The following is a 57,671-nucleotide window of genomic DNA, read 5'->3' as shown; positions in this document are numbered from 1 at the left end:
ATGAATTTGAAGCACATTCGAAAATAACAAACCTTTTGCCGAAGATTTTGGACCATTAAGCTCATTCGAAGAGCTAGAATTAAACTATCAAGAGAGACAAAGGGGAGAGAAACTTATGGCCCATATCGTTCGACAGGTCCGCAGATACGGTATTATGTATGCGCTCCTGCTGCCCGGTTTGCTGTATTTTGCGTTATTCAAGTACGTTCCCATGGTGTACATAACCGCTGCTTTCAAAAATTACAATGTGCTCAAAGGGTTATGGGAAAGTCCGTGGACAGGGTGGCAGAACTTCAAGCTCTTTTTCGAAGGTGTATACTTCTACCAAATCATTGGGAATACGATACTCATTTCGTTATACAAGCTGGTGTTTTCTTTTCCGGCACCGATCATTTTGGCTTTAATGCTAAATGCAGTCACTTCCAAAGGATTCAAACGTACCATTCAGACCTTGACGTATTTGCCCCACTTTTTGTCATGGGTGATCATCTACGGCTTACTGATCGCCTTCCTGGCGCCGGGGACCGGACTGGTCAACCAACTGCTGACAGCCTTCGATCTGGAGCGTATCTCGTTCCTCACAGAGCCGAATTTGATCAGATCGATCATTGTGGGAACGGATATTTGGCAGTCGGTCGGTTGGGGAGCGATCATTTATTTGGCCGCATTAACGGGAATCGATCCCTCCCTTTACGAGGCAGCCACCGTCGACGGGGCTTCCCGCTGGAGGCAGCTTTGGAGCATCACCCTTCCGGGGATCAGCAACGTCATTATTTTGATGCTGATCCTGCGCCTGAGTGCGATTCTAGATGTAGGCTTCGATCAAATCTATATTATGATGAACCCGCTGAATCAGGAGAAGTCGGACGTCATTGAAACCTGGGTATACCGGGTCGGACTGCAGGAAGGGCGTATCGGGCTCGCGACAGCGGTAGGACTGTTCAAGTCCGTCATCGGCTTCGTACTGGTGCTCGGCGCTAACCGCTTGGCGAAAAGGTTCGACGGACAAATCTGGTAGGAGGAAGCTCTATGAATTACATGACAAGAAGCGAACGTATTACTCAATTCCTAAACTATATGCTGCTTTCCCTGCTGGCCTCTACATGTGTGGTCCCTTTCATCTACGTCATCAGCGTGTCAGTCACCCCAATATCCGAGGTCATCAAAAATGACGGCCTCGTGCTCATTCCTACTAAGGTGACCTGGACCGCCTATCAGGAAATTATGCAAGGCGGGCGTTTGGCCGATGCTTATCAGGCTACACTGTTCCGGGTTGGGGTTGGTACAGTCGTCAATCTCTTCTTCACCATCCTTATGGCCCTGCCTTTATCTCGCAAATCGCTACCAGGGCGCAGCGCGATCCTGTTGTTTATCGTATTTACGATGCTGTTCAACGGAGGCATCATTCCTAGCTATTTGCTCGTAAAGGAGATTGGCCTTCTGGATTCGTCTTGGGCTCTCGTTATCCCCGGGCTCATTAACGCCTTCTATCTGATGATTGTCAAAAGCTTCTTCGAACAGCTTCCTGAGGCTATCGATGAGGCGGCGCGGATCGATGGTGCCGGTGAAATAGCCATTTTGTTCCGGATCGTTCTTCCGCTATCCATCCCGATTATTGCTACGATCGGCTTATTTTACGCGGTATGGCACTGGAACAGCTATTTCGACGCTATGTTGTATATCAACGATACATCGAAGCAACCTCTGCAGCTGTTTTTAAGACAAATTTTGCTTGCTTCCGTAGCGATCAGCGGGGATGCCGCCGAAGCTGCCAATTCGGTCAACCCGATATCAGTGCAGATGGCATCGGTTGTGGTGACGACGCTGCCGATTCTGGTCGTGTATCCGTTCATCCAGAGGCATTTCACCAAAGGCGTACTGCTCGGCTCGGTAAAGGGTTAGCGGAGAAGGGCTGCCAACGTTATCATGGGGAAACTCTTGATATAAACAGGTATAATAATATATTAAGGGAGAGGTTTATCGATGAAAAAGAGACAAACACAAGCTATGCTTGCCCTCGCTGTAGTACTGGGTATGACTGCGGCCGGCTGCAGCAAGACCGATCCAAATCCGGGGGCGGACAGCAAGGCGGCAACCAGTACCCCAACAGAGGCGCAGAAGAAGCTGAAGCTGAACTTCTTCAACTCGATCGGCTACAGATTGACGACGCCGATGCCATCGAGGGAGAACGACCCGATCCGCCAAATGATCGAAAAGGACAACAACATCGAACTGGAGATGACGCTGGGCGGTGAGAATTGGAAGGACAAGCTGAACCTGCTTATCTCGTCCTCTCAAATTCCGGACATTCTCACGTTCCCGGACCGCGCTAGCGCCATTAAATATTACGACCAAGGGCTTGTCGCAGAGCTGGACGATGCGATCAAGGAAGTGCCTGAGCTAACCAAGGCCTTCGATCCCTCCCGGCTGGAGCCTATGAAATATAAAGGCCATATGATTGGGATTCCGGGATCCGAAGCGGTCGGAGGTGTGAACGGCTGGTGGATCAATTCGACCTGGCTGAAGAAGCTGAATCTTCAAGCGCCGACCAATCCGCAAGAGCTTATGAACGTTATGAAGGCATTCACATTCAACGATCCGGACGGGAACGGGAAGAACGACACTTACGGATTCCTCGCCATGCTGCCGAAGGACGGTTCGCTCGGATACGGTACTGGCGGCGCTCAGGGCTTCCAGCAAATCTTCTGGATGTTTGGGGTACAGCCCAATTTCGTCGACGTGAAGGACGGTAAGGTCGTCGTGTACAACACGGACCCGAAAACCAAAGAAGCGCTGCAGTTCATTAATGAAATGATTCAAGCCAAAGTCGTCGACCCTGACTGGGTGACGATCGATGACAATCTGAAGCGGGATAATAAGATGTATCAGGGCAAGGTTGGCATTATGATTGTAGACTGGCGCCGTATGGAGCCGGCTGAGCAGAAGAAAATGCAGGATGCCGGCGGAAGCATACCGGAGTGGAAGCAGGTCGCGCCGCCGAAAGGGCCGTACGGCGATCAGATTCTTGATCTGAAGCCATTTCAGCAGTCCATGATCGGGCTCTCTAAGGAAGCGCTTAAGGATCCCGCCAAGACCAAGCGCGCCATGCAGTTCATTCAATATTTGTACACGAACAAAGAAGCTTATCCTTACCTGGCTTACGGAATTAAAGACAAGACGTTCAAGGTCACGAATAACCAGCCTGCCTTGATCGACAGGTCGACCTACAACGAGAAGGAAGTGGAGTGGCGCTATAACTACGCCTTTGTCCGCAAAGCCAATGACGGCGTGTACTTCGACTTCAAGAATCCGGATGTCACTAACGCCAATCAAAAAATCAATACCAGCTATCTGAAAGACAACAACGTCAATCCTCGGGTATTCGACGATCCGAACGACCCTCTGGCGCAGGATCGTATCAAATACGTGAATGAGATGATGCTCAAATTCATCACCGGTAAAGAGCTTCTCAGCAATTGGGATTCTTATGTGAAGACCCTGCAAGACAAATTTAAACTGAACGACGCCATCGCGAATTATACCAAACAGCTCCAAAGCGACGGCGTGATTAAATAATCGTTCCAATGACGAGGAGATACCGTTCTCTTCTTCTTCCATTTGAGGCAAGACGACATTCATTATGCAGGAGTGGACCGTATGCAAGGTAGGGTTCTTAAGCTGTTTCACAATATTTCGTTCCGATTATTCCTTGTTTGTTTCATCTTTGTGCTGAGCTCGGAAGTGATTGTGAGCGCCATGTCCTACCGGTACATTAAGAACGAGATCTCGACCAGCCAAATGGAAAGGGCTAAGCAGCTACTTATTAAGGAGCAGCAGTATATGGACTTATATGTTGCCCTTGTCCAAAATACGATTGCATTGCTGTCCTCGTCTGCCGAAACGTGGCAGAGCGATATGAGCGCAGCCCAAGCGGGACTCGAGGGGGTATATCGCACTCACTCGGAGACGCTGACGGATGTGTATTTTATCCGGAAGGACCTTTCCATTCTCGGAGGCAATCCCGTTACCAAGGTATTGAACGATCCGATGCCAACCCGCGATGAGCTGTACCGGTTCGCTTACAGCAATGCATACGGCAGTATTTCGGTCAGCAGGCCGTATCAATCTTTCTTCTCCGGGTGGACGGTTACGTTCACCAAAGCGTTAACTTTTGCCGGGGAACCGATGGTCATTGCGGTGGACCTCAATTTAACGGCCTTACAAGAGCGGATGGACCAGATCAGTCACGGCAGCAACCTGCAGCTTGCCATTCTTGACGATCAGGGGAGTCTCATTCTCGAACCTTCTGCGGACGGGCCTTTCCGGGCGAAAGACCATCGCCTTCTGTTCGACAATCAGGACAGCATGGAGCTGATCCATCATAAGGACGATGTGTTCCAGGAGCACATGAACGGCATTCCCGTCACCGTGATGAAAGGCTTTATTTCTAGAACGAAGTGGATTGTTTTTGCTTTTTCCGACAGTACACCGCTGCAGAACTCCCTGCAGCGGATGGAATCCTTTTTCTTCGGAGTGCTGGCAGTGGGTCTCCTCCTTAGCATTGTGACGGCCGCATTCGTTGCCCGGATGATTCGGATACCTGTCTATTATTTGATCCGAAAGATGAGCCAGGTCAGGCAGGGCGATCTGAATGTAACGATTCCGAAGATCCGCAACGACGAATTCGGAGATCTGACCGATACGTTCAATACGATGCTGGAGCGGATTCGTACGCTTCTCGAGCATGTCAACATCAGCGAACGCAGGAAGAAGGAACTGGAAATCCAGGTGCTGCAATCGCAAATCAATCCGCATTTTCTCTATAATACGTTAGGCTCGATCAGCAATGTGGTGGACGCCGGCAAGTATAATGAAGTGGACGATTTGATCGGAGCGCTGATCGCCATTCTGGAATATGGCATTACGGACTTCTCCGACAGGGTCAGCCTGAACCAGGAGCTTCGGAACGTAAGGGATTACTTGCACATCCAGAATGTCCGGTATGACAGCGTGTTCGAGCTCATAGAAGAGATCGATCCCGATGTGTTGACGCATCCTGTACTCCGAATGGCGCTTCAGCCGATTGTGGAGAACAGTATTTTTCATGGCTATTGCGGTGGAAGACTCGCAGGATTTATCCACATTACAGCTTTACGTTCGGAGGGTCAACTCGTGATTGATGTAACGGACGAAGGGGTGGGGATGTCTCCCGAGAAAGTATCGCTACTCCTCCTCCCTCATCAGGAGAATGCCACTCTAGCGGAAAGGCGCAAACGAATTGGCTTGTACAACATTCATCAGCGGATTCAGTTGAATTACGGCGAATCCTACGGCCTCAGCGTTTGGAGCGAGGAAGGCAAGGGAACCCGGGTCACGCTGCGGTTTCCCGACCTGAGAGCGGACGAACGGAACATCTTGGCAGACTAAGGGGGGATGAGGACATGAGGGAAGTGATCACATGCCTGATCGTCGACGACGAGCCGCCAATGGTACGGCGGCTGCAGCGTATGTTCGAACGTTGGGCGGAACAGCGTTTGCCTTATCAGCTGATAGGTACGGCGTATTCAGTCGATGAGGGGCTCGAGCAGGCGGCGCGCCTGAAGCCGAATTTGATTTTGACGGATGTGGTCATGCCGGGCAAGACCGGCTTGGAGATGATCAGAGAGCTGAGGGAAAGCCATCCCCGTATTGAATTTATCATTTTGAGCTCATACTCCGATTTTACTTACGCCAAGCAGGCAATCGCCATGGGAGTCTTCGAATATTTGGTCAAGGTTCCGCTGAGGGAGCAGGAGGTGTTGGCGGCTCTGGCGAAGGCGAGGGACAATGTGCTGGCTTGGGAGGAGAAGGACCGAAAGCTGCACAGCCTCAGCGGATCGGTGAAAGGTGATTCCCACCGGATGCGCAAGCAGCTTCTCGAGGAGCTGATACGAGGAGAAATGAGCCCCGCAGCGATGGAGCGAAGAAGCCTCGAGTATGCCTCGGGCTTCCAACCTCACCAGTATGCCTGCCTGGTGGTTCGTTTGGATGACTATGCAGCCTTCTGCGCCGAGTATTCGCCTGCTGACCGCAATTCGCTCAAGTACGGCATACTGAATATTATGGAGGAGGTCCTACAAGCTTCGGGCGGATGCTTCGTATGTGAGATGTCCCCTGACACGGTGGTCGGATTTTCCATGATTCAAGCAGCGGGGGAACAAGGTTTCGACAGTAAAGGGCTTGAGTTGGCCGAAGAGATTCTTACCCATGTGAAAACATATATGCGTCTATCCGTTTCGGTAGGATTGAGCAGACGGCATCGTGGATGGGAGAAGGCCACCGACGCTTATCGGGAAGCTTCCGCTGCTTTAGCGGACTCCTTCTATTACAGCTTCGGCATGGTCGTAACGCCGAACCGCCGCTTGGTCTACAACGAAGCCGATGCGAGCGTCGTGTTCGAACGGTTTGAAAACCTACTAGATCGAGTATCCACGACTTCCGATAGAGACGAGCTGGCGCCGCTTCTGAAGCTGCTGCACACATATCGGATCCCTTCCGACGTGCTGCTCCCCTATGTCGAAAGGTGGTTAGTCCGACTCCAACGAAAGTTGTCCCCGGCCGGCAATGAACTGAAAGACTTGCCTCCGCTCCAGTTGGACGTCTGTACGCATTTGCATCAATTGATGGAACGGCTCCGTATGGAATGGGAACGTATCTTGTCCAAAGCGGAGCTTGTGTATCTTAGACCAGATATGGCAAAAGCGGTCTTGTACGTCGAGGAGCACCTGCACGAGCCGCTTTCGCTGAGCCATGTTGCAGACCATATTCACTTGAATCTGTCCTATGTCAGCGAGCTTTTCAAGAAAGAGCTGGGTATCAACTTTACTGACTATGTCGCCAAGCGCAGGATCGAGCGGGCTATCGAGCTCATGCGCAAGCGATCCTTTACGAATCAAGAGCTTGCAGAAGCTGTAGGCATACCGAATGAGAAATATTTTTGTACGCTCTTCAAAAAAATTACCGGATCTACTCCGCAGAAATATGAGACTAGCGGCAGAAGAAACTAACGGAAAGCGAGAGGATAGGCAGTGGCAATATCTCGATTTCAGCGTCGCAGGTCCCAAGAATGGGAATGGGGCGCGGATACGGGCATCATTTGGCATCCTTCAGAAGTGGAAACTCATTATGAGCACCCTGTTCAGTCCTATTGTTATTTCCGCAAAAGCTTTGCGCTCTCTACGGACGGTGCGGCTTCCGGAACGCTAAGAATATTTGCCGATTCCAGGTATATCGTTTATGTGAACGGTATGTATGCGGGCCGGGGACCTTGCAGGAGTGACCCCAGATGGCAGTATGTCGACGAGCTTCCGGTTTCAAAATTGCTTCGTCCGGGCCGAAATTGCATCGCCGTCATGGTGCTGTATTACGGCTACGGAACTGGACAATCGATCGATCGGATTCCTGCACTGCTGGCGGAGCTGAGAGTGTCCGTACCGGGTGGCGAGACGATCCTTATGGGGACGGACTCCACATGGTTATGCCGCAAAGCGGACGCCTACGATTCCCGATCCCCCCGAGTGAACGGCTGCCAAGGGCCTATCGAAATTTACGACGCCCGGTTGGAACTGGAGGGCTGGCATCTGCCAGACATTGTGGTGGAAGGCTGGGAGAGTGCTAAACAGCGAGGCTTCCGGCTGTCGCCCTTCTGGAACTTACTGCGGAGGCCAATTCCGCTGATGGAGGAGAAGGAACTGGATGTGCTGCGGCTTGTGAGCCGCGGAGTCGTTCCGAAGCTTGCGGCGCCTTCCGGACGAATGCATCTGGATATTATTGAGGAAACGAAAAGAATCCGCTTGATCGAGGCAAGCCCCTCGGATTCTTCGCGTAACGTATGGTGCACACCGTCTTCGCCTGACGAAGCCGAAGTGCTGACCTACGATTTCGGCAGGATCGAGCCGGGCTATCTGCAGCTGGAGATTACTGGAACCGCCGGGACGGTCGTCGATGTGGTGTATGCCGAAGAACTGTGGGAAGGCAAGGCGCTGCTTAACGGGAATAACAACCGTTCCCTGGATAGGTTCATCCTCTCGGAGGGACGGCGACGGTTGGAGGTGGGCTTCGGCTGGAAGGCATGCCGCTACGTTCAGCTGCGGGTTCGTCATGCCGATTCCCGTCCGGTTTGCTTGCACAGGGTCGGGCTGCGAACCCGCCGTTACCCGGTGGAGCAGCCGGCGACCTTCAAGTGCAGTGATCGTACATTACAGCAGATCTGGGAAATCTCAGAGCATACGATGCGCATCTGTATGCAGGATGCTTTCGTCGATTCACCTAGTCGCGAGCAGCAGCAGTGGATGGGGGATGGACGCTGGCAGGCGCTTTACCAGACGTATTATTCAGGGGACGGAAGGCTGCACCGCAAGCTTCTGGAGCAGGTCGGCCAATCTCAGGATTGGCAGGGCATGACGGCCCAGCGGTATCCGGACGGACATCACAATTACCCACCGATCCCGTCGTTCTGCCTGCATTGGGTCAATTCCTTCGGCGAGTATCTGGACGCTTACGGGGATGACGGGCTTCTGTCCGAATGGTGGCCGAACATCGTTCAGGCACTTCGCTGGTTCTCCGGCTTCGAGAACGAAGAAGGATTGCTTGTGGACGTACCGTATTGGGCTTATGTGGATGCGGGCGAGGCGCCTCTCGGCAGATGGCCGGACGTAGAACGCGGTGGGATCGTAACGGCGCTCAACCTGCTTTATCTGGAAGCCATGCGCCGGGCGATAACCTATGCCAGACTTGTCGGGGATCATGAAGCCGAGGCTTATTTCGCGTTGGCAAGTGACCGGCTAGCGGACAGCATCAAGCGAACCTTATGGCTGCCGGAAGTCGGGGCTTATACGGAGTGTTTGGTCAAAGACGTCCCTAGTGCATGTTACAGCGAATCGGCGAACGCGCTGGCTTTGGTCGTTCTACATGCAGCTGAAGACGAGCGGAGCCAGGAGATTTACCATGCGGTATTCTCGCCTGAAGCGGCAGGGAGAGCAATTCAAGCCAGCCCTTTCTTCATGCTGGTTGTTTACAGGGCGCTCGGCAAGCTTGGCCGTGAAGACCGGATGCTGGAACTGGTGTTTAAGCGGTACGGTCCTATGGTTGAAACCGGTGCTACAACATTATGGGAATGGTGGGGGTTGTTCTATCAAGATAAGCAGTCGGGAGAAATGCATTTCAGCTCAGCGTGCCACGCATGGGGAAGTATGCCCGTATACATGTTCTTACATTCGGTTCTGGGCGTCCGCCTACTTACTCCCGGACACAAGATAGTGGAGGTTGTCCCGCGGCTCCTTGGCGGACTTACTTGGGCCGAAGGTTCTATTCCGACGGAATGCGGTGTTCTGTCTGTTCGGGTGGAACGCGAGACCGAGCACTCCGAGGGAATGCGTCTGAACCTGACAGTGCCCGAAGGTGTAACGGTCTTGTCACACGGGGCTTCTTACAGCGCGGGAGAGCATGAAGTGTGGATACTACGATAACAAGACTCATTCGGGAGCAGATGAGGTAACCTGGTTTAGTCAAGGAGGCTGTCCCATAAGCTATGAAAATGGCTACGGGACAGCCTCTTTTCTATTGTAGTGATCGTGTGCCTATGTCCATTCTTACAGATGAACCTCTTTCGCCCGCTGTGAAATCTGCATTAAGGCTGCGTTCGTGGTATGAACTGTCCCCATCCTTTTGCCTGATCATCAGCTTTACCTTGCTCTGCGACTACTTTGCCGCGCACGATCGTATGGGTCGGGAGTCCTTGAAGCTTCAAACCTTCATAGAGCAAAGCCGTTTCTCTGGCAACGGTATAAAGCTCATGAATATTGACGGTTCGTTGTGCGCGCATATCGACTATCGTAATGTCTGCATCGGTGCCGATTCCAAGAGTGCCTTTATTCGGGAACATCCCGAACGTTTTGGCCGGATTCACAGACATGAGCTCAACCAGCTTATGCAAGGAAAGCTTTCCTTTACTTACCTGATCAAGCATGAGCGGCAGCGTTAGCTCTGTACCGGGGAAGCCAGCAGGGGATTTCAAAATATTCGCATACCCAAGCTCCTTGAGAGCCTTCGGAAAAGGGGAATGATCACTCGAAATATAATCGATGGTTCCGTCCTCAATATAGCTCCACAACGCTTCAATCTGCTGGGGACTGCGAAGAGGCGGATTACATTTGCCATAAGGGCCGATCTTCTCCAGATAGCTTTCATCAAATATTAAATAATGCGGGCACATTTCGGCATAAATATGAATTCCGTCCTGCTTGGCACGCTTAATGATTTTTAACGCTTCAGGACTTGACACGTGACAGCAGATGACCGGAACCTGCAGCTGTTCAGCAAAAAATACAACCCGGTTAATAGCGCTGGTCTCCACTAGCGTATTCCTGGCTAACAAATGCTTGTTATAATCTCCCTCAACAAACGTGTGTTCTGCAAATTCCGAGAAATAGCTTAACAGCTCTTCATGTTCGGCATGCAGGGCGAGCGGAAGCCCGGTTTGCGAAATTTGCTTAAAGCCCTCATACAAATCACGGTCGCGGGTCATGGTAAAACCTTCGAATTCTTGCTCTCTACCTGCTGGAGCTTTGTGCATAAACGTTTTGTATGCGGATATCCCCTCATCTGCGAGCGGTATGATATCATCCAGATGGTCACTGCCGGCAGCACCGTATAAGCCGTAATCGATTAATGCCTCCGTTTTCAATATTTCCTTACGATTGATCAATAGCTCTGTGTTATACGTACATGGAAAAGAGTTCGGCATTTCGATGATACTGGTAATTCCACCAGCTGCCGCAGCACGAGTTCCGGTAAAGAAAGTTTCCGTAGAAGACGGATCTTTGGCAGGTTCCCTGAAATGAACATGTGCGTCAATCATACCGGGCAATACATATAAACCCTCAGCATCAATGACACGTTCAGCCTCAAACTGGATATGGGACTCGGAAATAATATGAATCTTGCCATCCTTAATTCCGATATTGGCTAACTGGAAATCCTCTTCTGTTCGGTATACAAGCCCGTTTTTAATCCATAGATCAAGCTTCATGTTTATGCCTCCAAATGATAGTACTTGAGATGGAATTTTTGAATATTATCAAATAGTGATAAATAATTATTATTAATTGGTAATAATCATATATGATTCTTTTAATAATTTCAATATCGAAATTGTACTGCGCACAAAAAAAGTCGTATCCCCGGATAGAAGATACGACTCTGTGCTCTGCGTACTGCTATATATTTTGCTCGATTTGCTTGGCGGCCTTTTTTAGGCTTGTGATCAATTGCTCTTTATCCTTTTGAATCATTCGTTCCCTTGGACCAGCGACACTGAGCGAACCGATGACTGTATTGGTTGCAAAGATCGGTACTGCATACGTATACACGCCTTCGTCGAGCTCATTGTCAGATTCGGCATAACCAAGCGTTCTTACAGCTTTCAAATTGTCCAGCAGCGCTCGCTTGTCGGTGATTGTGTTTTCTGTATGCTTTTGAACAATCCCGTGCTTGAACAATTTGTTAACGGCGTCATTGCCCATGTAAGCTAGAATGGCTTTGGAAGAAGCGCCTGCATACAGCGGGATAAATTTGCCGGGTTCTGAAGAGACTTTCACCATGTGAAAGGAGGATGATATATTTTCAATACAAATCGTTTGAAAGCCGGATAAAATAACCAATACCGTCGTTTCCTGAGTTTCGTTCATCAATTGTGTCATAACCGGCGTAGCTGCGAGTGAGAGCTCGTTATTTAAATTAATCATGTTATTCATTTCCAAAAAACGAAGCCCCAAACGGTAAGTCCCTCTGTTTGTCTCCAGCAAATATTTTTTCTCTTTCAAAATGCGGATGTAACGGTACACGGAGCTTTGAGGTATATCCATGATTTCAGAAATCTGCGGAACACTAAGCTCCCTTGTTTCCAACGTATACAAATCCAAAATTTCTAATGTTTTTCGTGTACTCACTTTGTTCATCCTTCCGACAAATATTTTCTAAATGAAATTCTTATGTTGAAAATTGAGGGTAGACGAAATATAATGTTGTTAATTCGAATTAATTATCAACTATCAGTATATTATTATCAATAATTGATAATTACAATGATAATTAATAAAATTCTTCGTACAGGAGGGACAAACACCCGGTTCCACGCTGTTCTATTTATTAGATCACAAAAGGGAAAAAAGATAAAGATCGAATGTCCCAAACCGTTTAAAAATGATAACGCTTTACTTATGTTACATTTTATTACATGTTTAATTTTATTATTCTAATTTCACTATTTATCGATTTTAATGTTAGTTAATATAACATAAAATTATTGACAACTATTTTTAGCTGTTGTAAAGTTAGACCCACGTTATATTTTATTACATTAAAATACAAAATTCGACAAAACCTTTCAAAAGTATTGGTATGTGTCTAAAACGTTTTGTCGGGCCAAATGGAGGTTGGGATAACTGTAAAACGGGGGTCGAAGCACGGTTTCATTTTCGGTTCAGGTTTATGCCATTGTTCATGCTTACGCGATAACAAACCATTTTAGGAGGGCTAATCCATATGAAAAAACAAACTTCCCTGGTACTCGTTCTTATTCTTTCCCTGGTATTGCTAATCAGTGCTTGTTCCAGTTCTGCTCCGGCAGCTAACGGAACAGCGGATGTGGGTAACGCAAAAGGTCTTTTGGCTGATATCAAGAAACGAGGTACGATCGTCATCGCAACAAGCGGCAACAACGCACCGACTATTTTTCCAAATGAAAAGAATGAGCTGGTAGGTATTGACGCCGATTGGGCAAAAATTATTGCGGACCATCTCGGTGTGAAAATTGAATGGAAACGGATGGATTTTAGTGGAATCATTCCTGGCTTGATGACAGGTAACTTCGACATTGGTTTGTCCGGTATCGGTGTAACGGAAGAAAGACTAAAAACACTGGATTTCTCCGAGCATGTTGCGTATGACGAGGTTGTTGCCGTATATAACAAGAAAACAACGGGAATCAACAGTCCGGAAGATATTAAAGGACGTATTACGGGTGTTGTAACGGGTTCCTCCAACGGTGATGCTCCAGCACGTAAAATCGGTGGATATAAAGAATTGAAGACCTATCCGGGGCAAGCTGAAGCCTTCCACGATTTGCAAAACGGCCGCATTGAGGTCATGGTTACCGGTAAAATGCTGGCTGGACATTGGATAAAAACAGAAGGCAAGGATTACATGGTATCTCCTAAAGGGATGGAAGGTCGTAAACTGGCAGTAGCCATGAAGCAAGGCGAGCCTGATCTGAAAAATGCTATCAATGAAGCGATTCTTACCGCTAAAAAGCAGGGGAAATATGAAGAAATCGCCCAAAAATGGTTAGGCTCTACATTCTCTCAATAATGATATATTGGCCAGCGCTCAAAATCAGTTGAAGGAGTTGATTACTATGATCAAGTGGGACGTTATTGTCACGTATTTTCCAGCTCTTTTGGAGGGCGCTTTGATTACTCTGGAAGTTTCCTTGCTGACTATGGTCATAGCTACCATTGCGGGCACATTTTTGGCGCTCATGCGCATTTCCAGTAACCGAGCTATGCGAACCATCTCTACAGTCTATATGTGGATCATGAGGGGAACCCCCCTGCTGCTTGTATTGTTTTTCGTCTATTATGCCTTTCCAAGCTGGGGTATTCGCTTACCGGCGTTCGCAGCTGCGATCTTGGCCATGTCGATGAATTCTGCAGCGTATAAGGGCGAAATTATACGTTCCGGCATACAGGCTATTCCGCGTGGTCAGATCGAATCGGCTATGGCTATCGGGATGAGCTATGGACAAACGATGAGACGTATCATTCTTCCGCAAGCGGTCAGAATTATCATTCCGCCATACATTAACAATTCCATTTTGCTAATCAAAAACTCGGCATTAGTTTCCTCCATCACGGTAACGGATTTAATGCTGAACAGCCAACAAATATACAGCGCAACCTACCGTCCTGTTGAGATACTGGGTACAGCCGGCGTACTTTACTTAACGATGACCAGTTTACTCATGTGGTTTCAGATGTGGGCCGAGAAGAAGCTGTCCTATTATAACCGCTAATGGATTTTGAAGCAGAGGAGCTGTTAACATGAAACCGATTCTACAAATTCAAGGGCTGCGTAAATCGTATGGTAATCATGAGGTATTAAAAGGTGTTGATTTGTCGGTTAATAAAGGAGAAGTGATTGCTGTTATCGGGCCGAGCGGCACAGGGAAGAGCACTATGCTTCGGTGTATTAATTTCTTGGAGGAGCCGACGGCGGGTTCGATCTGGCTTGGCGATGAGAAGGTGGAAAGCCTGCCATCCAAGGCGAAGGCAAGAACGTATCACCCGCAAATAACGAAGCTGCGGACTCGGGTAGGTATGGTTTTTCAACAATTTAATCTCTGGCCGCACAAAAGCGTTCTGGAAAATATAATTGAAGGTCCGATGCTGCTTAAAAATGTAGCTAAAGAAGAAGCGGTTAAGAAAGCCAAATACCTGCTCGAATTGGTCAAAATGGTCGATAAGGCAGACAAATATCCGGCGAGCCTTTCCGGAGGCCAGCAGCAGCGTGTAGCTATTGCCAGAGCGCTGGCTATGGAGCCGGAAGTGATGCTCTTTGATGAGGTGACCTCCGCACTTGATCCCCAGCTGGTTGGGGAAGTGTTGGACGTAATGACCAATCTGGCCCAGGCGGGCATGACGATGCTTGTTGTGACTCATGAGATGAAGTTTGCCGAGAATGTATCCAGCCGGGTACTGTTCATGGACGGCGGCGTTATTGCCGAGCAGGGCACGCCACAGCAGGTGTTTCGAAATACGGAGCACGAAAGAACACGGAAATTCCTGTCTTCCGTCCTGTAAGAATAGACGGTTGATTCCAGTAATCCTATATGAAGCAGGGGGATTATTATGATTATTGTTACTGGCGGCGGCGGATTTGTGGGCAGTCATATCGTAGAGTGTCTGGCTCATCGTGGTGAAGAAGTGCTGGCCGTAGATCTGCATGAGCCTGCCCAACCCGTTAAGTCGCTTTGGGGGCCTTATGGTCGGCGTATTCAATTTGAGCAGGTGGATATAACGGATAAAGAATCGTTGACTGCGCTATTTTCGCGCAATCCTGCGATGGGTGTAGTCCACGCGGCAACGATTACCCCTACTTCTGAGCGTGAAAGAGAGGAACCGGAGCGTATCTTGCACATTGGCGTCGTGGGAAGCTCGCTCGTTGTAAACACAGCTGCCAGACATGGCGTCAAAAGATTTATTTATCTGAGCTCAGCGTCCATATATGAACCCATACCAGACCCGAACTGCGTTCTGGGCGAGATGGATCGGCTGCAGCAAACAGGATTGTACCCATTAACGAAGGTAGCAGGTGAATGGATTACGCGTTATTTGTCCGAAAGCTCCGGAATGGAGGCTGCGTCTGTGCGGATTGCAGCCTGCTATGGTCCACTGGAACGAAATACTGGCGCGAGGACTTCCATGTCTCATGTATGGAAAGCTGTCAAGATAGCCAAGGATCGAAAGCCGCTTCTTGTAGGCTCACCTGACTATACACTAGATTTCACCTATGTCAAGGACATTGCTGAAGGTATTGTTGAACTGCTGCTCACCTCGAATTTGGAGCATGATGTTTACAATATCTCCGGTGGGAGCGGCTATACGTTGATGGAATTAGCGGAAGCTGTAGCGGGGACGATACCCGGTACGGAAATACGGGTTACGGAAGCGCGATCCGACGATGTCTTATTTGCCAAGGAAGGCAGCCGCACAGGTCGTTTGGATATTACAAGGCTCATCAGGGATACAACGTTCGTGCCTGTTTATAATCTTAATTCTGGCTTGGCTGATTATGTAAGATGGCTTGAGACGCATGAATTTTAGTGGAAGCTGTCTGGCTGTACAGCTTGCCCGAGGCTAACGGATGCAGAAAATGGAGTGATGGAGCATCATGAGAGTTAAAGGAAAGATTGTTCTTGTCACAGGAGCCGGTTCGGGAATTGGTCGAGCGATAGCGTTATTGTTTGCAGCGGAGGGTGCATCCGTAGTCGCATCGGATATAACAGAGAATGCGGTTCAGACCGTTGAACAAATTAGGACCCAAGGCGGACAAGCAGCTGTCGTCATTGGTGATGTTGGCGATCAGGCCGCATGTAACCGAATGGTGAATACGGCACAAGAGTCGTTCGGAGGTTTGAATGCCGTTATTCATGCGGCGGCGATTTCGCGGAAGGGTACGGTAACCACGATGAAGGAGGAAGATTGGCGGGATGTTGTTAACGTCAATCTGAACTCTGCATTTTACTTAAGCAAGGCTGCCGTGCCGCTGCTCTCCCGAGGTGGTGGAGCGATCGTATTCATTGCCAGCCAGCTGGGACTAGTCGGCACCAAAGATTCGATCGCCTACTCGGCTGCTAAAGGTGCCGTGGTGAATATGGCGAGATCGATGGCTTTGGATCATGCGTCAGATGGAATACGTGTCAACAGCCTTTGCCCGGGGCCGGTTGACACGCCATTTCTCCATGCCTCGTTTCAGAGGCAGGCCGATCCGGAAAGAGCCCGAGCATTGGCGCTCGAAAAAATTCCTTTGGCTCGTTTCGGTACGCCGATAGAAATAGCGAATGCAGCTTTGTTTCTTGCTTCAGATGAGGCTTCTTTTATTACAGGCGCGACTCTGGCTGCAGACGGCGGTTACACGGCATGGTAGCAAGTGGGCATAGCATAATTTCAAACCAATCATTAATAAAGGAGACAGATCATATGGATTTAAATCTGCAGGGTAAAGTAGCTTTGATTATCGCTTCCAGTCAAGGTCTGGGCAAGGGGATAGCTGCCGAATTGGTTAAGGAAGGCGCTAACGTGATGCTGACAGGTCGAAATCAGGACAAGCTTCGAGAGGCCAAAGCCGAGCTTGAACAGCTCGGTACTGGACAAGTCGCGTACCAACCGGTTGATATTACGAACCCTGATAATATACAACGACTCGTACAAGTGACCCGCGATACGTTTGGAACCATTGATATTCTCGTTAATAACGCAGGCGGCCCCCCGGCAGGAACGTTTGAACAGTTCTCGGATGAGCAATGGCAGGCTGCTTTTGAGCTCAATCTATTAAGCTACATCCGGGTAATTCGTGAAGTGCTGCCTGATCTGAAAAAACAAGGTGGACGTATTATCAATTTGGCTTCTTCCTCCATTAAAGTGCCTATTCCCGGATTACTTCTATCAAATACGTTCCGCGCCGGAATCGTAGGGCTGACTAAAACATTAGCTGAGGAGCTGGCACCTTACAACATACTTGTTAATACGGTTGCCCCTGGTCGTATTGCAACTGACAGAGTTGCCTTTCTGGATGATGTCAAAGCCCAAAAGACCGGTAAGACGCGTGAGCAGGTAGAGGAAATGTCCAAACAATCCATCCCGCTCGGTCGTTATGGAACTGTGGAGGAATTTGCTAAGGTAGTCACCTTCCTGGTATCGGATGCGAGCTCTTACATCACGGGAAGCTCCATTCTAATTGACGGCGGAATGATTAAATCTATTTAAGAGGAAGAGGTGTATGTCGTGAGCAGCATTCGCAACATTTATTGTGTTGGCAGAAACTATGTTTTGCATGCCAAGGAATTAAATAATGAGGTGCCTGCCTCTCCCTTTGTTTTCTCCAAGCCTACACATGCGCTGGTAGAAGCGGACGGCAGCTTAATTGTTCTGCCTGGCGATCGTGGTTCCGTTCATTATGAGACCGAGCTTGTTATTCGTATTGGAAGACCCTATGAAAAAGGAATTACGGTTGATGAACTGGTGGATGGGTTAGCTGTAGGCATTGATTTTACTTTACGTGACGTTCAGAACGAAATGAAGAAAAAAAGCTACCCTTGGTTATTGGCCAAAGGTTTCCCGAATTCCGCACTCGTGAGCAAGTTTATTGCTTTTCCAGGAGTTGAAGCATGCAAGGCTAAGGATTTTGCCCTTGTCAAAAATGGTGTAGAAGCTCAGCTTGGCAATATCAAACAGATGCTGTTTGATTTACAGATCATCATTGATTTCTGCGCGCTTCATTTTGGCTTAGGGGAGGGCGATATTATTTATACAGGAACACCTGAAGGTGTAGGACCGGTTATCGATGGCGACCATATGAGCTTATGCTGGGATGGTCAAATGGTTGGGGAATGTACTGTCCAGCTGTCATGATATTTATGAGCTTGAATGAATTACTATCCGGTTTGCCTGCCTTAACCAGGTAAGGATCAAGGCTTGCTCCAAAATATGAAAAGGACCTGACGGTAAGCTGGCCGCCAGGTCCTTTTTGAGCTTTATTTGGCTTTTCTAAATAGGCAGCTTTACTTGCGCTTAAGTGTTAGCCATATAACGCCGGCGATCACAGCAAGTATGCCAAGAAAAGCAATGATGAATACCGCACCATTCAATTCGTATTGATCACGACCCGTCAGAAAGTCACGCACCTGATTGGATTTAGGTTTGGCGTTTGCCTTGAGTGGAACCGGTTCTTCAGCAAATTCATGAACTTTATTCAAACTGTCGATAACGACAAATTTACCAGTTATTTTGACGTTTTCAACAGGACTTGTTAGTACATCACTTATCGAGCTTACCCGATCTGCGGAAGTTGCAGCCATGAGCAATAAGGTTTTGTTCTCATTCAGTGGAGAGCGAGACAATTGGATAACCGCTGAGCGGCTCTGTAAATTAGTTAATAATTCTACATTTTTGGCGAGTGAAGTTACTTGGTCATCTTTAAATTGCACCGAGCTGTCAGCAAATCCGTTCATGAAATCAGGAAGCTCTTTGCCTGTACCGATATACAGGATGTTACGATCCCTGAGCAGATCCTTGAGCCCTGCCGCGGATACTTTCGCCATAGTTAATTCGGTATTGTCCTGTGCACTTCTACCGATTAATCCAACAGCAGTCATGGCTATATTCAGCTCTTTCGTGCTGATTTTGTCAGGAAAAAGGAAGGTGGTCTGGTTCCAACGGTTGTTCACTACAAAGGAGTAAGGTATCGATTGCAGATTGAAGTTTTTTCTTTCGACTGGCGTGTAGGTTAAGGAAGAAGCATTATCAATGACAGCCCAGCTTCCAATCAAATTCGGATCTACGCAAGCTTCCTGCTGTTTATTCTGCGTCAGGTTTGCAAATTGGAAAATAACTTCAATCTCAAGTCTCCGAGAGGCTCCAATAGTATTTTGGGTGAAATCAATTTCCAGTAAGCCTGAATCACTGGTTGCTTCACTGAGTCTATGACTATCAACAGTTATACCATTCAGCTTTACCGCTATGACGGAATTTCCGAGATCAATGGACTTGGAGTGCTTAAAAGCTAATGTAAGACGTGCGCCGTTCTCTATATCCGCATAGGTAGGAAGATTGTAATTAATTGTGGTGCTGGCTTGCTGCATGCCGCCAATGGAAAGATTGGAATAGCCGATTTTCTCCAATGTTACCGTATAAGGGCTGCCTTGTTTGAACGGATTTAAAACCTCCGTTTTTTTCAAAGAAGCAGGAATGGAGGTCGTTTGACCAAGCAGCTGAGCGAATAGCGATTCATTCGTTAATATGGATACTGCATTATTGAGTTCTTCCTCCTTGCCTGTTACAACCAATCCGCTTAATTCCGGATTCCACGGGGATTGCCCTACCCCAATAATGCCTTGTCCTTGAAGGGCGGGATCGGCTTGCTTGCGATAGGCGTCTTCAATGGCTTGGCCGCGTTCCTTCCAACGACCTGTCTGACCGATCCATATCGTGTTGTTCTCACGTAAAATCGTGTCGGTTAGATCGGATTCCGCATAGATCGGAATATTGATTCGGCTGGCCGATGCCTGGGCTGAAAAAAACTGTACCATACGAGCGGCTGCAGTGAACTCCACCTGCTGGATTTCATCGGGAACAACCAGGATGGATTGAAGCGGCTGTTGGCTGCCTTTTTCGAAGAAAGGACTTGGATACCAGCTCAGATCAGCATTCGCATAATTTTTCCCAACATTCAAGTGAATGCTGCTGTTTTTACTTACCGTCAGCCAGTTAGCAGGATTATTCGGGTCTGGACAGACATTATCGGAAATGACCATATGTGTGACAAGGGACAATTTGCGATAACCCGGATTTGTAAGGTAATTAGAGATATCCAAACGTAAGTGGGCTTTCTCTTTATTGGAATTGTCCAATAATACACTGCCTACAGGGGTATCGTCGATCAATAGGGTTAAGGTTGAGGATTTGGACAACAGCGTCGTAGCATGTCCGAATTCGATGTCCACGAATGAACCGGGAAGTACTTTTCTGCCTTTCCCAATCTCAAAGTATACGTCTTCACGGGCATTTTCGCCTTTAAGCGTACGGTCGTTCGAGAAAATCGGAAAATTTTCACTGTTTTTTGGAGTAGCACTGGTTGTAGTAGGGGCAATACCGGGTTCAATGGCCCAAATGGAAGGCAGGTTCACGGTGGAGAAAAGAACCACAAAAAATAGTATAAACACACTGGAACGTATTAAAGGTTTCATCGAAATGAGTCACTTCCTTAGGGAATTCTTTGACGGATAGGTTCGATCGCTGAGCCGCATCATTTAAGCTTCGCTAAATTTTAATTCCTGTTGAGCTTTCTCCAAAATTTCATAGCAGGTCATGCCATGTGGTGGACAATCTACCTTGCTATGTCTAAGTTTGGCGGTAACAGTGCCTTTGCCGCGAGGGCGGGTGAGCAGCATGGAGTTAAAATGGTCATCGAGCCATAGCTCGGCTATGCTGGAATTGGCTCTCTCTGTTCCTGACAGGAGCATTGCGAATTGGCCTTCCTCCAGGTATGCTTTAACCTCAACCTCAGGCATAATATCGTTAATGAGTTCGGCGACCTTATTCAGAAAAAGCTGAGTCTGCTCGTAACCATATTCTTTGAAAAACTCGTGGAACTGATTGATTTCAACGATCATAAGGGACAGCTTGCGCTTGTTGCGTACGCCTAAAAATATAGCTTCCTCAAACCGCTTCAAAAACAGATCATGATTAACAAAGTCCAAGGATTCTTCAATGACAAAAGGCTCATCGATATAGGACTCACTGTTCTTTCTATTGATGGCGAGCGGGCTTCTGCCTTTGTTTTTGGATTGCCCCACCCGTCTGTTAATTCCCCCAATGAGTGAAAAGAACGGAAAGCAAAGCAGCCAGATCAATTCGTTCCAGCTAACAGTGGCGATATGATTCCTCACGTACAATTGATAAACCACCGAACTTCCGTATACGGCAATAACAAAAAAAGTAAGCATTAAGGTGTGATCAGTTCTACGGAAATAGCCGACGACTCCCAACAATATAGCAACTATAAACCATAATGTGTTCGTTGGATAAACCTGGCTTGTCAGTATGAGATAAAGAGTTAGAAACCCAATTGAAAGCACTTGAAGTAAAATATTGGCATACATTCGGTCCTGCGATTTCATTTCTTCCATTCTCCCTCCAAATCATTGTTACGTGTTCAAAAAGCTGCTTAAAGTTTCGACATAATTATATTCCTCAAAGGTTATGAGTTTACCTTTTTTTCTAAGAAAAAACGAAATTTCAACAAATTATTTTACTAAGATAAACGAAAGTAGGGGGGACTGCAAACTAATTTTTAGTAAAGTTTATTAAGTTCGATTTGTCATAAACAACAAGAAGGCTACTGACTGGAGCAAGCTTCTGCCCAGGGTAGCCTGATGTGGAAAATGGATATACGAATTTAATTGTTCAGTGTAGCAACCAAGCTTCTTACCGGACCGTTTGGAGTTTCTATGACCTCATAAATTTTCAGAACGATCGGATTTTCCAACTGATCGGATGTCGAATCTGTGAAATAAATGAGCTGCTCGCCAGAGGTCAAACGGCCTTCGCCATTCAGGCTTTGCGTGTTGGATGCAATCCGTCTGCCGTCCTTGGTTTCCAATTCAATTAACAGCTTGTTGTAATTGCTATCGACCATCACGGACTCAAGTGTTTTTAAATCCATATTGATACGCAGCTTATAGCTGTACTTGTAGCTTAAGGTTGATGGGTTGGATAGGGCAATATTCGTTAACGCCCAATCGTGAATCGTAACCTCGTAAGGATACATATTAAGCTTTACATTATCCTTAACCGGTTTGTTGACTGTCAGGATCGATTGTGCAAAATTGATTTTGTACGGTGCTGCCGTTTTATTATCAATTAAACGCAGATTATATTGATCCACCGTACCGCCAACCGGAAGCACAAACGAGTAATTGACGAGATAATCTGTTCCAGGTACGACCAGACTGGTTGATGCATTGATTCGATTCCCGGCGTAGATAAAACCATTGCCCATCAGCTCCGCGGCAAACTGGGGAACTGGCAGCGGCTTGTCGCCTTTGTTGGAAAATCTCATTTTGATGATCCCGGTGCTGTAGCCCATTCCTTTATTTTCATAGATTTGAAAATCAGCAGCAGATATATTGATGTTAGGATTGACCACGTTGTTGATCGGATCGATTGGGATTTGTGAATTCAGTAAGTAGGCAGATGCTTTGGTGCTGTCTGATAGCAGTTGTTCGGCTGTAGGCGCGTCAAAGCTGAGACGACCTATATAATAGGTAAGGTTAGCCGAAGCGTCTGTCCGGTTTGGAATTTTAAACGTTTCAGGAGTAGATAGCGTAAAGCTGATCAGCTGCGCATCCAAATCTGTTGGAACTGTCCAGTAGATATACTTCTTTTCCCCGGGATCTATGGAGCTGACGGTTTGATCCGCTCTTGAACCTTTGTAATTCTGTGTGCTGGATTTCCCCTCGATAATAAAACCGGGAATAACCTCGGTTTGTTTGCCCGGATTTTGTACGAGCAGCTTGATCACCTGAACGGGGGTCTGATCTTTAAAATCTGTAGTCATGTTAATTGGCGTATAAGTTAAAGCTGAATCCAGTGAAGGAATCGTAAAGGTTTCTCCCCATTTTTTGATAAGTGCAGGGTCTGAAACTACGGATTGATCACCATACCAAACCAGATTGGAGATGGGCAGATCGAGCATAGTCGTTTCGACCTTCGGATAGACGTCTTTATTCACATCGACCCAGACGATACTTGTTGGCTTCAGATTATCAGGTAATTCGACCTGAGCCATATAGCTGAGTGTGATATTGGACATCGGAGGAACCGATATGGCATTGTCTGAGCTGCCGCGCAGCACATATCGTGCTCCATTGTCTGTCACGATCCGAATCTCGTAATCAGGGACTCTTACCGTATCGTTGGAAATATTATACATTTTGACAATTGTGCCGATACGCGTGCCAGTTAAGGTATGCTCACTCAGCAAACCATTGATCTTGACCTGAAGTGGTCCGGTCAGTGTGGAGGGATAACGTGTATCCACAGCTGCGGCTTGCGTCTCATCAGCCAATGCGGCGCAGTAAGGGAATGATAGAAGAAGTGATGATATCAAAACTACGGACAGAGCTTGCTTTCTGACTTTTTTCATTCAATAGCCTCCATTTACAATTCAAACTTATTTTCGCAGTTCAATTTTGTCTTTGTCCTTCAAATCCTGGGTACCAGACACGATGACTTGTTCGCCTTCCTTGATGCCGTCCGTAACTTCACGATTCGTATCAGCGACCCGACCCAAAGTAACCTTGCGTTTCTCCGCCTGATCGTTAGCTGCGACAAACACATAATTGTCGTTGCCTTCCTTGACGATGCTTGCGGTCGGGACTGTCACGACATCTTGAGTAGAGCCGCCGCCCAGCTGCAGCTTTACTCTCATTCCTGATTTCAGCTTTTGATCGGGGTTGGGTACGCTGAGCTCCAATACATAGGTTTTGCTTTGTGGACTCATGACGTCAGCCAAATAAGTAATTGTTCCTGTCATTGAGGCGTTGCTGCCTTGTGTAACGAAAGGAATCGATGTTTTGCCTTGAATATATTTCATGGAGCTTTCGGTAATGTCGGCGTGGACTTTAATCGGGTTCAATTGTTGGATAACACCCGCTACATAACCTGCTTGCACGGTGATACCCTGTTCAGGAAACAGGTCGGTCAATACGCCGCTGATCGGTGCTTTCACTTCAAAATCAGATAAGGTTTTGTCAATATCGCGGAGTGACAGCTCTGTTGATTGCTGCTGGATACGCAGTGTAGCGAGTGGATCGGTTGCATCCAGATTAGCCAGCTGCTTCTGGGCAGTATCCAGGTCAAGTCGGTTGGTCTTGATCTGGGTTTCGATTTTCTCCAGCTGAGCTTTGGTTGCCAGCCCCGCATCGTAGTCATTACGGGTGTTGTTATAGCTTTTTTCCTGATCAGCGATCAGGATTTCGAGCTTCTGCACAGTATTGGTAAGAACTCCGCGATTCGTAGAGATGTCTTCACGAGTTTTGTTAATTTGTGCTTGTAGATTTTGCAGTGTAAGATCGGTTTTTTCCTTGTTTCTGGCAGCATCCACAGAATCGAGTATGAGCACAACGTCGCCTTGATTCACGGTGTCACCGCGTTTTTTGAGAATTTCTTTAACATCGCCGCTTACCTTGCTCAGCATGTTGACCTGGGTAGAGGAGACTATATCCGCATCAAGCTCGGTTTTATCCTCCATCTTTTGTTTCGCAGCAGGTGCGGTTTTGACTGATTTGGCTTGACTGCTGCTGGCGTTTGTTGTTGAGCAGCCGACTGCAACTACTCCGCTTAATGCGAGGATAAGTCCGGTTTGAATCCATCGTTTCCACTGGACGGGATTATTGTTCATTTGAATAGATGCCCCTTTACAATAAAATCGGTAATAATAGCTAATTATTCGCCCATCACGTGCTGTTTGGGTGCGCCGCTTACTTTGGTATTTCTCAAAAATAAAGAAAGCACCGCAGCAATTATAGATAGTACAGCCGTAATAATAAATACATCATCCAAGCCCATGACAGTAGCCTGCAGCTGTACTTGACCGTTCAGATAGGCCAGTGCGCTTGAGCTTGCCTGTGTAGCCGATTGTCCCATGCCCATATACTGATTCTGCAGCTGTGAGAATTGAGTTGCGACGTTTGTAGAGAACATATTCAATTGATCGGAAAGATCGGCAATATGAAAAGTACGTCGATCCGAGTAGAGCAGTCCAAGCCAGGCGATGCCGAAGGACGAGCTGATCTGTCTGACGGTGTTGGACAACGCTGTTCCCTGACCCATCTTGTTCATCGGAATGGTGTTCATGCCAACGGTTTGAATCGGCATCATCATCAAGCCCATTCCCATTGCCCGAAACACGAGCCAGAAAATGAGAGTCGAAAATGCAGTTGTAATATCCAAAGCCGAGGTTAAATAGAGAGCCACTCCTGTGAGAAGCAGTCCGATGATTGCCAAGAGACGTGCGCCGAATTTATCAAAGAGAGCACCGGCTATCGGCATCATAATTCCCGACATCACGGCCTGAGGGAGCAGAATCAAACCTGTCTGTACGGCGGATAAGCCGGAGAGGGTTTGTAAAAATACCGGCAGCAGGAACAACACACCCATCATGATCAATGTCGAAATACTGGAAATGACAAGGGAAAGTGTGTATGTGCCGTTTTTTAACAAGCTTAAATCGAGTAATGGATAGTCGATCGTTAGTTCAATAGCGACAAAGATAAGGAGACAAACCAATCCTATCGCTATAAAAGCGATGACCTCGTGGTCCGTCCAGCCTTTCTCGGTTACCTTGCCAACTCCATATAACAGGGACGCTAATCCGATACTTGAGGTGAGAAAGCCCCAAAGATCGAATTTGCTTGCAACAGGAGACTTGAATTCCTTCAATACTGCCATTGCCAGGAAAAAATCGAGAATACCGATGGGCACATTAATGGTAAAAATAAGTCTCCAATCCAAATATTCAACGATGTAGCCGCTTAGGGTAGGGCCTGTAGCAGGCGCGAACATAACGGCAATACCGAATAACCCCATCGCCATTCCGCGTTTTTCTGCAGGAAACATCCGAAATATCATAGCCATGGAAATGGGCATCAGTGCACCACCGCCAGCTGCCTGGATAATGCGGAAGATGATCATGGAGCTGTTGCTCCAGGCAATTCCGCATAGGCCGGAGCCTATGGTGAATATAATCATAGCCAGCAGGAAGATGCGCTTATAGCCAAAGCGGTCACCCAGATAACCGGTCACTGGAACCAAAGCTCCGCTCACTAACGCATAAGCCGTGACAACCCATTCAATCTCGGATTGATTGACCCCAAAGACAGACATCATTTTGGGAATTGCGACATTCACGATACTCATATCGAGAATAGCCATAAAAACAGCGATAATGACCGCTAACATCGCAAGTCCGTATCCAGCACTCTTCTCTTCAGCTGGTTTCTCCGGAGCTTTATGTACTGCCGGTGCGTCCATGGATGAATCTTGTGTTGACACTCGGTTTCCTCCTTTCTTTGTGTTGCTCGTTTAACGGTTTATTTCTCAATTTTGACGGTTGCATTTAGTCCGGGCACCAATCGTTTGCCTTGGTAGCTGTCAATCGAAATTTTAACGGGAATCCGCTGAATGACCTTTGTAAAGTTACCGCTTGCGTTAGATGATGATAATAACGAAAAGGAAGAATTGGTTCCAAGACCAAGGCGCTCCACATGACCTGTGATAACGGCATCCGGATACGCGTCTACTTTAATCGTGACTTTATTGCCAATCTTGGCATCGGCGATTTCTGTTTCCTGCAGGTTGGCTGTGACATACAGCTTATCGAGATTCGCACTCATCGCAATTGCACTGGTGGGGGATACCATCTGATCTTTAACGCCATTAAATTGAATAATCGTGCCTTCCTCTACAGCAATGATCTCTTGTAAAATAGCAGGTGTATTGCCACGGGCAGGCGTTGTTTCAACCATCCCGAGGATGTCACCTTTTTTGAAGGAATCGCCTTCCTTGTAATTCCACTCAATCAGCTTGCCTGCTCCGGGTGTGCCGATCGCGCGTAAATCACCTGCAATTTTGGCATCCTCCGTATTGATATACTTGCTGGCCATCGCAAAATAGTAAGTACCGCCAGCTCCGCCTCCCAAAAGAATAATAGCTAAAACAGTTAAAATAATAATTTTTTTCTTCATAATATGGTTATAGCTCCTCTCTATTTATATTGGATCTTGGATATTCGTCAGCATTTTGCGGGCGATAGTAATAAACTGTTCACATTCCTCAGGCTCTACACTGCTGATCATGCTGCGGAGTACTTGTCTGCGTCGTTCCTTTTGTTCGTAGACCAGCACTCTGGCTTCAGGGGTTAGCTCTACCCAAACGACTCTACGATCAGTTTCATCGCGGGTCCGTGCGACATGTCCGTCACGAACCAATCGATTAATGGCCAAGGTTGTTGCGCTCGGAGATAAGTTGAGCTCGTCGGCGAGATTACTCACAGTGGCCCGTTTCTTATTATCCAAAGTGATGAGAAGCAAATACTGCTGCTTCGAAAAGGTGAGGGACCCCCATTTATTCGTTCGGTGCATACCCATTAATATTAACTCTTCCATTCGATCCAGCTGATGTTCCAAATCATCCATAAGGTTTAACCTCCTTTTCCAGTGAATGCAACTAATAAAGATTAGATTTACATGAAAGATATTTTATGCTAATTAGTTTTAAGTTAAAACTATATAACAAAAAATATCACAATTACCAATCTATCGTCAACACAAATATTTAGGCATATAGACCTGTGCTGAACAAAAGCTTGGGCAACTTCTCCATGCATGGTAAAATGAACATTACAACGACAATTATTTATAAGATAAAGGGGCATAAAGCTAATGACTGATCACCGCAACCTCTTGGAGCTGGAAGAGGCAGCGAGACAGCTGTTTCGTAAAATATCGGTTTCATGGTCCAAGTTTAATGAAAATGGGATGACGCCTGTTCAGGGCTTTTTGTTAGAGAGACTTGAAATTGAGGGGCCTCTTAAGGCATCTCAGATTGCTGATATGCTGTGCTATACACCCGGAGCTATCACTACCTTATCGGACAAGCTGATAGCTGCAGGTCTCGTCGAAAGGGAGAGGACCGATGAAGATCGTAGAGTCGTTTACTTAAGCATCACAGAAGCGGGGAGACAGATGCTGGGAACGATCAGATTGCAGCGCAGAGCAAATGTTGAAAACTTTTTTGGTGATTTGGCGGATGAGGACATTCAGCATTTGATTCGGATATTTAAAGAGGTTGTCTATAAGGATAAAGAGTAGAAGCCTATGGCGATGAACGTTTGTTTGAGATATTAAGGAGGCATACAACAACATGGAATTAGAGGAATGGTCATTGCCGGGGGATATGTTGATCTGGGACCGGACCGAGCAGACAGACCAAAGTGATGTACTGATCCCTTTTGCATTGGACGAGCTGTTGACTAGAAAAGTGGGAGCAGGTGGCACACCGATTGTTCATCTGTGGAGGCATCCACGAGCTTTTGTAATGGGATTGCGCGACAGTCGTTTGCCCTATGCCTTACAGGCGATGGAGTGGCTTGAAGAGCAGGGCTATTCGGTAATTGTCAGAAATTCCGGCGGCGCCGCGGTACCGCTTGATCTGGGTGTCATCAACATAACTCTGATTATGCCCAAGCGTCAGGGAAATATTGATTTTCGTCATGATTTTGAAACGATGTTTCGATTAATCAGTGAATCCCTGCAAAAAGTAACATCCGATGTATCAAAAGGCGAAATCATCGGCTCCTACTGCCCGGGCGATTACGATTTAAGTATACGGGGACGCAAATTTTGCGGAATTGCCCAGCGGCGCCAGGCGCATGCTATCGCAGTTCAAGCATTCGTTGTTGTACGCGGTATTGGCAACCATAAGGCCGAATTGGCCAAGCAATTCTACAATATAGCCACAGGTGAGATGGCAGTCGATGGTACGTGTGATACCGGAGGGCTCTGTTTTCCAAAAGTAACGAAAAACAGCATGGCCAGTCTGGAGGAATTAATCGGGTTAAAAGACGAGCAATCCTTCATTGATTCTATAAAAGAGTCGGTTAGAGCGCACAAACCTAAGACCGATAACCAAGCATCCCTGGATCTGCCTAATGAAACGGAAATAACCACAATGGTCGAAACCCTGCGAACCCGTTATGGATTAAAATAAGTAAGATTAAAATAAGTAAATAAACAAAAAACGGAGGCGATGTCCCGAATGGGACGATCCTCCCCGTTAATCTTGGTCTGTTTCCTTAGTCCTGCTCTCGAAGCCAAGCGTGTCCCGCAGGGACGAAAGCGCCCCGAGAACACAACAGTCTGCACACGTCGAACTCACCCAATCTAGCCTAAGCGTGTCCCGTCAGGGACGAAAAGCGCCCCGAGAACACATCAAGTCTGCACGCGATCCAGGGGAGTCCAGAGGGCCATGCCCTCTGGGGCCCTCCCTTCAAGGGAGGGTGGGGAGGGTGCCCCGCCCTTATAGGAACAGTTTCAACGCCTCGGGAAGCTCCTTTTGCCAAAAGCCCCATACATGCTTGCCAGGCTTTTCTATATAAGTAAGGTTGCAGCTTCTCGCATCGAGGAGCTGTTTGGTTTGTCGGTTTGCCTCCAGAAAATCGTAAGTGCCTCCCTGTGTAGCGATTTCCAGCTCATCGGTTCCAATGAGCATGTACAGCTTCAGCCAGGACAAATCGGTTTCTTGGGCAACTCGTTCTTGCGTTTGCTGCAAAAATGCACCGGATAAGGATAGGACATTGCAAAATAGGCTACGATAATTTAAGGCTAGATGCAAAGATACGGTTCCTCCCAAAGAGTCCCCTGCAATAATACGATCCTTGGCGATGCTGCCTACGGGGAAACGGCTTTCAACAAAAGGCAGCAGCTCCTGTGAGAAAAAATGCGTATAGGCTTCAAAACGTGCTTCCCCTGGAGCGTACTCTGAGGTTCTCGTCGCGATGTCGACATCGACACCAACGATGATAGCAGGCTGTACACCCTCATCATAAATCAGATGGTTCATGAGTGTGGCGATACGTCCAAAATTAAAAAATTGCTCACCATCCTGACAATATATGACGGGATATGTGTTTAGCTCCTGATAACCAGGGGGTAAGAGGATTCGAACGGGTCTTTCTTGACCCAATGAGGTAGAGGGAACCTGTTCCTTTACAATCGTTCGTTTATAATAAATGGCTTCGTCCATAGGGGTTTCCTCCTGTTGTATTAGTATAGTTTTGTGGATTTTATTAATCTGTACTATATATTTTTGAAAACTGTTATATAGGATGGGACTAATAAAAATCATATTTTTCAAGTAAGTAGTTGTGTTCTGAGTGAAAACAGGTTTATAATACTACTATAACAGAATTCCAGCTTTAATGGCATTGAAATCCTACTATTGAGGTGAATGTACATGAGTAAGCCGTATGAAGTAGCTGTAACCGAGGTACAGCCTTTATCCGTTCTAGCGCCTGACGGCACTGTCGTAAATGAGCAAGAAATGCCGAAATTGAGTGACGAGCAGTTAAAAGAATTAATGAGACGTATGGTGTTTACGCGTACTTGGGACCAACGGGCTGTTAACTTGACCCGCCAAGGCCGTCTTGGCTTCTATGCTCCGGTATCAGGTCAGGAAGCAACAATGATCGGTAGCGAATTTGCTTTAAATTCAGATGATTTTGTATGTCCGGGTTATCGTGATATGCCGCAAATCGTATGGCATGGTCTTCCGATGTATCAGGCATTCCTATATTCCCGCGGTCATCAGCACGGCGGACAAATTCCAGAAGATGTACACGTACTTATGCCGCAAATCATTATCGGTGCACAAATTCTTCATGCAATGGGTGTAGCCATGGCATTCAAAAAACGCGGTGAAAAACGTGTAGCCATTACGTATACAGGTGACGGTGGTTCGTCCGAAGGCGATTTCTATGAAGGTATGAACTTTGCAGGTGCATTTAAACTTCCTGCGATTTTTGTTGTGCAAAATAACGGCTATGCCATCACGACTCCATTCTCCAAGCAAACCGCAGCAGCATCTGTTGCCCATAAAGCAGTAGCAGCCGGTATTGTTGGCGTGCAGGTAGATGGTATGGATGTTCTGGCTGTAGTTAAAGCTGTTCAGGATGCTGCTGAGCGCGGACGCAACGGAGAAGGCGCGACATTAATCGAAGCGATCACATACCGGTTCCTGCCGCATTCCATGTCCGGCGACGATCCGTCCAAGTATCGTACTAAAGAAGAGAGCACGGAGTGGGAACAAACCAAAGATCCTTTGAACCGTTTCCGTTTATACGTTACAGCCAAGGGCTTGTGGTCGGAAGAAGAAGAAGCCAAGGTTGTAGAAGAAGCGAAGCAAGCAGTTGCTGACGCCATTAAAAAAGCAGAAGCTGTGGAGAAAATGACGATTCCCGGCTTGATCGATAGCATGTTTGAAGTAACACCGTCCCATCTCGAAGAGCAAAAAGCAGATTATTCAAAGTAAAAGGGAGGAAGAGTAAGCCATGGCACAAATGACAATGATTCAAGCGATCAAGGATGCAATGCGTGTTGAGTTGGAACGCGATCCGAACGTAGTCATATTCGGTGAAGATGTTGGTAAAGTCGGCGGTGTATTCCGTGCAACGGAAGGTCTGCAGGCTGAATTTGGCGAGGAACGTGTATTCGATACGCCTTTGGCTGAATCCGCAATCGGTGGTTTGGCAGTGGGTATGGGGATTCAAGGATTTCGCCCGGTAGCTGAAATCCAATTTGTCGGTTTTATTTATGAAGCATTAGACCAGATTTGTGTTCAGGCAGCTCGGATGCGTTATCGCTCAGGCGGTCGTTACAACGCGCCAATTACATTCCGTACTCCTTTTGGCGGCGGCGTAAAAGCGGCAGAGCTGCATACAGATCCGTTGGAAGGCTTGTTAACTCAAACACCGGGGATTAAAGTAGTAGTTCCTTCCAATCCTTATGATGCCAAGGGATTGCTGATTGCGGCTATCCGCGACAATGATCCGGTATTTTTCATGGAGCATCTGAACTTGTACCGTTCTTTCCGTGCTGAAGTGCCGGAAGGCGATTACACTGTGGAAATTGGTAAAGCAAAAGTAGTTCGCGAAGGTTCTGATGTTACCATTATTACCTACGGCGCTATGGTGCATACTTCCTTGAAGGCAGCTGAAGAAATCGAAAAAACTCGTGGAACCAAGGTAGAAGTCATTGATCTTCGTACTTTGATGCCGCTTGATATTGATACAATCGTGGAATCAATCAAGAAAACGAACCGTGCTATCGTTGTACAGGAAGCACAAAAATCGTCCGGTATCGCTGCAGAAGTAATTGCACAAATTAACGAAAAAGCGATTCTGCACCTTGAGGCTCCTGTACTACGTGTAACACCTCCGGATACCGTATATGCATTCGCACAGGTTGAAGATCAATGGCTTCCTAATCCGGCCCGTATTATTGCTGGACTGAACAAAGTATTGGATTTTTAGGATAACGAAGCAAGTTTTGCTATGCAAAACTCTAAGGGAATGCTTACGAAGTAAGTTTTCTACGAAAACTTTTAGGAGGTTACAACATGGCGGTATTTGAATATAAATTCCCGGAGCTTGGTGAAGGCATTCACGAAGGTGAAATCGTCAAATGGCTGGTAAAGCCAGGCGATGTCGTCAACGATGAGACCATCATTATGGAAGTCCAAAACGATAAATCAACAGTAGAAGTACCTTCTCCTGTTGAAGGTAAGATCGTCGAAATCAAAGTTGCTGAAGGCACAGTTTGTACGATTGGCGATCTGATCGCTACGATCGAGGTTTCTGGAGAGGTTCCACAGCAAGCAGGCCACGGTCATGGTGAGAGTGCGGCTCCGGCAGCACCTGCCGAAGCTGCTCCAGCAGCGAAGAGCGATGATCAAGCTGCCGAGTGTGCAGTTGGCGGAGCGGTCGCGGCTAATGTCGCGAACTCGAAGCTGGATACGCCGCTGGCAGGCGGAGCACCAGCTGAAGGCGCGGCTCAAGCCGATGCAGCAGCCGGCGGTAAAGCACTGGCTACGCCAAGCGTGCGCAAGCTCGCTCGCGAGAAAGGCTTGAACATCGGGCTGGTCACAGCTAGCGGCCCTAACGGCCGCGTGACCAAGGAAGATGTTCTTGCATTTGCCGCAGGCGGAGGCACAGCCGCGGCAGCGCCATCAGCTGCAAGCGAAGCTCCGGCGGCAGAAGCGACTTCGAACGCAGCAGCAGCGCCAAGCAAGCCAGCAGTTGCTTCAAGCGCAGCGGCAGCAGTTAGCGGTGAGCGCATCGAAGAACGCGTGCCGTTCAAAGGCATTCGCAAAGCGATCTCGAACGCGATGGTTAAATCCGTATACACAGCTCCACATGTAACCTTGATGGATGAAGTAGACGTAACCCAACTGGTTGCCCTTCGTGCGAAGTCCAAACCAATTGCTGAGAAAAAAGGCGTTAAGCTGACTTACCTGCCTTTCATTGTAAAGGTTCTGGTTGCAGCAGCGCGTCAATTCCCGGCTTTGAACGCGATGATCGACGAAGAAAAGAACGAAATTGTGTACAAAAAGTACTATAACATTGGTATCGCAACGGATACGGATAATGGCTTGATCGTGCCTGTGATTCAGGATGCGGATCGTAAAAATATTTGGACAATCGCTGAAGCTATCAAGGATTTGGCAGCACGCGGTCGTGATGGCAAGCTGTCAGCAGCGGAAATGAAAGGCGGAACTCTGTCGATCACGAATATTGGTTCGGCTGGCGGCATGTTCTTCACACCTGTTATTAATTTCCCTGAAGTGGCCATTTTGGGTACAGGACGTATTACAGAGAAGCCGGTTGTGAAAAATGGTGAGATCGTAATCGCTCCAGTGATGGCTCTTTCGCTAAGCTTCGATCATCGGATTATCGATGGTGCGACAGCTCAAAACTTCTTGAACTATATCAAGCAATTGTTGGCTGATCCTGAGCTATTAATCATGGAGGTGTAACATAATGGTAGTAGGCGATGCATCTGTAGAAATCGACGTGTTGGTCATCGGTGCAGGTCCCGGTGGGTATGTGGCTGCTATTCGTGCCGCTCAATTGGGTAAAAGTGTTCTGATCGTAGATAAGTCGGAAGTCGGAGGTGTATGCTTAAACCGTGGCTGCATTCCTTCCAAAGCTTTAATTCATGCTGCCGAAGAGTTTGAGGCAGCAAGCCATAACTCATCTATCGGGATTGTTTCCGAGGGTGTCAAGATTGATTTTACAAAGGTACAGGAATGGAAATCCGGTATTGTGAAAAAGATGACAGGCGGCGTAGGCCAACTGCTCAAAGGTAACAATATTCAGGTGTTCAATGGCGAAGCCTTGTTCATTAATGAACATGAAGCTCGCTGCTTCAATGATAATGAAACAGCTCGCTTCCGCTTCAACGACTGCATTATTGCAACAGGCTCACGCCCGATTGAATTAAAAGCATTCCCTTATGGCGGTCGTATTCTTTCCTCTACTGAAGTGCTGGATCTGCAAGAGGTTCCCGAAAGCCTGATCGTTATCGGCGGTGGTTACATCGGTATCGAGCTTGGACAAACCTATTCGAGACTGGGTACAAAGGTTACGGTTCTGGAGGGCTCTGACTCCATATTGCCAGGCTTTGAAAAGGAACTATCCAATCTGGTTGGCCGTGGCTTGAAAAAAGGCAATGTTGAGGTATTCACAGAAGCTTTGGCTCAAGGCTGCGAGCAAACGGATAAAGACGTTACCGTTACCTTCACAGTCAAAGGCGAGGAGAAAAAGGTTACTGCACAATACGTGCTGGTAACAGTTGGACGTCGTCCGAACACTGATGGTGATCTGTCGCTTGAATTGGCAGGCGTTGAAGTGGGTGAACGCGGTTTGATCAAAATCAATGAAAAATGCCAAACCAATGTTCCGCATATTTATGCAATTGGTGATATCGTCGCAGGTCCTGCTTTGGCGCATAAGGCTTCTTACGAAGGTAAGGTAGCGGCTGAAGTAATTGCCGGACAACCAAGCGTAATTGATTATAAATGTATTCCAGCTGTAGTATTTTCAGATCCCGAAATTGCAAGTGTAGGCTTGAGTGAAACTGAAGCCAAGGCACAAGGCAAAAATACAACTGTGGGCAAGTTCCCATTTGGTGTAAATGGCCGGGCATTGACGATGAATACCTCTGACGGTTTTGTAAAGCTGATCGGTGACAAGGATTCAGGTCTGCTCTTGGGCGGACAGGTTGTCGGTAAGCAAGCCTCCAACCTGATTGCCGAGTTGGCTTTGGCCATCGAATTGGGTGCTACTGTTGAGGATATCGCGCTTACGATTCATGCACATCCTTCATTGGGTGAAATTACGATGGATGCAGCTGAAGTATTGCTGGGACACCCGATTCACGTATTGGGTAAAAAATAAGAATCATGTACACAAGCCTGGGGCCTCGCTGCTCCGGGCTTTTTTCATTGATAATCCTACATTTGTCCATACGACATTGCAATTATCCATTAACAGATGCGATTGAACATTGTAGGATACTCCTTGTAGATCATTTTTTATTAAAGGGTGTGTGTTTACATGGGGATTCAATTTGACGCCAAGCAGCAGTTGTTTCATCTTCAGGCTGCTGATACGAGCTATGGCCTTCAAGTATTGGAATCGGGTTACGTGGTCCACTTGTATTGGGGCCGGAAAATAAATCATCTAAAAGCTTCACATTGGCTTCAACTTGGGAGAGACCGGTCCTTTTCTCCAAATCCGGATCCGACTGATCGAAGTTATTCCCTCGACTGGCTGCCGCAGGAGTATCCAGCTTATGGAAATACGGATTTCCGTCAGCCTGCGATTCAGATTCAACTGGAGAATGGCTCCACAATAACGGATTTCAAGTACGAATCACACCGTATTATAGCTGGTAAGCCAGCTCTGGACGGACTTCCGTCAACCTATGTTGAGCATGCAGATGAAGCACAGACACTGCAGATTACTTTGATTGATGGGTTGACTGGGCTCAAGGCGGTATTAACTTATACAGTTTATGAAAATCATAATGTGCTTACGCGTTCAATTCGTTTGATTAACGATGGACCGCAATCGCTCAAGGTGCTGCGTGTGCTCAGCATGAGTATCGATTTGACCGGTAGCGGCTATGAACTGCTGCAGCTATCGGGAGCCTGGGCACGCGAGCGGTATGTAGAGAAGAGAGCTCTCGTCCCTGGCACTCAATCCATTGAAAGCCGCCGCGGTGGCAGCAGTCATCAGCAAAACCCATTCATCGCTTTGCTGGCTAAGGGCTCCACAGAGGATCACGGTGATGTGTATGGATTCAGCCTTGTGTACAGTGGTAATTTTCTCGCCTCCGTGGAGGTGGACCAATTTAATACTACACGTGTAGGCATGGGTATTAATCCATTTGATTTCAGCTGGCTGCTGGAGCCCGGGCAGTCTTTTCAAGCGCCGGAAGTGGTGATGGTTCACTCTGCAAACGGACTTGGCGGAATGTCACAGACGTATCATGAGCTGTATCGTACGCGGCTGTGCAGGGGTACATTCCGTGACCAGTCCCGACCTGTATTGATCAATAACTGGGAAGCGACGTATTTTGACTTTACAGCGGATCAAATCGAGCAAATCGCGAAAGCCGGAAAAGAGCTCGGGATTGAGCTGTTTGTGCTCGATGACGGTTGGTTCGGAAGGCGTAACGATGATAAAACCTCTTTAGGCGATTGGTTTGTTAATCTGGAGAAGCTCCCTGATGGATTAGGAAACCTGGCAGAGCGGATCACCAGGCTGGACATGCAGTTCGGTTTATGGTTTGAGCCAGAAATGGTTTCTGTCATAAGTGAGCTGTATCGGACGCATCCAGACTGGTGCTTGCATGTACCGAATCGAACAAGATCCGAGGGAAGAAATCAGCTGATCCTCGATTTATCGCGTTCCGAGGTTTGTGATTATATCGTGAATACGGTGTCGGGAATACTTAACAGTGCCCCAATCACCTATGTCAAATGGGATATGAACCGGTCTATGACCGAAATCGGTTCGGCATCCTTGCCTCCCGAGCGCCAAAGAGAAACGGCTCACCGCTACATGCTTGGTCTATATTCGGTGATGGAGCGTATTACGTCGGCTTTCCCACATATTTTGTTTGAGAGCTGCTCCGGTGGCGGCGGTCGGTTTGATCCAGGAATTTTGCATTATATGCCCCAAACCTGGACAAGTGACAATACCGATGCGGTGACCCGCCTGAAAATCCAGTATGGGACGAGTATCGTCTATCCGATCAGCTCGATGGGAGCCCATGTGTCAGCAATTCCTAATCATCAGGTGCATCGCAACACTTCACTGCAAATGCGGGGGGATGTCGCGATGTCAGGAAACTTTGGATATGAGCTGGATTTAACGAAGTTTACGTCCGATGAACGGGAGCTTGCTAAGCAGCAGGTAGCCCTGTACAAAGAGCTGCGTCAATTCGTTCAATTTGGTTCTTTTTATCGGCTGCTAAGCCCTTTTGAAGGGAATGCTGCTGCCTGGATGTTTGTATCGACGGATGGGCAGGATTGCCTGGTATGTTATTTCCAAATTTTATGTGAGCCTAATGAGCCAAAAGAGCGCATCAAGCTTAAAGGTCTTGATGCAGACGCTCAATATATCTGGTCGGGCACTGATGAAATATATGGTGGTGATGAGCTGATGTATGGAGGTTTCAGCTTGCCAGCACTGCAGGGGGATTACCAAAGTTTCCTTGTACGTCTGAAACGAGTATAAATATCAATTATCAATTGCAAGGCTGTTCCAAGAGTCTATGAGACTATGGAGCAGTCTTTTTTTTTCTAAATTTAAGTTAAATTTTCAGAAATATTTTAGATTCATCGTGTATAATGGATTTTAGTATGTGTTTTTGTGAAAGGGGAACAGAATGGAACATCTTCATGGTACTTACAACCCGTATATCGTTATTATTTCTTATATAATAGCAGGAGCAGCCTCTTATTCAGCGCTGGATTTAGCTGGAACGATAAGCTTCACTAAGGGGAAAACACGGGCACTGTGGCTGATTTGTGGGGCCAGTCTAATGGGATTGGGTATCTGGTCAATGCATTTTGTCGGAATGCTGGCATTTTCTTTACAGATGAAGGTTACCTACCATACTGGGCTCGTCGTATTATCCGTTGTCCTGGCTATAGCAGTATCGTATATTGCCTTGTACATCGTTAGTAGTAACGAGCAGAGAGTCCGCCAATTGATTACTGGCGGTGTTTGCATGGCTGCCGGTATTTGCGGGATGCATTATGTCGGGATGGCTGCTATGATGGTTGATATTACATACAATTTCTGGTTGGTGGGTCTTTCTATACTGGTAGCTGTCGTAGCCTCAAGCGCAGCGCTGTGGCTGCTGTTTTATTTTCGCGAGAATCAATCCCGCTATATCGTTCTTTATAAGTTGATAAGCGGACTCGTGATGGGAGTGGCAATAGCTGGCATGCATTATATCGGAATGGCAGCGGCTGAGTTTTACCATGGCGAAAAGACTGTGATTGCAAGTGGTCTGCTGATCGAGCAGGGGATTCTGGCTTATATCATTGCAGCTGGGACACTGATTACCATTGGATTCACCTTGTTCGGTATTTACGTGAACAAACGATTATCTCATAAAGATTCAACGATTTTGGAACACGAAAGATGGTACCATTCCCTATATGAGAATAACTCTAATGGTATTGTATCAGTCGATATTCATGGTAACATTATGGGCTTTAACCGTGCTGTGACCCAAATAACAGGGCTAGAGGAAGCAGACTTCATTAATAAACATATTTCCCATATCGGGTTGCAAATTACGGAAGAGGAACGGGAAAACACAAAAAAATTTTATTACGAATCGTTCAAGAAGCAGCCGCAAAGCTATGAGACCGCATTAATAGCTAATGGCAAACGATTCGATTTGAGTATTATCAACGTGCCTGTAGAGATTAAGGGAAGACTTGTCGGCAATCATATTATCGCCAAGGACATTACAGAAGAGAAACAGTCGAAGGAAATGGCACAGCATCTTGCTTATCATGATGAGCTGACCGGATTACCGAACCGGAGAAGGTTTAATCAGGTGCTTGCGGAAGCTATCGAGGCAGCCCAGGGCACGGACTTGAATTTTGCGGTTATGGTGCTGGATATTGATCGATTCAAGATCATTAATGATTCTTTGGGACATACCTACGGAGATATTTTTCTGCAAGAAATGTGTGAGCGCATTCGGACAAGCGTAGAAAACTATAAAGTGACGCTGGCTCGAATTGGCGGTGACGAATTTACTCTCGTATGCGACAATAGCTACGATGAAAGCAAAGCAATTGAAATTGCAGAACGAATTATCCAGGCTGTACAACTGCCATACCGTCTTAAGGACAATGATTTCTACATTACAGCCAGTATCGGGATTGCTATTTATCCTCAGCATGGAGCCGATGATGTGCAGCTGCTCAAACATGCAGATACGGCGATGTACGAGGTCAAGAAAAACGGAAAAAACGGGTATCTCCTGTTCACGAGCAAGCTGGATTACGAGCTTCAGGAAAAAATAGAGCTGGAAAGCGATTTGCGAAAAGCTATCGAGCGTAATGAGTTTCTGCTTTATTATCAGCCGCAAATTCGCCCGAGTGATAATTGTATGATAGGCGTTGAAGCCTTGGTAAGATGGATGCATCCGACCAAAGGTATGCTGCCGCCAGGCATGTTTATTTCCATTGCCGAGGAGACAGGAATGATCTATGAACTCGGAACATGGGTGTTACGTGAGGCTTGTGCACAAATGCGGGCCTGGCATGATTCTGGAGGGCCATTGATTCCTGTTTCTGTTAACTTGTCCTCCCAACAGTTCCATCAGACAAACCTGGTGACACAGATTAAGAAAATTCTCGAAGAAACACGCCTTGAGCCCCAATATCTGGAGTTGGAAATCACGGAAAGCATGATGATGGATGCTTCGATATCTTCAGAGATTTTGAATGAATTGAGTGATAGCGGCATTCGGATCAGCCTTGATGATTTTGGGACAGGCTACAGCTCGTTAAGCTATTTGAAACTGTATCCGATTCATAAGCTCAAAATCGATCGTTCTTTTATTACCGATATAACCAGCGATGACAACGATAGAGCGATTGTTGCAACAATCATATCGATGGCGAAGCATCTGAATATGGAAGTCATTGCAGAAGGAATTGAGACCAAGGATCAGCTTGATATTTTACTGGATAATGAATGTCAGGAAATACAAGGCTTTTACTACAGCAAACCCCTATCTGCTGGTGATGTGGAGCAAGCCTTTTTTGTACCCATGAGAATACAAAGCTTTCAGGCTAGTGAACAACCGAATGGAGCGAAAGTATGGTAGAGGAAAGCCTTAAGCTGGCAAAAATATTGATTGTTGATGACCAGGAATATAATTTGAGTCTTCTGGAACGGATTCTGGACCGCGTAGGATACAAGAACCTGCACAGCAGTACGAACCCTCGTCAGACTATGCCTTTAATTGAACAGCTGGACCCGGATATTGTGCTGCTTGACTTGCACATGCCGGAAATGGATGGGTTTGAGGTACTGCGCTTGATCCGTGAACATACCAATAAAGACAGCTATTTACCCGTTCTTGTGCTAACGGCTGATATTACGCCAGAAGTCAAAAAAATGGCACTGCAAGCAGGCGCCAACGATTTTTTGACAAAGCCGTATGATCGAACCGAGGTCGTTCTGCGAATCCACAATTTACTAAAAACGAGATATCTTCATCTGCAGCTTCAACAGCAAAATGAGCTGCTGGAGGAACGCGTACAGGAGCGAATGAAAGAACTGCGGCAAGCTAAGGACGAAATTTTGCAATTGCTTGGCCGCGCTTCTGAGTATCGTGACGATATGACTGGTCAGCATACACAACGAGTTGGGCGACTGTCCGGTCTGATCGCTGAACGATTGGGGCTTCCTGCTAAGCAGGTGGAGATGATCCGCATGGCGGCACCGCTTCATGATATTGGTAAGATCGGCATTCCTGATGAGCTCCTGCTAAAGCCGGGGCGCTTTGAGCCTGAGGAGTTTGAGCGGATGAAGCTGCACACGACCATCGGCGCCAGTATTCTGGCAGGAAGCTACTTTGCGGTTTTGAAAATGGCAGAAATTATTGCCGGCTCTCACCACGAAAAATGGGACGGGACAGGTTATCCGCAAGGATTAAGTGGTGAGATTATCCCGATAGAAGCACGAATTGTCGCACTTGCTGATTTCTATGATGCATTAACGCATGAACGTCCTTACAAAAAAACGTGGACGTCTCAGGAAGCGATTGCTGAAGTGGTAAATCAGCGTGGGAAGCATTTTGACCCAAAGGTTGTGGATGTATTCGTTGACTTGTTTCATGATAGCGCTGTTACCTTTTGCAACGGGGAGGTTGTATAAAAGAAGGGGATTATGTTCACGGCATTTCACCAATTTATTGAGCTTGCCTGTGCTGGCATCAGATCAGGAGAAGGCGAACGCAGCTGGCTGTGATGATTTTGACACGAAGCCGATTGACCTGAACCGATTGCTGGAGAAGATAACCGTGGCTTTGGCCAAGCAGGGACTGGCTTGAACACTCAGTACAATTAACTTAACCGTAATGGCAAGCAGAAGCATCTACCAGGTGAGCTGGGGGTGCTTCTTTTTTATGCCGATTTATACATTGACAAGGGGCATCATCGGGTGTATTATCCAATTATAAGCAATTTGAACAAACGTTCAAAACATTTGTTCAAAACAAATGTTCAAATCATTTGCGATATAAAATTGTTAGTTCAGGAGGCTGAAACGATGCAGGATAGCAAGGATGTCAAACTGAAAATTTTGGATGGAGCGAAGGTGCTGTTTGCTCAAAAAGGCTTTGAGGGGACAACGGTTCGTCAAATATGTGATCAAGCGGGTGTTGCGTTGGCGTTGGTATCGTATCATTTTGGTGGCAAGGAGAACGTACTGTTGGCTTTGTATGATACATTTGCACCGCAATTTTTGCAGGAGCCTTTCGTATTGTCTGATCCTGAACAGGATTTGCGGAGGTTCATTACAGAATTCGTACGATTTCGTAGGGAGGAGCCGGAGCTGATCAACATATTGCAGCAGGAAATTATGATGCAAAGTCCGAGAGCGGAAAAGCTGCAGAAATGTGTGTTTGCCTTATGGATGCCTTTGAGGGAAATATTGATATCGGGGAAAGAGCAGGGACAATTTGAGTATGAATCATTGAGGCATACGCTGAATTTTATTGTAGGTACGTTAATTTTTTCGCGTGTCCACTCTTTTTTCGATCCGGTGTTTGTGCAGGATGACATCAAGGACAAGGATGAGTTGGAAGAAGTAGTCGAGCATACGCTCCGATTTATTTTCAAGGGATTGCAGGCTGCACACTAGACATCATGAGGGGAGAAGGAATCGTATGAAACGGAATTTGATACTATTGCTGGTATTGGGCGCAGCACTAGGGGGCGGAGGATACCTGCTCGCTGCTGAGGGAAAGGATGCAGTGTCTCTGGCAGCCAAACATAAGGGGAGTCTTCTGACGGCGGAGCAGGTTAATGTGTCGTTCCAAGGCGTGGGTGGCAAAATCATTGATTTGGCCGCAAAAGAAGAAATGAAGGTAAGCAAAGGCGATATACTGATGACGCTTGACCCAACGGATATCGATTTACAGCTGCAAAAGGCGCAGGCGGACATAGAAGTAACGGCCATTAAGGTAAAGCAAAGTGAAGATGCGTTGAATGTCGCACAGGATAAGCTCGGCAATGCCCTGAAGCAGGCGCAAATTGGGGTGGAGCAGGCCAGGACCTCACAGGAGCAGGTGCTTGAAGGCGCACGGTCGGAGGATATCGAACGTCAGAAACTCGCGGTAGCGGCAGCAACCGAAGCACATACCCACGCGTTGAAGCTGTACAATCAATTGCTCAATATCGAAGATACATATGATAAAAATCCGTACGCCTACAAGGATCATCGTGATGCGTTGGAAAATGCACGGAGCCAGCTGTCCACCTTGGAAAACGCGCGGGACCAGCAGCAGCAGGCATTGAACAAAATGCTCAATGGTGCCTCGCAGCAGGATAAGCAGCAGGCATCGTTATTGACAGATAAAGCTAATGCGATATTGGAACAGAACATGCTGACGGGGCAGGACATTACGAATCAGCGGATTGGTTTGGATGCACTGATCAAGCAGCAGGAGCAGCAAAAGATTCTTTTGCAATCCTTGCAGGTGCAGAAGGAGCGAATGGTATTGAAAGCTCCTGTTGATGGCAAAGTAGCCAGAATTATTCCCAAAGCAGGCGAAAATGTAGGATCGGGTACTCCATTAATCGTGCTGGAAACCGGTAAATTGTATTTTGATATGTATGTGGATGAGCGCCAGGTGACAAAGCTGCAGCCGGAAGGCACGGTTCCGGTACGTTTTGCAGCACTTCCTGATCAATTAACTGGACGAATTCAATTTGTCACAGCCGCTCCTCAGTTCGCGGGATTAAGGATGAGTCGGGAGAAAGGAACAGCTGATCTTACGATGTTTCAGGCTCGCATTGAGGTGGATCGGATCGATAAATTACTCCCCGGCATGACGGCGGAGGTGCATATAGATGAAATCGCTGCTCGATGAATGGAGATTTGTGCTGCAAGGCAAGTTTGTACTTATTATTTTAATCGTTCCACTGCTCGTATCGGCCCTGTTTGGTTACTTGTTTCAAAACAGCCAGATCAATGAGGCTCCAATTGCTGTGGTGGATGAAGATAACAGCTTGTACAGCAGACAATTTACAGATAAAATCAATGCTTCTCAATATATGAATGTCGTCGATGTGTTTCACTATGCAGTAACACCGGATACATTGATGGCGAATGAAGCTTATATGGCGGTCATTTATTTGCCTCGTGGGATGGAGCAGCTTCGACTCCAGGGCAAGCAGGTGAATGTAGGGGTTTTGATCGACAATTCGATGCCTGCTGCGGTTAGCAATATTCGTAATGGAGTACAGGAGCTGTTTACCGTAGAGAACACGACAACCTCGATGGGCAAGCTGAAAGCGATGGGCGTATCGGATGAAGCTGCTGCTGCGATTATTGCCCCTCTTTCGATGCAGCAAAGGCTGCTGTACAATCCGACATCCGATTTTATCGCATTCATGGTTATCGGATTCGTGAATGTTACGGCGCTTGGCATTACAATTGGCGGAGCAGCCGCGATCGTACCGCGATTACGCCTTGAGGGTAAGCTGCAAGAGGAGCTCACGCGTCCGATCGGCTTATGGCTGAGAGTGCTGCCTTATGCGATGAGCTCAACCATTAGCTTGCTTCTTGTATTCGGAGTGTTGAAGCAGCTTGGGGGCTTACGGTTTGCCGGTAGTCCGCTGGCGTTTCTCTTACCGTTGATTCTTTATACACTCGTAGTGACCGTTATCGGAATGCTCGTCGGTTGGACGGCGGCTGATCCTGCCAAGGTTACCTTGCGAACGTATCCTATTGTATATCCATCCTTTATGCTATCAGGCTTTCAGGTGGCCTCAATAATGCTGCCTCACTCGGCACAAATGCTGGGCAGTCTGCTTCCTCTTACATGGCTATTCAAATTTATCCGTGGCATTGGTTATCGTGGTGGAAGCTTGACTTATTATGCCAGTGAAATCGGCGTGCTTGTTCTCATGCTGGGTGTGCTGTCCTTAGGTGTCGGTCTGATGATCATGAAAGAAAACCGTAAGCTGAGTTTGAATAACAAGATGAAGGAGATTACAGCATGAGCACAAAAATGAAATTTGCAGCGGTCGCAGTCGGTTTTACCCTTTCCTTGTTTCACTTTATTCCTCCGGTAGCGGCAGAATCTTCAGAACCCGTAGCGACAATTCTACCGATAGATGCTGGAGGGATATCAATAACCAAGCCGAACTCCTATCTATTAAATGATACCTTAAAGGTAGAAATTAAAAGTGTGCTGAACGAAACGACCTCGGAAGGACAACGAATTGCCGTTGTGGCTCGTACAAAAAGCACGGTGTCCAAAGTGGTTGGCATACCGGATATGGAGCTGAGAGTGAGAGCGGCTGATGGCTCCGAGTATACGCTTCAAGCCAGCGTATTCAATGCTCATGCCATCCGTCCTCAGACCAATGAAGAGCTGAGCTATATGGCCGTGGTTGATCGTAAGGACACGTTTGAATTGAAGGAGCTTGTGTGGCTGTCTGTGGATTGGTATACATATCCGAAGACGGAAACAGAGCTGTTGACCATCCCTGTATCGGGACTCAGCTGGAATGGTGCGTTATCCTCCATACAAGACCTATCTGCCAAGAAGACATGGGAGGAATCCTTCCAAATTCCGAATATCGATTCACCGTTGATTTATAAGCCGGCAGCGATCCATAAAGAAAGCACTCCAAAAGGCACCATCCATACGGTAAAGCTGCTGGTGGAGAATCGTTCTACGAAAAAAGAAATGTTACCGTCACTTAGTATGGATGGCAGAGTCGGTGCTGCTGGAGTAAACACGACTTTATTTAACGGAGTAAATACTGAACAGGGCACCATCACGTTGGAGCCGGGAGAAAAGCGTTATTTGTATTTTCAGATTCCAGCAGACAAAGATACGGTATTAAGCAGCTTGAATGTATTAAGCTCAGAAAGCTTCAGACAGATGGACGCCAAAGGAGCAGTTACACAAGTAGGTTATTCGATTGGCAGATTGAATATTGCGCTGCCGCAAGGTGGTCAGGCTGATCTTCCCGTACAAAGCTTGGCTTATCAGTATGGCACTGACTTCTCTTTTGACAGCTTGTCAGATACGATAGCCCCTCATATGTCCGTTTCGTTGGTCGAGATGCACATGCATGAGAATGAGGGAGAAGGCTACAATACGGTGATTGGTAAATTCAAGCTAAGCAATAACGGAGATCAACCGCTGCCCTTGCCTGTTTTTCAAACGAAGCTGGAGACTGAATCCGGCGCTGCATACAGCGGTAGCCGACAAACGACAACCGCACAGGATATTATGCCGGGAACGGCTTATATATTGAGCTATTCCTATCGGATGCCGATAGATATGAAGGATCGTACATTTGTATTAAAAATACTTGATACCAAAGGCTCCACAACGGCAGCAGCTAGTACGGCTACAGCAGCTCCAGTGACCAACACGATCGGCGCCTACGTTGTTGCTTTGCAGCAGGGTGTTATGGATGCGGAGAAATTATCCTTTTATCCATTCCAAGTGAAGCTCAACGACTGGTCCCTGATGGCCCGTACAAGCGCACCTTCTGCTACATCACCGATTACTTATACGTACAGGCTTAAGCTTAGTCTCGACATTGAGCGAGAGGAGAAGATGATCGCCGATAAAGACTTTTCCAAAATGTCGCTGGAGCTCATAGATCCAACAGGCAAGCTGTTATCGGTCAAGACCTTGAATTTTACTGGGGTTAACCGATTGGTGAGCGGCATGCAGTTTATTACCTTCGATAACCTGCGCACTGACGAGCAGGAATATCCACTATGTATCAACGTGTACGAAACCATTGCAACTCCGACTGGTGAAGTTAAACGGCTCATGACGGTGCTGCAGGAGCGCTAATGCAAGCCAATTAGTTTCATACTCATAGATAAATAGGGCAGACAGCGAAAGCTGTCTGTTTTGTCTGTCTGTTAGTTAGTGCCTGAATGCTTCTAGCTGTTCTGCGACCATCTTGATGGGGGTGGAATTGTGACGCATCAGCTTTCCGTCGCTATAGACACAATGATGTTCATAACAAGCAGGATCGTAAATCAGAGCATTTAAAAATAGAGGAATATTCGAAGCTACTCCTTGGTTTCGAGGATTCAGGATCCAATCGAGCTGCTTCCAGTCTAAAATACCCTCTGTAGTTTTGATCGGAGTAGGGTATGGGAAATCTGTCGGCAATTCGGCTGCATACAAGTACATACCACCCAAATCTTGACCATCCACCTCCCAGGTCACAATCCCTTTATAGGAAAGCTCATAATCAGCTTCTGCCAAATTTGTTTCCTCGCTGATTTCACGAATCATCGATTGTGTAGGAGATTCCTCTGGCTCCAGCTTGCCGCCAACACCGTTCCAGCAGCCCATCCAACTCGGCTTTTCTCTATTTATCAGCAGTATACAATTACCTTGTTTAATGAAGCAAATGTTGTATTTCAGTCTTGGTATCATCTGACCTCTTCCTCATAAATCCGATTTTTCTAAGGATACCACAGAGGCTTGTCCCTGAATACCATATGTTGGATAGATAAGCTGATCATAAGACTGATGAAGCCAAGCGGCTCATGGGCGTATTATCTGGCCCCAGCGTTAGTGCTTGGAAGTGGAGCGTTTTATGAGCTGATCGAAATGTGGACGGCTTTTATCGTGGCACCTGAGATTGGTACTTTATTTCTCGGTACGCAAGGTGATCCTTGGGATGCGCAGCATGATATGGCAGTTGCCTTGTACGGTTCAATCATCGCAATGATTGTAACGGCGGCCGTTAATGTCGTAACAAATAAGCCCGTCGGGGCTCGACAACCAGCAGAACAGCGACGGACTGAAGCTCATTAACGGTACAATATTCATAATGAATGCGAGTAATCCCATATCGAGCCAATAGGTCTGGTGCATAAAAACTGTATGCGATTCGAACTATCGACGGCGTGTGGGTTTGGCAGGTCTGGGTCTTGTTCGACGGGAAACCGTTGCGGCCGTGGGCATAACCTTCAAGGTTTGGGTCAACTGGTTATAGACCAGACCCCATTTTTTGCGGGGTGTCAGTCGGAACCTTCGCATATTCAGAGCGGTAAGGCGGAAATCGGTTTCCAGCTCGTTTTCCGGGATGACAACCCTCAGCTTCTTGCTGATGGAGCCGTTGTCCAAGGTAATGACCAGATTCGATGTACTAGGAATACCGAGCCAGCTCAATAACGTATAGCCAATAATGATACTGCCATCCCGGTGTTTTCGTGGTTCCGAAACAAGATATCCATGAGCCTGACTTGTTGTGATTCTGCGTATACGAAGCCGATTCACGTTAGGATCGTAGTTCAATATAAATCGGCTGCCATGTCGCATACGGAATTTTCTTGCAGTCAATGGATCAACTTCGATATAGTTAAACGAGCAGTCGTTCCCTTGTTCATGAACGATTCTTACTTTGCCCTCGAGATCGGCTCGCTGCAGAGTAACCTCATATCCGTCGCGAATGAGGTGAAGATCGTTGGGCAACCCGCCCTCGCAATTATAAATAATAACCATCGTGTTCTCAGCCAATTCTTTGGAAACCTGAATGTCTACGACGCCACTTGCCACGATACGCTCACTCCCTGTCTATCCTAGTTGTACGGATACGCTAATTTATACTTCTTTACCATATGCGCTTGTATATTTGTTCGTTTGGATGGTTGTACCGAGAAAATTATAAACAGGATGAAAAGAGGATAACTATGGATCAGCAGTGTGTAATAGATGAAGCAAGACGATTTTCGAGGGAACAGCTTGGGGATGATTCAAGTGGTCATGATTGGTGGCATATTGATCGGGTAACCCGAATGGCAGTCCTTCTTGCCAGGAAAGAAGGTGCAGATGTATTCATCTGTGAGTTAGCTGCTTTGCTTCATGACGTAGCTGATGAGAAGCTGAATCCATCACTTGCGGCGGGTATGACCAAGGTTAGCGATTGGTTGGCTGCACAAGAGGTCGAGCCTGCAGCAATCCATCAAGTTATGGATATAATAGGAAGTATTTCGTATAAGGGCGGGCACAATCCTCCTGTCGTATCGAAGGAGGCACAGGTCGTGCAGGACGCCGATCGTCTGGATGCGCTTGGAGCTATCGGTATTGCACGGACTTTTGCCTATTCAGGCTGGAAAGGGCAGCTTATTCATGATCCAGAGTTGTCTCCTCGTAAGGAAATGACAGCAGAGGCTTATCGCAGCGGTAAATCTACAGCGATTGCGCATTTTGATGAGAAGCTGTTGAAATTGAAAAATTTGATGAATACCGACAGCGCCAAACGGATTGCCGAGGATAGACATAGTGTGATGGAGCAGTTTCTGGAGCAGTTTCATCAAGAATGGCATGGCTTGGAGTTGGGCATGGACTCATCAGATTAAAAATAAAGAGGTTCGTAGAGATGACCATACAAAGATTTGTAGGCATTGATGGGTGCAAAGCCGGATGGATGGCCGTTACGCTATCTACAGAGGGCATCTGGACGACGAAGGTACATGAGGAGCTGGATGAGCTGTGGAGGGAATACGGCGACGCCAAGCTGCTGCTGATCGATATGCCGATAGGCTTGCCTTCCTGTGAGAATGGAGTGAGGACTTGTGATCAAGAGGCCCGACAGCTGCTGCGGCCTAGGCGGGCTTCAAGTATTTTTTCGGCACCGATTCGTGAGCTGCTGGATGCAGCTTCGTATAGTGATGCCAATACGCTCAGTAAACAACTGACATCACGTGGGTTATCGAAGCAAGCCTGGTATATCATTCCCAAAATCCGTGAGCTGGATCAGCTGCTGCAGAACAATCCTATAGCTCCAAAGAAGCTTCGAGAATCGCATCCTGAGCTATGCTTTACCATGTTGTCCGGCGCACCGATGCTGCATAACAAACAGACCGAGCCAGGCTATTGTGAACGCATACTGCTGTTAGAGATACTGTATCCTCAAGCCCGAATGATCATCGAACAGACGATGGCAGCCTATCCACGGAAGGCTGTGGCAAGGGATGATATTGTGGATGCGCTGGTGCTGGCTGTTTCCGCGCTGCTGAGCAGTGATAATATATTGGCAGTCCCCTTGAGCATGGAGAGGGACGCAACAGGACTTCCCATGCAAATAACGTATCCTCCAAAAAGCCTTAATGAATAAGGCTTTTTTTGCTATTCAAGCAGCTGAGTGACATGGATACTGCAAGGATGTTGAAGCTGTGCAAAAATGTCCAAAGGCTATATCAAGCAGTGCGGAACAGATACAAAAGAGTATGATTGTTGATCGAACGGATGTATTTTATAGTGAGCCTACAAGAACTCATTATAGAGATCAGGGAGGCAGCTCAATCATGTTTGATATGCAAAGGTTTAAACAACCAGCGGCGGCAGACCGTATACATCCGTTCTGGTTTTGGAATGGTGAAATGGAAGATGGTCAAATTCAATATCAAATCGACGAAATGGCAGATAAAGGTTTGGGTGGTGTATTCATCTGCGCCAGACAGGGCTTGAAAATTCCTTATTTATCGGAAGCCTGGTTTCAAAAGGTGCGTGTTGCAGTCGAAGCGGCAGAGAAACGCGGATTAAATGTCTGGCTGTATGACGAATATCCCTATCCGAGTGGTATTGCCGGCGGGGAGGTTACGCTGGAGCATCCGGAAGCCAAGCATTACACGTTAACACATACGTCACAAAAAGCGCAGGGCGGTGAACACCTATCGCTGGAGCTGCCTTGGGCACGTATTGTTTATGCCAAGGCAGTCCCCATTACTGCGGATGGACGCAGGAATTGGAATGAAGCGATACCTATCCGTGATTCCATAGGTAACTTTCAAGCCGATTCGATTTTTCAAAAAACCGGACTGACTGCCTATAATCAAAAGCGGTTTTTTACTTACCGTACGATTCAAAAGCTGGATTGGACTGCTCCTGATGGTGAGTGGGAGGTATGGATCGCTCAGGAAAAAGAAATAGAAGATTTTAAATACTACGGTACGTTCGTGGACCCTTGCAACCGGGAAGCCATGGCGACTTTTATTCGACTGACGCATGATAAATATGCGAAATATTTGGGAGAGTTTTTTGGCACGACAATCAAGGGAATGTTCACCGATGAAATCGGCCTGCTCGGCAGTATTCCCTGGTCCCCGCAGCTGGCTGGATTTTTCCACGAGCTGAATGGCTATGATTTGCTGGAGCATCTGTATGCACTGTTGGATCCCGAGGCGGAGGGTGCGGCTAAGATACGCTACGATTATTATGAGGCAGTCCATCTGCTGCTAAGAGAATCGTATCATAAGCAGGTTCATGATTGGTGTGAGCAGCACGGCCTGGAATACGTCGCAGAGGTACCTTCGGTAAGACATACGACCCAATTATTCAGTCATGTACCTGCCGGTGATACCGCACATGAGAAGCTCGGGCGATCGCTGGAGTGGATACTTAATCATAGAGCTTTTGAATTCCGCAGCAGTGCGAAGATGGTCAGTTCTCTGGCACGCCAGCTTGGACGGGAACGGAATCTGATCGAATGCTTCCACAGCGTGGGCTGGTCGATGACGCTGCAGGATGCACGATGGATGATCGACAGAATGGCTGCACAGGGAACGAACTTTTTTAACTTTCATGCCTTTTTCTATACGGTTGACGGCTTGACCCAGCATGATGCGCCGCCTTCGCAGTTTTTGCAAAATCCGTATTGGGAGCATTTCCGCAAGCTGGGTGATTATACGGGACGGATCAGCTATGTCATGAGCAGTGGAGAAGCCGTGATTTCAATTGCAGTTCTGGAGCCGATAACGTCGTTATGGGCTCGAATGGGCAATCCGTTCCATGGTTTTTCACATGGCGGCACCGATACAGCTGAAGAACAAAGGTTGAGCAGCTTAAGAGCTTGGTGGGTGCGTATCTTGTACCAGCTGAGTCTAGAGGGCAGAGATTTTGATCATTTGGACCCGGAGCTGCTGGCAGCTGCGGAAATCAGCAACGGTACGATCAAGCTGGGCAACGCGCGATACTCGACATTGATTCTGCCGCCGCTTACGAACCTGGAGAGCGGAGCCTGGAAAAGCATACAGACGTTTTTGCAGCAAGGTGGCAAGGTGATCAGTATGGGGCAGCTGCCGTATGAAGCAATTGATTCGCCACTATCGGCTCTGTCTGAGATTACTGCAGCGTTCGGATTAACTGGAGGTGTCACGGAAAGCTTCTGGGAACCAAGCTCGAAGGGCAGTTCGGAGGCTGATACTAACTCCTATCCAGAAAATGAATCCATCGATGGTGAGCTTCTGGATTGGAATAAAGGAGAGCATAACGCTTACCACCTTCCGTTTACAGCATCAGCTGATGAACTGCAAGTGCTGAAGCCTTTTACAGAGCTGCTGGATAAGCTGGACCCGATGGCGGTTCGACTTCAGCCGGCTTGCGGTGAATGGGGCTTGATGCTGCAAACACGTCTTGTTGAGGAAAACAAGGCACTTGTATTTATTAGCAATCAGGAATCCATACAACGCGAGGTTGAATTACAGATCGAATCTCATTTGTGGGGTGAGCATGTGCTTGCTGCTGAATTCTATACACTCGAATTCCGCGAGCTTTCCTTGGATACCGGCGAGGCCGTCGATCTGCAAGGCAAATATGCACAATTGGGCACGCCGTGGGGACTTCCGCTATCGATAGCGCCATTTGCATCAAAGCTGATTGAGGTCGTCCGTATTGACAGCGGTAATGCGAGTTCGTCAGAGCAGCAATCCGAATCAGTTAAGCCTTGGAAATGGACACTGGATGCGTCTGATATTTGGAATATGAGCGCACAGCAAACAAATGTGCTGCGTCTGGATACTTTCCGATTAACACTCAGCGATGCAGCTGCGTCCAACGATAGCTTTTCTACCGCTGGTGCTGATGTGGGTGTGAAAACGTTCATAGACCAATGTGCGGATTTGGCTGAAACCTCGGCGCTGCCTGTCATGATGCAGCAAACCTTCGGGACGCCGATGGAAGTCTCACTAGCCTACCCGCTTCAAGCACGTTATTCAGTGGAATTCGTGGTGAAGCAGCTGCCTGAACAGGTGCAAATGCTGATGGATGATAGTGCCATTGCAGGCTCGGCGGTCATTCGAATCAATGGGCATGTACTGGATATTCATAATTTCAAAGCGGTCTTTGTCTATGACCATATGAATAGGTCCCAGGAGATCACAAGTCTTCTGCAGGAAGGAATTAATCTGCTTACCGTGGATATAGAGATAGGACAGGATAGCGATGGCATTGTAGATGCCTTGTATGTGACGGGTCCATTCGAGGTCCATTTTGATGAAGCTAACCGGGCAGTGCTGTCGGGTCCAGAGATACACAAGCTGCCTTTACAGGCAGGGCCATATAAGGGCTATCCGTATTATGCTGGCGTTTTCTCGTTTACACAACATGTTGAAGTGGCACCTTCCACAGATGCTTCAAGATTCGAGCTTTCCTTTGCAGTCTGGGACCCTCATTTCCATGATTGTGCTGAAGTGCTAGTGAATGGTACATCACTTGGTGTCTGCACCTGGTCGCCTTACTTATGGGAAGGACCTGCCACACTGCTGCGAGAGGCGGATAACCATGTAGAAGTCAAAGTGACGAATACATTGATCGGTCTGCTAGAAGGCAAATACTTCGATTATGAGGAACACGCTGTTAAATTGATTTCGCAAAGAAAGGGGTAAAGCCATGTCTGCTGCACAACAACCACGAATTGCCCCCGGTACGAACACGGTACCTGCCGGTGCAAGACGGATGACACGTCTACGCCGTCTTGGCCTCGATCTGCGCAGGGATAAATACTTATATTTGCTGGCGCTGCCGGGCTTGCTGTTCTTCTTATTATTTAAATATATACCGATGGGAGGCATCGTGATCTCCTTTCAAAATTATTCGCCATTCGCAGGGATTACTGGCAGCGAGTGGGTCGGTTTGGAGCATTTTCAACGATTTTTTTCCAATCCAGAATTTATGCTGCTGTTTCGCAATACGATGGCGATTAACATTATGAATTTGGTTCTGTTTTTCCCTTTACCTATTCTGCTTTCCTTACTGCTGAACGAATTACGAAGTGTGCTATACAAACGGCTGGTGCAATCTATTGTGTACATGCCGCACTTCTTGTCATGGGTTATTATCGCCGGACTCACCTTTCTGCTGTTTGCGAAGGGTGAGGGTCTGGTCAATAAAATATTGGAATCACTCGGCGCTAGCCGGATGGATGTGTTGACCAATCCAGATACGTTCTGGCTCATGCTTACGCTGCAATCCATCTGGAAGGAATGCGGCTGGGGAACCATCCTGTTCCTCGCAGCTATGGCCGGGATTGATCCACAGGTGTATGAGGCAGCCAAAATCGACGGAGCCAACCGACTGCACCAAATGTGGCATATTACACTGCCGGGAATCCGTAATGTCGTGATTATTTTACTCATTCTGCGCTTGGGCCATATGATGGATGTCGGCTTCGAGCAGGTATTTCTGATGTATAACGGAGCAGTTTCCGAGGTGGCTGAGGTATTTGATACGTATGTGTATCGCGTCGGTATTCAGCAGGCGCAATTCAGCTACAGTACGGCGGCTGGATTATTCAAGTCGGTTGTAGGTCTGCTCATGGTCGTGATGGCCAACTGGATCGCCAAAAGAATGGGCGAAGAAGGCGTATACTAGCTTACAATCGTTCTCGCCTTGACCTTGAAACCAACAGTGATCAGAAGAAGATAACGGCTGCACAGCCATACGTATTCAACGTATTATTAAGGAGGTTCCTCATGAAATCCAGCTTAGGCGATCGCATGTTTAATATCATCAACATCGTATTTCTGGCCTTGGTCACAATTGTGACATTTTTCCCGCTTTATTATGTGTTCATTGTATCGTTCACGGATCCGGTGGAATATTTGCAGAAAAGCTTTATTTTGTTCCCGGAGAAATGGTCCTTGGACTCCTATAAATATTTGTTATCCACCAAGGCTTTTCCGAACTCTCTCGGTGTGAGTGCTTATTTGGCAGTCGTCGGCACAGCTTTAAGCTTGATCGTAACAGCGGCGCTGTCCTATACGCTTTCCCGCAAAAGATTGCGCGGCCGACAGCTGATTCTGCTGCTGATCTTATTGACCATCCTGTTCAGTCCGGGAATCATTCCGAACTACATGGTAGTCCGCCAATTCGGACTGATCAACAGCTTATGGTCACTCATAATACCGGCGCTCGCGAGCGGCTGGAATGTTATATTGATGAAAGGTTTCTTCGACAGTGTACCGGTTGAACTGGAGGAATCGGCGCAGATCGACGGTTGTAACGATCTATCGATTTGGTTTAAAATCATTTTGCCCTTATCGCTTCCTTCGCTGGCGGCGTTTGGATTATTTTATGCGGTTGGGTACTGGAACCAATTTTTCAATGCACTGATTTATATTACGGATGCCTCCAAATGGCCGATTCAGGTTATGCTGCAAAATATGCTGCTCAATGCGAATAATACCGATCTGCAGGCTGACGTGCTTACGGTTGCTCCTCCGGCAGAAACCTTGAAAATGGCCGCGGTTATCGTGGCAACGGTGCCGATATTGCTCGTGTATCCATTCCTGCAGAAGCATTTTGCCAAGGGTGCCATGGTCGGATCTGTGAAGGGCTGATCGATTGAACAAGAGATCGGGGAGTCACGCAGGCAGGATAGCAGCGGCTTGTTGTCGAACATAGCTGAATAGTGTGTCATAACTGCGTAGACTCCCACAAAAGGTTGGAAGGTGAGCGATATTGGATCGAATTTGGAAGCGATGGTTTGGGATTGCCTCAAAATACAAATATAACAGCCGATTTTTTCGTAAAAGTCTGGTAATGATGCTGCTGGTCGCGAGCATTCCCGGATTGATTATCGGTGTCAGTATTTACTGGTTGGCTTCGGACAATATGGAGGGTGAGCTGCAGCGACTGCATCAAAATCAGATCAAGCAGCGTGCGGAAAATATTGACGATCAGCTGGCTTATTTGGAGCTGACCTTCTCGCATTGGGCGTTTGATTCCAAATTCGATGAGAAATTGAAAACCTTGGATATTTCCTATAATTTCGAGCAGGTTCAGGATTTGTATCGGACGCTGCTCGTGATGGAAGGCGCACACCCGCTGCTGGAGCGGGTTGAGCTGTTTCTCGATAAGCCACGTCCGCTGATCTTCAACAAGCTGCAGTATACGTACATTACCGAGCCTGCAAGCCGGCAGCCTTATGAATCGCTGCTTAAGAAGGAGCGATCCGTTTTTTGGACGAACGCTTACCCTGAGGCGCCAACCAAGGATTCTGTGTCCAACTCCTTATCCTTGGTCAACAAAATTCCCGGTGGCAGTACAGAGCCATTTGGTGCCATCGTAGCAACGATTAATCAGGAAAATCTTATAAAAATGCTAAAAACGCTGACGCCTTACAATGAAGGGGAGACAATTCTCCTGACCGGAGATGGCAGCTGGAAGCTGTCCAGCGGTGGCATTGGTAAATTTACAGATATCGATATAGCCTTACAGCAGGAATATTTGAAGCACAGCTCCAAATCGGAGTCATTCTTGTTTGAGCACAATAAGACAACGTATTCGGTCTCTTACGGACAATTTTCACGGCTGGGTACAACCTGGGTCTATATTTCGGCTGCCCCTCTAACCTCCATAACCGCGCCGGTAGTACTTGTATCCAAATGGATCTTGTTCATCAGTCTGTCAGGCCTGCTGCTCGCGCTGCTGATGTCTTGGTTCGTTTCACATCGGATGTATTCGCCTGTCGAGCGGCTGGTCCGGCTGTTGTCCGGTGATAAGGGGACGGAGCTGAGCGATGAATTTGATCTGTTTGAGAAGCAGTGGAATCATCTGTCCAAAGAGAGTGAAACGATGCGATCCAAGCTAACGGAGCAGCTGCCGCTGCTGCGTGAGGGATTTTTCCTGCAATTGGTGCAGGGTTATTTTTACTCACTTCAGGAAAATGATCTGCGGGAGCGAATGAAGCATCACGGCTGGAAAACGGATAATCGGCAGTTTGTGGCATTAATGTTCCAATTAACAGGTTTTTCCAACTTGCAGGGCCGATTTACCTCCGGGGATGAGGATTTGGTTACGTTCACGGCAGCTAATATTATTGAGGAGCTGACAGGTACCCAATACGAGCAGGTTGAGGTTATCAATTTTCACAACTTTTCCGTAGGCTTGCTGCTGTCATTTCCGCATGATCATCCTGTACGCTGGCTGGAGGATGATATCAGCTCCTTTTGCCAGGAGGCGACCCAAACGATCAATCGTATTCTGAAAATGCAGGTGACGGTTTCGATCAGCAAATCGACGTATCAGGTAAAGCAAATTCCGCATTTGTTTGAGGAGGCGAGACAGGCGTTGGTATACCGCGATCTGCTTGACGACAATCAAATCATCAAGACGGAGCTGCTGTCCAAATCAAGCACACTGATGGAAAGCACTTTCCCTTTTACATTGGAAAAAGAAATCGTGCATGCAATTCGCAATGGCTTGGAGAATGAGGCTGTAGAGCTGATCGAACAATTCATGAAGGAATTATCAGCAAGCGGTTCGACAGAGCTGGCTGTGCAGCAGGGGATGCTGCAGCTGCTGGGAAGCATACGGTATGCCGTTCTGCAATCCGGTATGAATCCCGTTCAATTGTTCGGCGGCGTCAACCTGTTCGAGCAGCTGGCACAGCTTAAGGAACCGGAAGAAATGCTCAAATGGTTCCAGTACAAGCTGGTAGCTGTATTCGTCCAGGAGCTGATCAGCCGGCAGGATTTTCATCTTAAGCAAATGGTAGAGAAAGTGATTCTTCATTTACGTGAAAATTACATGACGATGCTGTCGCTGGATTCTTGTGCAGAGCTGTTCGGGACCAGTCCCTATACCTTAAGTCGAGCCTTCAAGCACATATCGGGCGTTAACTTCATTGACT

General features: G+C 47.3%; 46 protein-coding genes (1 of these 46 only partly in view). 34 read left to right on the top strand and 12 right to left on the bottom strand.

Features of this window, described 5'->3' with window-relative positions; genetic code table 11:
* Positions 1-115: 115 nt before the first annotated feature.
* The 6 genes from LRL21_RS03075 (at position 116) to LRL21_RS03050 (ending at position 9,506) form a co-directional block, all read left to right on the top strand.
* The gene (locus LRL21_RS03075) at positions 116-1,018 is read left to right on the top strand and encodes an ABC transporter permease (RefSeq protein WP_240414299.1); all 903 of its coding nucleotides are present in this window, start codon (positions 116-118) and stop codon (positions 1,016-1,018) included.
* 11 nt (positions 1,019-1,029) lie between these two features.
* Entirely contained in the window at positions 1,030-1,902 is an 873-nt protein-coding gene (locus LRL21_RS03070) for a carbohydrate ABC transporter permease (protein ID WP_240414298.1), read from the top strand.
* 303 nt (positions 1,903-2,205) lie between these two features.
* On the top strand, positions 2,206-3,576 hold the full coding sequence (locus LRL21_RS03065) for a type 2 periplasmic-binding domain-containing protein (protein ID WP_240414297.1): 1,371 nt from the start codon (positions 2,206-2,208) through the stop codon (positions 3,574-3,576).
* A gap of 81 nt (positions 3,577-3,657) precedes the next feature.
* A complete protein-coding gene (locus tag LRL21_RS03060; RefSeq protein WP_240414296.1) occupies positions 3,658-5,427 on the top strand; it encodes a sensor histidine kinase in 1,770 nt (589 codons plus the stop codon).
* Between the two features lie 14 nt (positions 5,428-5,441).
* Positions 5,442-7,046, top strand: a complete 1,605-nt coding sequence (locus tag LRL21_RS03055; protein WP_240414295.1) for a response regulator — start codon at positions 5,442-5,444, stop codon at positions 7,044-7,046.
* 21 nt (positions 7,047-7,067) lie between these two features.
* Positions 7,068-9,506, top strand: coding sequence for a family 78 glycoside hydrolase catalytic domain (locus tag LRL21_RS03050; protein WP_240414294.1), 2,439 nt, complete (start codon positions 7,068-7,070; stop codon positions 9,504-9,506).
* 161 nt (positions 9,507-9,667) lie between these two features.
* On the opposite strand, the gene allB is transcribed toward LRL21_RS03050, so the two are convergent.
* Both allB and LRL21_RS03040 read right to left on the bottom strand, forming a co-directional pair.
* Complete coding sequence (gene allB, locus LRL21_RS03045; protein WP_240414293.1) at positions 9,668-11,068, bottom strand: allantoinase AllB; 1,401 nt, start codon at positions 11,066-11,068, stop codon at positions 9,668-9,670.
* Positions 11,069-11,255: 187 nt separating this feature from the next.
* Positions 11,256-11,987 (bottom strand): IclR family transcriptional regulator, encoded by a 732-nt coding sequence (locus LRL21_RS03040; protein ID WP_240414292.1) that lies wholly within the window; start codon positions 11,985-11,987, stop codon positions 11,256-11,258.
* 595 nt (positions 11,988-12,582) lie between these two features.
* Between LRL21_RS03040 and LRL21_RS03035 the strand changes: the two genes are divergently transcribed.
* The 7 genes from LRL21_RS03035 to LRL21_RS03005 all read left to right on the top strand — a co-directional run bounded on the left by LRL21_RS03035 (position 12,583) and on the right by LRL21_RS03005 (position 18,227).
* Entirely contained in the window at positions 12,583-13,407 is an 825-nt protein-coding gene (locus LRL21_RS03035) for a substrate-binding periplasmic protein (protein ID WP_240414291.1), read from the top strand.
* 46 nt (positions 13,408-13,453) lie between these two features.
* Positions 13,454-14,110, top strand: a complete 657-nt coding sequence (locus LRL21_RS03030) for an amino acid ABC transporter permease (protein WP_240414290.1) — start codon at positions 13,454-13,456, stop codon at positions 14,108-14,110.
* A 37-nt stretch (positions 14,111-14,147) separates the two neighbouring features.
* A complete protein-coding gene (locus LRL21_RS03025) occupies positions 14,148-14,897 on the top strand; it encodes an amino acid ABC transporter ATP-binding protein (RefSeq protein WP_240414639.1) in 750 nt (249 codons plus the stop codon).
* Between the two features lie 48 nt (positions 14,898-14,945).
* A complete protein-coding gene (locus LRL21_RS03020; protein WP_240414289.1) occupies positions 14,946-15,920 on the top strand; it encodes an NAD-dependent epimerase/dehydratase family protein in 975 nt (324 codons plus the stop codon).
* A gap of 67 nt (positions 15,921-15,987) precedes the next feature.
* Positions 15,988-16,743 carry an SDR family NAD(P)-dependent oxidoreductase gene (locus LRL21_RS03015; RefSeq protein ID WP_240414288.1) on the top strand — a complete coding sequence of 252 codons (756 nt, stop codon included), beginning with the start codon at positions 15,988-15,990 and terminating at the stop codon, positions 16,741-16,743.
* 53 nt (positions 16,744-16,796) lie between these two features.
* Complete coding sequence (locus LRL21_RS03010; protein ID WP_240414287.1) at positions 16,797-17,582, top strand: SDR family oxidoreductase; 786 nt, start codon at positions 16,797-16,799, stop codon at positions 17,580-17,582.
* A gap of 18 nt (positions 17,583-17,600) precedes the next feature.
* Entirely contained in the window at positions 17,601-18,227 is a 627-nt protein-coding gene (locus LRL21_RS03005; protein ID WP_240414286.1) for a fumarylacetoacetate hydrolase family protein, read from the top strand.
* A 149-nt stretch (positions 18,228-18,376) separates the two neighbouring features.
* On the opposite strand, the gene LRL21_RS03000 is transcribed toward LRL21_RS03005, so the two are convergent.
* The 7 genes from LRL21_RS03000 to LRL21_RS02970 all read right to left on the bottom strand — a co-directional run bounded on the left by LRL21_RS03000 (position 18,377) and on the right by LRL21_RS02970 (position 27,571).
* Positions 18,377-20,560: a cellulose biosynthesis cyclic di-GMP-binding regulatory protein BcsB gene (locus tag LRL21_RS03000; protein ID WP_240414285.1), complete on the bottom strand. Its 2,184-nt coding sequence runs from the start codon at positions 20,558-20,560 to the stop codon at positions 18,377-18,379.
* Positions 20,561-20,623: 63 nt separating this feature from the next.
* Positions 20,624-21,493 (bottom strand): diguanylate cyclase domain-containing protein, encoded by an 870-nt coding sequence (locus LRL21_RS02995; RefSeq protein ID WP_240414284.1) that lies wholly within the window; start codon positions 21,491-21,493, stop codon positions 20,624-20,626.
* A 278-nt stretch (positions 21,494-21,771) separates the two neighbouring features.
* On the bottom strand, positions 21,772-23,520 hold the full coding sequence (locus LRL21_RS02990) for a hypothetical protein (RefSeq protein WP_240414283.1): 1,749 nt from the start codon (positions 23,518-23,520) through the stop codon (positions 21,772-21,774).
* 27 nt (positions 23,521-23,547) lie between these two features.
* Entirely contained in the window at positions 23,548-24,777 is a 1,230-nt protein-coding gene (locus LRL21_RS02985) for an efflux RND transporter periplasmic adaptor subunit (protein WP_240414282.1), read from the bottom strand.
* 44 nt (positions 24,778-24,821) lie between these two features.
* Entirely contained in the window at positions 24,822-26,429 is a 1,608-nt protein-coding gene (locus LRL21_RS02980; protein ID WP_240414281.1) for a DHA2 family efflux MFS transporter permease subunit, read from the bottom strand.
* 38 nt (positions 26,430-26,467) lie between these two features.
* On the bottom strand, positions 26,468-27,121 hold the full coding sequence (locus tag LRL21_RS02975) for an HlyD family secretion protein (protein WP_240414280.1): 654 nt from the start codon (positions 27,119-27,121) through the stop codon (positions 26,468-26,470).
* 24 nt (positions 27,122-27,145) lie between these two features.
* Positions 27,146-27,571, bottom strand: a complete 426-nt coding sequence (locus LRL21_RS02970) for a MarR family winged helix-turn-helix transcriptional regulator (RefSeq protein WP_240414279.1) — start codon at positions 27,569-27,571, stop codon at positions 27,146-27,148.
* Positions 27,572-27,817: 246 nt separating this feature from the next.
* Between LRL21_RS02970 and LRL21_RS02965 the strand changes: the two genes are divergently transcribed.
* On the top strand, positions 27,818-28,246 hold the full coding sequence (locus LRL21_RS02965) for a MarR family winged helix-turn-helix transcriptional regulator (protein WP_240414278.1): 429 nt from the start codon (positions 27,818-27,820) through the stop codon (positions 28,244-28,246).
* A 52-nt stretch (positions 28,247-28,298) separates the two neighbouring features.
* The gene (locus tag LRL21_RS02960; RefSeq protein ID WP_240414277.1) at positions 28,299-29,144 is read left to right on the top strand and encodes a lipoate--protein ligase family protein; all 846 of its coding nucleotides are present in this window, start codon (positions 28,299-28,301) and stop codon (positions 29,142-29,144) included.
* A 309-nt stretch (positions 29,145-29,453) separates the two neighbouring features.
* Here the strand turns inward: LRL21_RS02960 and LRL21_RS02955 are convergent, their stop codons facing one another.
* Entirely contained in the window at positions 29,454-30,179 is a 726-nt protein-coding gene (locus LRL21_RS02955; protein WP_240414276.1) for an alpha/beta hydrolase, read from the bottom strand.
* Between the two features lie 210 nt (positions 30,180-30,389).
* On the opposite strand from LRL21_RS02955, the gene pdhA reads away from it, so the two are divergent.
* From pdhA to LRL21_RS02895, 12 genes are all read left to right on the top strand, one after another.
* Positions 30,390-31,463 carry a pyruvate dehydrogenase (acetyl-transferring) E1 component subunit alpha gene (pdhA, locus tag LRL21_RS02950; RefSeq protein WP_240414275.1) on the top strand — a complete coding sequence of 358 codons (1,074 nt, stop codon included), beginning with the start codon at positions 30,390-30,392 and terminating at the stop codon, positions 31,461-31,463.
* Between the two features lie 19 nt (positions 31,464-31,482).
* A complete protein-coding gene (locus LRL21_RS02945; RefSeq protein ID WP_240414274.1) occupies positions 31,483-32,463 on the top strand; it encodes an alpha-ketoacid dehydrogenase subunit beta in 981 nt (326 codons plus the stop codon).
* A gap of 86 nt (positions 32,464-32,549) precedes the next feature.
* Entirely contained in the window at positions 32,550-33,965 is a 1,416-nt protein-coding gene (locus LRL21_RS02940; RefSeq protein ID WP_240414273.1) for a dihydrolipoamide acetyltransferase family protein, read from the top strand.
* 4 nt (positions 33,966-33,969) lie between these two features.
* Entirely contained in the window at positions 33,970-35,388 is a 1,419-nt protein-coding gene (lpdA, locus tag LRL21_RS02935) for a dihydrolipoyl dehydrogenase (RefSeq protein ID WP_240414272.1), read from the top strand.
* Positions 35,389-35,547: 159 nt separating this feature from the next.
* The gene (locus LRL21_RS02930) at positions 35,548-37,737 is read left to right on the top strand and encodes an alpha-galactosidase (RefSeq protein WP_240414271.1); all 2,190 of its coding nucleotides are present in this window, start codon (positions 35,548-35,550) and stop codon (positions 37,735-37,737) included.
* Between the two features lie 151 nt (positions 37,738-37,888).
* Positions 37,889-40,360, top strand: a complete 2,472-nt coding sequence (locus LRL21_RS02925) for a bifunctional diguanylate cyclase/phosphodiesterase (RefSeq protein ID WP_240414270.1) — start codon at positions 37,889-37,891, stop codon at positions 40,358-40,360.
* Positions 40,354-41,415, top strand: a complete 1,062-nt coding sequence (locus tag LRL21_RS02920; RefSeq protein ID WP_240414269.1) for an HD domain-containing phosphohydrolase — start codon at positions 40,354-40,356, stop codon at positions 41,413-41,415. Before LRL21_RS02925 ends, LRL21_RS02920 begins: the two co-directional genes overlap by 7 nt.
* 37 nt (positions 41,416-41,452) lie before the next feature.
* On the top strand, positions 41,453-41,590 hold the full coding sequence (locus LRL21_RS02915) for a response regulator (protein ID WP_240414268.1): 138 nt from the start codon (positions 41,453-41,455) through the stop codon (positions 41,588-41,590).
* Between the two features lie 218 nt (positions 41,591-41,808).
* Positions 41,809-42,402: a TetR/AcrR family transcriptional regulator gene (locus LRL21_RS02910; protein WP_240414267.1), complete on the top strand. Its 594-nt coding sequence runs from the start codon at positions 41,809-41,811 to the stop codon at positions 42,400-42,402.
* 25 nt (positions 42,403-42,427) lie between these two features.
* Complete coding sequence (locus LRL21_RS02905) at positions 42,428-43,633, top strand: HlyD family secretion protein (RefSeq protein ID WP_240414266.1); 1,206 nt, start codon at positions 42,428-42,430, stop codon at positions 43,631-43,633.
* A complete protein-coding gene (locus LRL21_RS02900) occupies positions 43,614-44,768 on the top strand; it encodes an ABC transporter permease (protein ID WP_240414265.1) in 1,155 nt (384 codons plus the stop codon). Before LRL21_RS02905 ends, LRL21_RS02900 begins: the two co-directional genes overlap by 20 nt.
* Positions 44,765-46,591, top strand: coding sequence for a hypothetical protein (locus tag LRL21_RS02895; RefSeq protein WP_240414264.1), 1,827 nt, complete (start codon positions 44,765-44,767; stop codon positions 46,589-46,591). Before LRL21_RS02900 ends, LRL21_RS02895 begins: the two co-directional genes overlap by 4 nt.
* A gap of 75 nt (positions 46,592-46,666) precedes the next feature.
* Here LRL21_RS02895 and LRL21_RS02890 read toward each other — a convergent pair whose 3' ends face one another.
* On the bottom strand, positions 46,667-47,188 hold the full coding sequence (locus tag LRL21_RS02890; protein WP_240414263.1) for an NUDIX hydrolase: 522 nt from the start codon (positions 47,186-47,188) through the stop codon (positions 46,667-46,669).
* 48 nt (positions 47,189-47,236) lie between these two features.
* Between LRL21_RS02890 and LRL21_RS02885 the strand changes: the two genes are divergently transcribed.
* Positions 47,237-47,572: a DUF2238 domain-containing protein gene (locus LRL21_RS02885; protein ID WP_275900567.1), complete on the top strand. Its 336-nt coding sequence runs from the start codon at positions 47,237-47,239 to the stop codon at positions 47,570-47,572.
* Positions 47,573-47,653: 81 nt separating this feature from the next.
* On the opposite strand, the gene LRL21_RS02880 is transcribed toward LRL21_RS02885, so the two are convergent.
* A complete protein-coding gene (locus tag LRL21_RS02880) occupies positions 47,654-48,316 on the bottom strand; it encodes a hypothetical protein (protein ID WP_240414261.1) in 663 nt (220 codons plus the stop codon).
* Positions 48,317-48,450: 134 nt separating this feature from the next.
* Here LRL21_RS02880 and LRL21_RS02875 point away from each other — a divergent pair, with 134 nt between their 5' ends.
* The 6 genes from LRL21_RS02875 to LRL21_RS02850 form a co-directional block, all read left to right on the top strand.
* Entirely contained in the window at positions 48,451-49,119 is a 669-nt protein-coding gene (locus tag LRL21_RS02875; RefSeq protein WP_240414260.1) for an HD domain-containing protein, read from the top strand.
* A 20-nt stretch (positions 49,120-49,139) separates the two neighbouring features.
* A complete protein-coding gene (locus LRL21_RS02870) occupies positions 49,140-49,877 on the top strand; it encodes a DUF429 domain-containing protein (RefSeq protein ID WP_240414259.1) in 738 nt (245 codons plus the stop codon).
* A gap of 190 nt (positions 49,878-50,067) precedes the next feature.
* Positions 50,068-53,424, top strand: coding sequence for a glycosyl hydrolase (locus LRL21_RS02865; protein WP_240414258.1), 3,357 nt, complete (start codon positions 50,068-50,070; stop codon positions 53,422-53,424).
* 70 nt (positions 53,425-53,494) lie between these two features.
* Positions 53,495-54,409, top strand: a complete 915-nt coding sequence (locus tag LRL21_RS02860; protein WP_076231927.1) for an ABC transporter permease — start codon at positions 53,495-53,497, stop codon at positions 54,407-54,409.
* A 101-nt stretch (positions 54,410-54,510) separates the two neighbouring features.
* Positions 54,511-55,377: a carbohydrate ABC transporter permease gene (locus LRL21_RS02855; RefSeq protein WP_240414257.1), complete on the top strand. Its 867-nt coding sequence runs from the start codon at positions 54,511-54,513 to the stop codon at positions 55,375-55,377.
* Positions 55,378-55,498: 121 nt separating this feature from the next.
* Positions 55,499-57,671 carry the 5' portion of an AraC family transcriptional regulator gene (locus tag LRL21_RS02850; RefSeq protein ID WP_240414256.1) on the top strand. Its footprint extends 170 nt past the window's final position, so the window shows 2,173 of its 2,343 coding nt (coding positions 1-2,173); it begins with the start codon at positions 55,499-55,501; its stop codon lies off the right edge, out of view.

It is taken from the genome of Paenibacillus periandrae (genome assembly GCF_022458865.1).
Lineage (GTDB): Bacteria > Bacillota > Bacilli > Paenibacillales > NBRC-103111 > Paenibacillus_S > Paenibacillus_S periandrae.
This window is presented reverse-complemented; position numbering and strand designations above follow the sequence as displayed.

Excerpts from the sequence above, each read along its gene's own strand:
- LRL21_RS03075 (WP_240414299.1), top strand. The coding sequence starts at position 116 with ATGGCCCATATCGTTCGACAGGTCCGCAGATACGGTATTATGTATGCG.
- LRL21_RS03070 (WP_240414298.1), top strand. The coding sequence starts at position 1,030 with ATGAATTACATGACAAGAAGCGAACGTATTACTCAATTCCTAAACTAT.
- LRL21_RS03065 (WP_240414297.1), top strand. The coding sequence starts at position 2,206 with ATGATCGAAAAGGACAACAACATCGAACTGGAGATGACGCTGGGCGGT.
- LRL21_RS03060 (WP_240414296.1), top strand. The coding sequence starts at position 3,658 with ATGCAAGGTAGGGTTCTTAAGCTGTTTCACAATATTTCGTTCCGATTA.
- LRL21_RS03055 (WP_240414295.1), top strand. The coding sequence starts at position 5,442 with ATGAGGGAAGTGATCACATGCCTGATCGTCGACGACGAGCCGCCAATG.
- allB (WP_240414293.1), bottom strand. The coding sequence starts at position 11,068 with ATGAAGCTTGATCTATGGATTAAAAACGGGCTTGTATACCGAACAGAA.
- LRL21_RS03035 (WP_240414291.1), top strand. The coding sequence starts at position 12,583 with ATGAAAAAACAAACTTCCCTGGTACTCGTTCTTATTCTTTCCCTGGTA.
- LRL21_RS03030 (WP_240414290.1), top strand. The coding sequence starts at position 13,454 with ATGATCAAGTGGGACGTTATTGTCACGTATTTTCCAGCTCTTTTGGAG.
- LRL21_RS03020 (WP_240414289.1), top strand. The coding sequence starts at position 14,946 with ATGATTATTGTTACTGGCGGCGGCGGATTTGTGGGCAGTCATATCGTA.
- LRL21_RS03015 (WP_240414288.1), top strand. The coding sequence starts at position 15,988 with ATGAGAGTTAAAGGAAAGATTGTTCTTGTCACAGGAGCCGGTTCGGGA.
- LRL21_RS03010 (WP_240414287.1), top strand. The coding sequence starts at position 16,797 with ATGGATTTAAATCTGCAGGGTAAAGTAGCTTTGATTATCGCTTCCAGT.
- LRL21_RS03000 (WP_240414285.1), bottom strand. The coding sequence starts at position 20,560 with ATGAAACCTTTAATACGTTCCAGTGTGTTTATACTATTTTTTGTGGTT.
- LRL21_RS02995 (WP_240414284.1), bottom strand. The coding sequence starts at position 21,493 with ATGAAATCGCAGGACCGAATGTATGCCAATATTTTACTTCAAGTGCTT.
- LRL21_RS02990 (WP_240414283.1), bottom strand. The coding sequence starts at position 23,520 with ATGAAAAAAGTCAGAAAGCAAGCTCTGTCCGTAGTTTTGATATCATCA.
- LRL21_RS02985 (WP_240414282.1), bottom strand. The coding sequence starts at position 24,777 with ATGAACAATAATCCCGTCCAGTGGAAACGATGGATTCAAACCGGACTT.
- LRL21_RS02975 (WP_240414280.1), bottom strand. The coding sequence starts at position 27,121 with ATGAAGAAAAAAATTATTATTTTAACTGTTTTAGCTATTATTCTTTTG.
- LRL21_RS02970 (WP_240414279.1), bottom strand. The coding sequence starts at position 27,571 with ATGGATGATTTGGAACATCAGCTGGATCGAATGGAAGAGTTAATATTA.
- LRL21_RS02965 (WP_240414278.1), top strand. The coding sequence starts at position 27,818 with ATGACTGATCACCGCAACCTCTTGGAGCTGGAAGAGGCAGCGAGACAG.
- LRL21_RS02960 (WP_240414277.1), top strand. The coding sequence starts at position 28,299 with ATGGAATTAGAGGAATGGTCATTGCCGGGGGATATGTTGATCTGGGAC.
- LRL21_RS02955 (WP_240414276.1), bottom strand. The coding sequence starts at position 30,179 with ATGGACGAAGCCATTTATTATAAACGAACGATTGTAAAGGAACAGGTT.
- pdhA (WP_240414275.1), top strand. The coding sequence starts at position 30,390 with ATGAGTAAGCCGTATGAAGTAGCTGTAACCGAGGTACAGCCTTTATCC.
- LRL21_RS02945 (WP_240414274.1), top strand. The coding sequence starts at position 31,483 with ATGGCACAAATGACAATGATTCAAGCGATCAAGGATGCAATGCGTGTT.
- LRL21_RS02940 (WP_240414273.1), top strand. The coding sequence starts at position 32,550 with ATGGCGGTATTTGAATATAAATTCCCGGAGCTTGGTGAAGGCATTCAC.
- lpdA (WP_240414272.1), top strand. The coding sequence starts at position 33,970 with ATGGTAGTAGGCGATGCATCTGTAGAAATCGACGTGTTGGTCATCGGT.
- LRL21_RS02930 (WP_240414271.1), top strand. The coding sequence starts at position 35,548 with ATGGGGATTCAATTTGACGCCAAGCAGCAGTTGTTTCATCTTCAGGCT.
- LRL21_RS02925 (WP_240414270.1), top strand. The coding sequence starts at position 37,889 with ATGGAACATCTTCATGGTACTTACAACCCGTATATCGTTATTATTTCT.
- LRL21_RS02920 (WP_240414269.1), top strand. The coding sequence starts at position 40,354 with ATGGTAGAGGAAAGCCTTAAGCTGGCAAAAATATTGATTGTTGATGAC.
- LRL21_RS02910 (WP_240414267.1), top strand. The coding sequence starts at position 41,809 with ATGCAGGATAGCAAGGATGTCAAACTGAAAATTTTGGATGGAGCGAAG.
- LRL21_RS02905 (WP_240414266.1), top strand. The coding sequence starts at position 42,428 with ATGAAACGGAATTTGATACTATTGCTGGTATTGGGCGCAGCACTAGGG.
- LRL21_RS02900 (WP_240414265.1), top strand. The coding sequence starts at position 43,614 with ATGAAATCGCTGCTCGATGAATGGAGATTTGTGCTGCAAGGCAAGTTT.
- LRL21_RS02895 (WP_240414264.1), top strand. The coding sequence starts at position 44,765 with ATGAGCACAAAAATGAAATTTGCAGCGGTCGCAGTCGGTTTTACCCTT.
- LRL21_RS02890 (WP_240414263.1), bottom strand. The coding sequence starts at position 47,188 with ATGATACCAAGACTGAAATACAACATTTGCTTCATTAAACAAGGTAAT.
- LRL21_RS02875 (WP_240414260.1), top strand. The coding sequence starts at position 48,451 with ATGGATCAGCAGTGTGTAATAGATGAAGCAAGACGATTTTCGAGGGAA.
- LRL21_RS02870 (WP_240414259.1), top strand. The coding sequence starts at position 49,140 with ATGACCATACAAAGATTTGTAGGCATTGATGGGTGCAAAGCCGGATGG.
- LRL21_RS02865 (WP_240414258.1), top strand. The coding sequence starts at position 50,068 with ATGTTTGATATGCAAAGGTTTAAACAACCAGCGGCGGCAGACCGTATA.
- LRL21_RS02860 (WP_076231927.1), top strand. The coding sequence starts at position 53,495 with ATGACACGTCTACGCCGTCTTGGCCTCGATCTGCGCAGGGATAAATAC.
- LRL21_RS02855 (WP_240414257.1), top strand. The coding sequence starts at position 54,511 with ATGAAATCCAGCTTAGGCGATCGCATGTTTAATATCATCAACATCGTA.